Raw genomic sequence first — 57512 nt, forward strand, 5'->3', positions numbered from 1 at the left:
ATGTGGATAAGTGGACGGCCGACCGTTACAATGGCTGCTTGTTTTTGCCTCACCGGCTTTCAACTTCAGGGGATATCCGTGTCAGTGGAACTTTGGCAGCAGTGCGTGGAGCTTCTGCGTGATGAGCTGCCTGCCCAACAATTCAACACTTGGATCCGTCCGCTACAGGTCGAAGCCGAAGGCGACGAGTTGCGTGTCTACGCACCGAATCGTTTCGTTCTCGATTGGGTCAATGAAAAGTACCTGGGCCGCGTGCTCGAGCTGCTGGATGAACATGGCAATGGCGTGGCGCCCGTTCTTTCCTTATTAATAGGCAGCAAGCGCAGCTCGGCTCCTCGTGCCGCGCCTAACGCACCGCTGGCCGCAGCCGCTTCCCAGGCATTGCAGGCGGCTGCCGCGGCCAAGGCTGCAGCAGAACCTGCTGCGCCGGCTCCGGTTCCTGCTCCGGCCAAGAAGGCCGCCGAGCAGAAAGCCGATCAGACCAGCGAAGAGCCCTCTCGTGACAGCTTCGACCCCATGGCGGGCGCCAGCTCGCAACAGGCCCCGGTACGCACCGAACAGCGCACCGTCCAGGTAGAGGGCGCGCTCAAGCACACCAGCTACCTGAACCGTACCTTCACTTTCGAGAACTTTGTCGAGGGTAAGTCCAACCAGCTGGCCCGTGCTGCGGCCTGGCAAGTAGCGGACAACCCCAAGCACGGCTACAACCCGCTCTTCCTTTATGGGGGCGTCGGCCTGGGTAAGACCCACTTGATGCATGCCGTGGGTAACCACCTGCTCAAGAAGAACCCGAATGCCAAGGTCGTGTACCTGCATTCCGAGCGCTTCGTGGCAGACATGGTCAAGGCGTTGCAGCTCAATGCCATCAACGAATTCAAGCGCTTCTACCGTTCGGTGGACGCACTGCTGATCGACGATATCCAGTTCTTCGCCCGCAAGGAGCGTTCCCAGGAAGAGTTTTTCCACACCTTCAACGCCCTCCTCGAAGGCGGCCAGCAGGTGATTCTCACCAGCGACCGTTATCCGAAGGAGATCGAGGGCCTGGAAGAACGCCTCAAGTCCCGCTTCGGCTGGGGCCTGACGGTAGCGGTAGAACCGCCGGAACTGGAAACCCGGGTGGCGATCCTGATGAAGAAGGCCGACCAGGCCAAGGTCGAGTTGCCTCACGATGCGGCGTTCTTCATCGCCCAGCGGATCCGTTCCAACGTCCGTGAACTGGAAGGCGCGCTCAAGCGTGTCATCGCCCACTCGCACTTCATGGGACGCGATATCACCATCGAGTTGATCCGCGAATCCCTGAAGGACCTGTTGGCACTGCAGGACAAACTGGTGTCTGTGGATAACATCCAGCGCACCGTTGCCGAGTACTACAAGATCAAGATCTCCGATCTGTTGTCCAAGCGACGTTCGCGTTCCGTTGCCCGCCCACGCCAGGTGGCCATGGCCTTGTCCAAGGAACTGACCAACCACAGCCTGCCGGAAATCGGCGATGTGTTCGGCGGTCGCGACCACACCACGGTGCTGCACGCTTGTCGCAAGATCAATGAACTTAAGGAATCCGACGCGGACATCCGCGAGGACTACAAGAACCTGCTGCGTACCCTGACCACTTGATGATTCCAACGCAGCTTATTAAGGCAAGGGACTAGACCATGCATTTCACCATTCAACGCGAAGCCCTGTTGAAACCCCTGCAACTGGTCGCCGGCGTCGTCGAACGCCGCCAGACCTTGCCGGTGCTTTCCAACGTGCTGCTGGTTGTCGAAGGCCAGCAATTGTCGCTGACCGGTACCGACCTGGAAGTCGAACTGGTCGGTCGCGTACAACTTGAAGAACCGGCCGAGCCTGGGGAAATCACCGTCCCGGCTCGCAAGCTGATGGACATCTGCAAGAGCCTGCCCAACGACGTCCTGATCGACATCAAGGTCGATGAGCAGAAGCTGGTGGTGAAGGCCGGCCGTAGCCGCTTCACCCTGTCGACCTTGCCAGCCAACGATTTCCCGACGGTGGAAGAAGGCCCGGGCTCCCTGACTTGCCAGTTGGAGCAGAGCAAGCTGCGTCGCCTGATCGAACGCACCAGCTTCGCCATGGCCCAGCAGGATGTGCGCTACTACCTCAATGGCATGCTGCTGGAGGTTTCCGCTGGCATCATCCGCGCCGTGGCCACCGATGGTCACCGTCTGGCCATGTGCTCGATGCAGGCCGACATTGGCCAGCAGGATCGCCACCAGGTGATCGTGCCGCGCAAAGGTATCCTTGAACTGGCCCGTCTGCTCACCGAGCCGGATGGTAACGTCAGCATCGTCCTGGGCCAGCATCACATCCGTGCCACCACCGGTGAGTTCACCTTCACCTCCAAGCTGGTGGACGGCAAGTTCCCGGACTACGAGCGTGTACTGCCTAAAGGCGGTGACAAGCTGGTGCTGGGCGACCGCCAGGCCCTGCGCGAGGCCTTCAGCCGTACCGCGATCCTGTCCAACGAAAAGTACCGCGGCATCCGCCTGCAGCTTGCCAACGGCCAGCTGAAGATCCAGGCCAACAACCCGGAGCAGGAAGAAGCCGAAGAAGAAGTAGGCGTGGAGTACAACGGCGGTTCGTTGGAAATCGGCTTCAACGTCAGCTACCTGCTGGATGTGCTGGGCGTGATGACCACCGAGCAAGTCCGTCTGATCCTGTCCGACTCCAACAGCAGTGCGCTGGTCCAGGAATCCGACAACGACGACTCGGCTTACGTTGTCATGCCGATGCGCCTGTAATCAGCTAGATGTCCCTCAGTCGTGTCTCGGTCACCGCGGTGCGTAACCTGCACCCGGTGACCTTCTCCCCTTCCCCTCGCATCAACCTCCTCTACGGCGCCAACGGCAGTGGCAAGACCAGCGTGCTGGAAGCCATTCATCTGCTGGGGCTCGCCCGCTCGTTTCGCAGTGCCCGGTTATTACCGGTGATTCAGTATGAGCAGTTGGCTTGCACGGTGTTTGGCCAGGTCGAATTGTCCGAGGGAGGGCACAGCAACCTGGGGATATCCCGAGACCGCCAGGGCGAATTCCAGATCCGTATCGACGGTCAGAACGCTCGCAGTGCGGCGCAGCTGGCAGAAATACTGCCGCTACAGTTGATCAATCCAGACAGTTTTCGCCTGTTGGAAGGAGCTCCGAAGATCCGTCGGCAGTTCCTGGACTGGGGAGTGTTCCATGTGGAACCTCGCTTCATGTCCACCTGGCAGCGCTTGCAGAAGGCCCTGCGGCAGCGAAACTCATGGCTGCGGCATGGTACACTTGACGCCGCTTCGCAAGCGGCCTGGGACCGGGAACTGTGCCAGGCCAGCGCTGAAATCGATGAATACCGCCGCGCATACATCAAAGCCTTGAAACCAGTCTTTGAGCGGACCTTGGGCGAGTTGCTGGAGCTCGAGGGCCTGACACTTAGCTATTACCGTGGTTGGGACAAGGAACGCGAGCTTAGTGAAGTCCTCGCGAGCGCCCTGCACCGTGATCAGCAAATGGGTCATACCCAGGCCGGCCCGCAACGTGCTGATTTACGTCTGCGCCTAGGCGGACACAACGCTGCGGACATCCTGTCCCGTGGCCAGCAAAAGCTGGTGGTCTGTGCATTGCGCATTGCCCAGGGGCATCTGGTTAGCCAGGCCCGCCGCGGTCAGTGTATTTATCTGGTGGATGACCTGCCGTCCGAACTGGACGAGCAACACCGTCGCGCACTTTGTCGCTTGCTGGAAGACTTACGCTGCCAGGTGTTCATCACCTGTGTAGACCACGAATTACTGAGGGAAGGCTGGCAGACGGAAACGCCAGTTGCTTTGTTCCACGTGGAACAAGGCCGTATCACCCAGACCCACGACCATCGGGAGTGAAGGCATGAGCGAAGAAAATACGTACGACTCGAACAGCATCAAGGTGCTGAAAGGTTTGGATGCCGTACGCAAACGTCCCGGTATGTACATTGGTGACACCGATGATGGTAGCGGTCTGCACCACATGGTGTTCGAGGTGGTCGACAACTCGATCGACGAAGCTTTGGCCGGCCATTGCGACGACATCAGCGTCATCATCCACCCGGACGAATCCATCACCGTACGCGACAACGGTCGCGGTATTCCGGTCGATGTGCATAAAGAGGAAGGCGTTTCCGCGGCAGAGGTCATCATGACCGTGCTGCACGCCGGCGGTAAGTTCGACGATAACTCCTATAAGGTTTCCGGCGGCCTGCACGGCGTGGGTGTATCGGTAGTGAACGCACTGTCCGAGGAACTGGTCCTGACCGTGCGCCGTAGCGGCAAGATCTGGGAACAGACGTATGTCCACGGTGTTCCACAGGAACGGATGAAGATCGTTGGCGACAGCGAAACCACCGGTACCCAGATCCACTTCAAGCCATCGGCTGAAACCTTCAAGAATATCCACTTCAGCTGGGACGTCCTGGCCAAGCGGATTCGCGAACTGTCCTTCCTCAACTCTGGCGTCGGCATCGTCCTCAAGGACGAGCGCTCCGGCAAGGAAGAACTGTTCAAGTACGAGGGTGGCCTGCGTGCCTTCGTCGAGTACCTGAACACCAACAAGACGGCGGTCAACCAGGTATTCCACTTCAACGTCCAGCGTGACGATGGCATCGGCGTGGAAGTCGCCCTGCAGTGGAACGACAGCTTCAACGAAAGCCTGCTGTGCTTCACCAACAATATTCCCCAGCGCGACGGCGGTACCCACCTGGTGGGCTTCCGTTCGGCACTGACCCGTAACCTGAACAACTACATCGAGCAGGAAGGCCTGGCCAAGAAGCACAAGGTCGCCACCACCGGTGACGATGCCCGTGAAGGCCTGACCGCAATCATCTCGGTGAAGGTGCCGGATCCGAAGTTCAGTTCCCAGACCAAGGACAAGCTGGTGTCTTCCGAAGTGAAGACCGCCGTCGAGCAGGAGATGGGCAAGTACTTCTCCGACTTCCTGCTGGAGAACCCCAACGAAGCCAAGCTGGTGGTCGGCAAGATGCTTGACGCCGCCCGTGCTCGTGAAGCCGCGCGCAAGGCCCGTGAGATGACCCGCCGCAAAGGCGCCCTGGATATCGCCGGCCTGCCTGGCAAGCTGGCGGACTGCCAGGAGAAAGACCCTGCCCTTTCCGAACTCTACCTGGTGGAGGGTGACTCCGCGGGTGGTTCTGCCAAGCAGGGCCGTAACCGCAGGACCCAGGCAATCCTTCCACTCAAGGGCAAGATCCTCAACGTCGAGAAAGCACGCTTCGACAAGATGATCTCCTCGCAAGAGGTTGGCACCCTGATCACCGCCCTGGGTTGTGGCATTGGTCGCGAAGAGTACAACATCGAGAAGCTGCGCTATCACAACATCATCATCATGACCGATGCTGACGTCGACGGTTCGCACATTCGTACCCTGTTGCTGACCTTCTTCTTCCGCCAGTTGCCGGAACTGATCGAGCGCGGCTACATCTACATCGCCCAGCCACCGCTGTACAAGGTCAAGAAAGGCAAGCAAGAGCAATACATCAAAGACGACGACGCCATGGAAGACTACATGACCCAGTCGGCTCTGGAAGATGCCAGCCTGCACTTGAACGAAGACGCCCCTGGCATTTCCGGCGAGGCCCTGGAGCGCCTGGTCAACGACTTCCGCATGGTCATGAAGACCCTCAAGCGTCTGTCGCGCCTGTATCCACAGGAACTGACCGAGCACTTCATCTACCTGCCACCGGTCAGCATCGAGCAACTGTCCGACCACACCGCCATGCAGGAATGGCTGGCCAAGTACGATGCCCGCCTGCGTAACTCCGAGAAGTCTGGCCTGGTCTACAAGGCCAGCCTGCGTGAAGATCGTGAGCGTAATGTCTGGCTGCCAGAGGTCGAGCTGATCTCCCACGGCCTGTCGAATTACGTCACCTTCAACCGCGACTTCTTTGGCAGCAACGACTACAAGACTGTCGTATCCCTTGGCGCCCAGCTGAGCACCCTGTTGGATGAAGGTGCCTACGTCCAGCGTGGCGAGCGCAAGAAAGCAGTGACCGAGTTCAAGGAAGCCCTGGACTGGCTGATGGCGGAAAGCACCAAGCGTCACACCATCCAGCGATACAAAGGTCTGGGCGAGATGAACCCTGACCAGCTGTGGGAAACCACCATGGACCCGACCATGCGTCGCATGCTCAAGGTCACCGTGGAAGATGCCATCGCCGCCGACCAGATCTTCAACACCCTGATGGGTGATGCGGTCGAACCTCGTCGCGACTTCATCGAAAGCAACGCCCTGGCAGTGTCCAACCTGGACTTCTGATCAGGTGTAGGATCCCAGAATAGTTGCTCATTTTCACAAATAGATGGTTCACCTAACCTGTGGATTAGGAATCCATTGTAAAGAAGGCCCGCTTATAAAGCGGGCTTTTTTTTGCCTCCGAAAATAGTGTAATTATTCACTTGGCACGACTTTTACTTAAAAATAGATCATAAATACGGGTAGGTTTAAAAAGAGAGATGAGGAGAAGATTGGAGAAAGGGATTAGAAATCAAGGCACGCTTAGAAAGGTAAGCGTGTTAATAGGCTGAAGTGCTTAAGGATTTTAATAACTCTACATATGTAAGCTGATGATAACTTTCGTAAAATTTCGTGCTTGTTTTTAAAAAATTGATTTCTGGGTGATTAACTATTTAAAGCAATATTATACATTGCAAACTTAGGGTGAATACCTTAGTTGCCTTCTGAGAGCGAAAAAAGTGTACGGTTTTCAGTGGTGAATCGTAGATTTTACGAGTGCCGTGGAATATGATTTGACAATCAGTTGTCGAAAAAATCAAAGTCCTGGAAGGTAAATCAAGACCTTATTTGAAATTACTCATGCAAACCATGATTTCGCAACGGTGAATCCTGCAAGCTTAGAGCGTAACCCTATAAATGATGCGGGACTTAAATTAAACAGCTATCAAATCAAAGAGGAGAAAATTATGAAAAGCGGGAGGTGTGAAATGTAAAAACGCGACCAAAACCAAGGGGTTTTGACCGCGCCGATTTGAAGCGATATTGCAGGCTTGAGAACCGCAATTTCGGCTTTTTTTCAGCGCCTGTCAATCCCCTCCCATAATTTCGACTTTATCGAGGCCGCTCGACGGGGAAGTGTTGCCTGTCGATTGTGGACCTCGTGCACCGGTCTGTACCTGGTTGTCTAGGTGCAGCGATGGTGCGCGTCTGTGGAGGTGTGCGATGGCAGTACGTAAAGTAGTTACTCGCAGTTCGTGTCATTTCAGGGGGTATTTCCCTTCCCTGAAAAACGGCCACCCTGTTGCCTGGGAGTCCCAGTTAGAGGGCGGTTTGTTCCGCCTGCTGGAGCTGTCCCCGTTCGTTATCCGCTATGAGGCACAGCCCAGTAGGGAAAGAATTGCCATGGGCGATGCCTTGGTAGATTACGTCCCTGATCTGCGTGTGTTCCTTGAAAATGGGAGCGAGTGGTGGATCGAAGTCAAACCAGCGAGGAAGCTTTCAGTCCTTAGCGTTAAGCAAAAGCTGAGAGCAGCCTCGATACATTTTCCTGCCACCAATCGAAATTTTTTAGTTGTTACGGATGAGCTTATTTGGCGAGAGCCATTGGCGACAAATCTCCAAACAATCCTGTATCACCGACGGGGGCCATTAATGTCGTCCGCGGATTATGCGGAAGTTAGTTTCGAACTGAATAAACACAAACCTCAGGTCTTTCATGACGTCGTTTCATTGTTTGGGCGAATGGAAGCGTGGCGCTTGTTGGGACTGTGCGTTATTGGCGTCGATCTAGAAGAGCCTTTGGTAGAGGATTCACAGGTCTATATTTCAGGAGGACATCGCCATGCAAACATTTTCGCTTAAGGCAAGATTAGTTGTAATTATCAACGGAACGACAATGTCACTACAGCGGCGGCTAGTGGATAGACGCTTGCTTTTCGTTGATCAACTCGGTGAGCCAACAAAGTTAAAGGAAAGCGAATTTTATCTCGGTTATGAGCGCCGAGAGATCGAAGTCTGTGAGGACCAACCGTATCTAGGCGAGATTCCAACTGTTAGGAATGTAGCCCCGGATCTAACTTGCTTCGCATCCAACCACAGCAATGAGGCGTTACGTCGTCGTACGTATTTAGAGGGCCTTACAAGAGGCCAAACAGTTTTGCCAAGTTTTAGCGTGTTAACAGAAAAAATAAGTGAAATAGCAAAAGAATTAGACGATGTACGTACACCATCAATATCTACAATTAGAAGATGGTACTCAAAATTCTCAGGTGGAAACGTTGTAAAGCTGGTCCCAAAACACTCAAAAAAAGGAAGGGCCAACGCAGTATCTGGCGAGCTAGAAGAAATATTAAATGGCGTGATTGAGGATATTTACCTGAAACCTGAGCGCCCAGAAATCTCGAAGGTAATTGTCGAATATCAAAAACGTATAGATGAGAAAAACGCGACTCGCCTTCCCTCTCTCCAACTGAAAAAACCATGTGGTATGACTATTCGAAGGTACATTGCAAAGCTTGATCCCTATGAGGTTGATATTCATCGTTTGGGTAAACACGCTGCGAAAAAAAAACACCGAACGGCAATCGAAGTACTCACTGTTGCCGACATCCTGGATCGATGGGAAATTGATCATACGCTTATGGATGTGTTGTTGGTGGACGAAGATACAGGACTAGTCATTGGTCGTCCGTACATTACCGTCGTCCTTGATAAGTTTTCGCGAATGATCATGGGTTACTTGATTCATCTAGCTGCGCCCAATACCGAGACCGTTCTTCGCGTCATCGAACGCTCTATTCGTCCTAAAGAGGAATTGTTGAAACGCTTTCCGGAGGTAGAAGGTGAGTGGCGAGCACATGGGCTACCCACGCGAGTCGTTCCTGATAACGCAGCTGAATTCCATGCAGATGATTTGATTTCCGGGTTTAACGAACTAGGGATTGAGATTATGTATCCCCGATCTAGAGGTCCGGAGATGAAAGGGTCGGTCGAAAGATTCTTCCGTACTCTGAATACTGGATTGATTCATGGTTTACCTGGAACGACGTTTTCGAATATTCAAGACAAGGGAGATTACGATTCGGAGAAGAATGCTTGTTTCACATTGGCCCAGCTTGAGCGCAGTGTCGTGAAATGGATTGTCGACGGATATCATCAAACCCCTCATCGATCTCTTGGCGAAAGGACGCCAGCCCAAATTTGGGCTTCTGCAGAGGCAGATCGATTGATCAAGCTGCCCGTTGATCTAGATGAACTTGAATGTATTCTTGCGCGCCGGAGGTCGGTGAATATTCATCACTACGGTATTGAAGTTGACGGTCACGGTTACCATTCACCTGAACTTGCTGACTTGAGGATGAGAATGGCTCCTAAGGAAAAAGTCAGCGTTCGATTCCGTGACGAACTAAGCCATGTATGGGTACACGATCGTTTTAGAAACGTGTTTTTACAGGTGCCGGTTAAAGATAAGCGTATGCTTGGGTTAAGCCGTGACCTATGGAAAGCGGCAAAAAAAGCCCTACATACAAAAGGTGACGATAAAACTAGTTTCGAAAAGGTCCATCAATGCTATCGCGATTTGGCAAAAGATGTGGAAAATGCTCGCCATTCTCATATTTTGCGGCAACGTCGGGCAGTAACTCGTGCCAAGTTAGATAAGGACGGTTGGAAGCTCCCCAACGTTAAGTTGGCGTCCGCTCCGGCCAGCATGGACTGGTTGGACATGCCTGTTACAAGCGATGTAACCACAACATTCAGAGTTATTCATCGTCAGCCTAAAGGAGGACTGAATAATGAGCAATCTTGAGGAAGATCGCACTCCATTTTCTTTGAGGCATCACTTCATACTTAGTCCGCAAGCGGAGCGGGCTCTGGCCAGGCTGGTGGAGGTACATGGAGACACACGCCGCACAGGCACCAGCAAGGGACTTGTTATCCAGGGACCGAGCGGTGTAGGGAAAAGCACATTGATCAAAGAGTACGTCAGGGAGTGGGAATCTACTCACCCTCCGAAACCTGGCCATCGTCATGTGCTCAGTGTCGAAATTCCTTCCTCTCCAACCAAAAAGAACTTAGCAACGGCGTTGCTGGCAGCAATGAAGGATCCTTACGCGGATTCACGAAGTCATTCTGCGGAAACGAAGTTTGTAAGGATTGTTCTGCTTTTGAGCAGCCTCGGTGTTGAGGTTGTCGTTTTGGACGAAGCGCAGCATCTTGTAGATTACAAGCGCAATGACGCATACGAGGCGGCAGATTGGATCAAGAGTCTGATGAACGAAACGAGCATAGCGTTTGTCCTGGTGGGCCTAAAGCGGACTGAAGGCTTACTTCTGGCGAACGAGCAACTGCGACGAAGGTTCTCTGCCACCGTTGATTACAACCGATTCATGATCACGGAAACCTGTTGGGCCCAATTTGCGACGCTGCTTCGGGTAATTCACGAATTGTTGCCGGTGAAGTCTATAAGCTTTTCAAATAAAGAGATGATTCAACGGTTCTATCTGGCTTCATTTGGATTGATTGACTATTTGATAAAGGTCGTCGATCGCTCTGTATGGCTGGTCCAGCATCGTAATGCTGAAGGTATTAATTTAGAAATACTTTCTGAAGCATTTAAGGATGAGGTTTGGAGTTCTGCATCTAAAGACCGTAATCCATTCAACCATGCGTTCGATTTTAGTCCTTTAACTGGCGCGCGTGAGCCGTTTGAAAATTTTGACATCATCGCGGCTTGATTCAGTTCAGTGCCAGGAATTTATTCTGGCACTGAAATCTATCATCAAGAGAATGTTACAGGACATAGTTAATGTTTGACTTATTGATAAATCCTGCACCTGAGCACGACGAGAGTTTGTTGGGTTACCTACACCGCTTAGGAAGTTGTAATGGCCTATGGAATGGCGAGCTGATTAAGCTATTTAAGAAGCTTCCAGAGGATGAAGTGAGTGCTTGGCTGAATCGAGACTCTAAACCATCAAGCTGGCATGATGTAGTGAAAGAAATCAGAAAGCCAAAATTTAACAATCAGAAAATTTGGTCGTTAGCTTGTTCTAAATACTGTCCAGATTGCTTAGCATCCAGTTTTTATTGGCGGGAGCTTTGGGACTTTACTTTTTATACGACCTGCACGATCCATGGTGTAGAGCTTCTATATATGTGCCATAACTGCCGAGAAAAGATTACTCATAAGCTATTGAGTACGATGAATTGTGAGCGCTGTGGATACTCCGTGGTTTCGGAACGTTTGGTGAATAAGGAAGCGGATGAATCAAAACTATGGATATCGAATGAGCTTGAAAAACGGTTAAGATTTGGCGTTATTCCTAGTTCGATAGGAATGGATTCGTTAACATATGGTCAGTTCCATTTTTTAGCTGTTCGTTTTGCTGTGCGGGCCTTAAGTCGCTACCGTCATATGAACATGACGGTAGCCTCAATGGCCTCGCAAAATATTGTTCCTGTCCTAGCCAAGACGGCTGGACAGATTCTGATGGGCTGGCCAAAAGCATTTCATGATTTGCTTACCGACCTTATGCAACACCAGCAATCAGGTCTTTCATCGAAATTAGGCGCTGCATTCGGGCTGATTTATAATGATATTTTTTTATCACTGACTGACCGATGTTACGATTTTGTTCGTATAGAATTCGAGAATTACGTTGTTAAAAACTGGGCGGGCCCACTGGCGATGAGAAATCGACGGTTGAGCGAATGTACGCTCCTTGAACATCGATGGCTTACATATAATAAAGCAGCGGAGATAACTGGTCTTCCAAAAAGTTTTCTTCGGAGAATGCAATCCTCAGGTGAGCTTGACGCCCGTAAATTTAATTATTCGTGTGGTAAAACGGTCACGGTAGTAGACATTGAAGATGCACGAAGAATCTCATCAATTGCACATGAGCCCGTAAATTTGCAAGAGGTGTCTCGTTTATTATGCTTAAGTAAAAAGCGCGTCGAACAACTTATCAATTCTAAGATATTGAAGTTTTTCGGTGGAGTACCGCAAACTGGTGAAAAGTGGCTAATTGACTATGCTTCAATAGAGGCTCTAGCTCCTGATGATTTTCTTCCATTTGCACGCGATGACTTCGTAACAATATCACAAGTCGCAAAGTACTATCTTCCTACATCTGGCGGTTTGGCAGAGTTGGCTAAGGCGATCAAGTCAGGGGAAATTTTAGTTTTTTGCAAATCAGAATCTGAACTTTTGAATTTTGGTAAATGGCTTATCGATCCCGGAGAACTTGTACGAAAAGGCATCAAACATTCACTTTCGTCGCATACACGGAGCATGTCCGTCACCGAAGCCGCAAAGATGCTAGGTATAAAATCAGAGGTGTGTTACTCCCTCGTTCGTCTCGGTCGACTGCGTAGCGAAACTGTTCAATGTTCTAGGCGAGAGGCGAAAGTTATAACGCTTGCAGCAGTAGAACATTTTAAGCGTAACTATATTCTTGCTCCGGAAGTGGCGAAGGTCTTGGGAATATCAGTCGTTAACGTTTTACCTCATTTGATAAAAAGAAGTTTCTTTCCCGTTGTTGGCCCTACTATTTCAGGTGCTCACTGCCGGCAGTATGTATGGCGACGAAGAAAAAAACTTATAGATTTTTTAGCTTCGACAGCTTAACTTTCTAATTAACTTGAACACCAGGCCAAAAGCAATCACGAACGGTTACGGCTAAACCTGAGTAAAGGTGTATTGGCCGCACACTTACGTTGATAGCCCGCAACGGTTGGTTAAATAGCGGCAGAGGGCGTGAGTCACATTGATCTGTAGTAAAAATGACGTGGAATCGTAAAGAAAGTGAGAGGACTGTCCTCCCATACTAACACCACGACCGCCGTGCTGAGCCACTCGCCGCGCTGCATCAACAACGTGTCACCAGCTCAAGGAGATAGCTGTGCAGAAAAACCGTAGTATTGCCGGTGTTGAGATTTTTCGAGCTAGCTCTGCTCACGAAGATAGTGTCTACAAAAGAATCAAACGTGCCGTCTTCGGGAGCTTCAGCCCGGGTCGTTACACCGACAAGGCTATTATCGTCACAATCGTGAACCTGATGTACAAAGAGTATTACGCCATCTTGGATGAGTTCCTGCCGATGGTGCAGCCACGAGACTTTGTCACCTTTTTGGTTTCCGAGTACGAACGCTATGGTCAGGTTTCCGACGCCCATAAGCTCCAAAAGCTGTCCGAAGAAGATGACGATTTCTGGCAGGCATATGCGCTGCATTCCCGAAGGGGCATCAAGCATGTGCTCGAGCTGTTGTGCCGCTCGAATATGGCAGCAGGCAAAGTCGCCAGAACTCAAGAAGAGCAGGAAGATGCGATCTCTATGGTCTTCATCGCTGCTGAGGAGCTGGTCAGCCTGTACATGAGGAGCGACAACTATAGGGGCTTCTTGGACGAGGTCACGCTGACGCTCGATCCGGACGAGTTCACGTACTTCCATGTGGAAGAAGATGGCAAGCTCAGATTTGACATTCGTCAGTCGGTAAGTGACTTTGAAAAATATGTGCCTTCTCCCATGTTCCTCCAGGACACGGAAGCGCACGCCGAGATTCTGGATGCAAGTTTCTTGGAGACTCTTGGCCTGAGCTACAAGGACACGCTGGGCACTCTTGCGTGGGTCATCGAGCACTTTAGCGACAAGGATAATCCCGAAGCGCTTGGCACGTTCGAATGGAAGGAGGCGATCGAAACGATCACTTTGACTTTTCGCATCACTCCGGAGCAGGCGGAGCTGCTCCTAAATGGTTTTAGCCTTAGCGCGCAGACCATGGAGGATCGGGAGCTGTTTCGTCCAAAACAGGAGTATCGCGCTTACAAGCGAGCTTTCTTTAGAGATCCCGTTGATGGCGTTGACTGGGTATTTTTCTCCCGTCGTATGGCCCGGGAGTGCCTGAACATTCTGATCGCGGATGTGCCGTTTAAAAAGTTGCCCCCCGAGTGGCGGTCTACAAACGTAAAAAAAGCACTCGACGTCTTGTCACTCAGAGCCGGACGATGGTTTGAGCAGGTCGTCGAGCGAAACCTCAAAACCTTGGGTATTGCCGGGTCATCGTCGGTCAAGGCCTTATCGCTCGGTAACGGTCAAACGCTGAGGATTCCATCAAATGTCGGTGAGATTGATTTCCTTGGATTTGATGAAGCGCAAAAAATGCTGGTGATCATTGAGGCCAAGCAGGTCGGATATGCGATCGAACCTCGGATGTTTCGAGATGATCAATCCAAGTTCATCGAAGGGGCGGACAGCTACAGCGCCAAGTTCATCAAGAAATATAATTGGGTGCTGGATAACGTGGAAAGTGTCGAAAAACACTTCGCCTACAAATTTAATCTGGAGACCAAGCTTGAGCTGGTCGGCTACGCGATGGTCACGTTGTATCCGACTATCGTGTCCACCAAGATCAAGGAGTTCTCCTGCGTATCGATCTGTGAGTTCATGAAAAAAGCTGACGGCAGTGATGCTTGGCCGTTCAGCCAAACCCCACTGAAAAAAGCGGAGTGACAAAAAGGCTCTACTTGCGCAGAGCCTTTTTAAGCGTACGGGGAATACGCCTTGTGCAGGCTAGCCCGGCATCCACTGGTGCGGCAGCAGTTGCTCGACTCGCTGGTCTTCTGCGTCGGCAACCGCATCAGCACATCCTTGAGGTACGCGTACGCATCATGCCCGTTCATGCGCGCCGACTGGATCAGGCTCATGATCGCCGCAGCCCGTTAACCGCTGCGCAGCGATCCGGCGAAGAGCCAGTTTGACCTACCCCGAGCGCCCACGGCCTGATCTGGTTCTCCACGGCATTGTTGTCTATGGGGACGGCACCGTCATCGAGGTAACGCGTCAGCGCTACCATTGCCTTGGCAGTGCTGAGCCCTCGGGCACAAGCGCGCGTTGAACCTCTATGGCGATGTCGAAGCCTTCGACCGGAGCAACTTCTGGCAGCCAAATTCTGGCTGTCCAACGGAATCCCCACACACCAATAACGCAATCTACGACGAGCACACGGTTGAGGCGACCTCGCCGTTATCGGTTGGGTGATTGCAATCGCTGATCGAATCTACCTGATTGCAAAGAGGAAATCAGGAGTAAACTGATTTCAAGAAATTGGATGGAAAGCATGATGAGCTTCGAGCGTCTTACCGAGCAGCATTCCTCGCTCGCCCTGAAAGTAGCGCTGCGGATAATTCGTGCCTGGCAGGCCTCACCTCACCAAGCATGCCAGATCCTCCGTATCTCGCCTTCTACTTATCGCCGTGCCTCACAAGTAAGGAGCGCAGGCCGAAGACTTGATAGGGACCAACAGCAACGGATTGGGATAGTGCTAGGCATCCATGCATCGCTCCGAACTGTCTTTAGCAATCAAGCTAATGTCACTGGCTTTCCGAGCCTCAAAAACGCCAACGCTTTCTTCCGCGGCCGTTTGCCTCTAGAGATCATGTCCCAAGGCGACATGATCTCGCTCTACGAGACGTTCAAACATATCGATCAATTGAGGCATCTAGGTGAAGCGTAGAGGCATACCGAGTTAGACCAAGGTGAGTTCGCCAGACGCTTACCGTTCAAGATCAGTCAGGGGGTGAGTATTAAACAGCTTAGATAAAGGCGCTCTTCGAAGCGCCTTTTTATTGTGAGTATGTTGGTTGGTCAGCTAGAGCCTTAATTTACGATGCGATGCGAATACCTGTTGCACCGTAGCGGCGGATGAGTGAATCGCCCCGGATTCTCTAGACACCTTGCAAACTCATTGCGTAACGCTTTTCAAACTCTACCGGTGACAGCTGATTGTTGAAACCATGACGGCGTTTTGCGTTGTAGAACATCTCGATGTAGTCGAACACATCGCTACGAGCATCTTCCCGCGTGGTGTAGATTTTTCGCTTGATCCGTTCCCGTTTCAGAAGCCGGAAAAAGCTCTCGGCCACGGCGTTGTCATGACAGTTGCCTCGGCGACTCATGCTGGCAACCAAATTGTTTGCCTTCAAAAAGCTACGCCAATCGGAGCTGCTGTACTGGCTGCCTTGGTCGGAATGAACCATCACCTCTTGCTTCGGTTTACGCCTCCAAACCGCCATCAACAACGCATCAATAGCCAAATCACTGGTCATCTGCGACTTCATTGACCAGCCAACGACCTGCCGAGAAAACAGATCCAGTACCACCGCCAATTACAACCAGCCTTCATACGTACGAATGTACGTGATGTCGGTTACCCAAACCTTGTTGGGTTCCACAACATCGAACTGGCGCTTCAGCAAATTGGGTGAGGCGACCGCTGGCTTACCGCCGTACTTCCCTGGGCGGCGTCGATAACCTGTCTGAGAACGCAGACCTTCAAGACGCATCAGCCTCGCCACACGATGACGACCACAATCCTCACCGACCTCGCGCAGATCGTCGTGGATTTTGCGATAGCCATAAACGCCGCCACTCTCCAGCCAGGAATGCTTGATCAAACCCAGCAGTCGCTGGTCGTCTTTGGCTCGTACAGATTGCGGCTCAGACAGCCAGGCGTAATAACCGCTGGGATGGACTTTCAGCGTCAGGCAAAGCCGTCGAATCGAATAGTCGCCCGCGCGCTGCTTGATAAAGGCGTACTTCAGCAGCATTCCTTGGCAAAGTACGCGGCGGCCTTTTTTAAGATGTCTCGCTCTTCAGTGACGCGCTTGAGTTCCGCTCGCAGACGACGTAGCTCAGCGTGCTGATCATCATCCTGCTGCCGTTCTTCTTGAGGTTTGCTGTAGCGCTTTATCCAGGCATAGAGGCTATGCGTCGACACACCAAGACGGGCCGCTACGTCAGCGACGGGAAGCTTCTTTTCGGTCACTTGATTGACCGCTTGGATTTTGAATTCTTCGGGATAACGCGGGTTGCTCATGGCACCTCCTGATTGGCCTCATTTTAAGGCATGGAGGTGTCTACGAAACCCGGGGCGATTCAGACCGGTGGCAAGGGAGGAGCCACTTTAAAGAGATGGCGGCCTTGACTTTGATGGGCCGTGTTATTGAGCCTGAGGGATTTAAATATCCAGAAGCCCTCCTGCGCTTGGTGGCAGATCCATGGCTGGATAGCTTGGTTGAGCAGCCGGCAGCGATCGGCTCGATCCACATCAATGGCAAACAGTTCACGGGATACGTGCCAATCCCCAGCAATCAAATGCCAATGTTGGTGAGCTCGGCGAATCGATTGTAATTTGTTGAGCTCAATGGAACGCCATTACGGTATCGCAAAGCATTGATTAACGAGCTCCACTTGAATACAGCCCAAGACTAGTGCTTATGCGACGCCGCTCCACCAAATCCAGGTTATCTGTTGACGCCGATGCCGAATTGACCCACCTGCTGAAGCAAGACTGACCCAACTCCAAGTATGCACAAATCCAATGAAGGCAATGGTTCGCGAGGAACAGACTGGGTCAGTGACGTCTGGGCAACTGGGTCAATTCGGAGGCGACGCCGACTGATGGCACTGTGGTACAGTTTAGGAAATCTGAATGGCCTTACTCTACCAGCGGCCAATCTTACCTAGTCAAAAATAAGGTGCGGAATGTCAATACCTAATACTACAAGTCGTTACATTCCGCTCCATGCTCCAGAAACTGCCAATCTAGATAATGAAAGAACTCTGCTGCCATTGGCGGTGTACCACAAATTAGCTGGGTTCATCGCTAAAGCTCTTCATACGGTCAATGCTAACGGGAATAGCGCCAAACTCAACGAAATTCGGAGCCACAATGCGGTATCCATTGATGGCGAGCGCGGCACCGGAAAAACGTCAGTGTTGGTGAATTTACGCACTTACCTGATAAGTGCACATGAAGACATCTTAAAAGATATCCATATTCTTGATCCGGTCGACCCGACCCTGCTGGAGGAGAACGAATCCCTTTTCCTACACATAATAGTGGCGGCGGTACTGTCGGACGAGGATGTCAAAAAGTCACAACGCACCAATCCCGAAAGTTACAAGCAGTTAAACCAGGTTCTGGATAAACTCGCCCACGCGTTGGAGTGCGTAGAGGTACAACACGACGAACGCGGTATGGATAAGCTGCGTGCGCTTTTCGGAAATAAGCATTTGGCTGATCGCGTGCAGGACTTTTTCAAGGCCGTCCTGCAGTTATTGGGCAAAAAATTGTTGGTGCTACCGATTGATGATGTAGACACCTCGCTCAATCGTGCATTCGAGAATCTGGAAATTGTACGACGTTATCTGACCACGCCTTATGTGCTGCCGATCGTCAGTGGGGATCGCGAGTTGTACCGTGAAGTAACATGGCGAGACTTTCATGGTCGCTTGACCAAGGACTCAAAGCACAACCTGGAGCAGGCATATACCACTGCCGTTGAACTAGCCAATGAGTATCAGCGCAAAGTGTTGCCTTTGCCGGGTCGACTGTTCATGCCGCCGGTTAGTGAATACCTGCGTGATCAGGGCATCACATTGGGTCTGCCAGGCGTCATCTCGCTGCCCAATTTTCATGCTTGGTTGGACATTTTTTTAGCCGGACCGGTCAATGGTCGCGAAGGCAGTGACCTGACGCTGCCTATTCCTTCATTGCGTGCGCTGACCCAGTTCATCAACAGTTGTTCGGAGCTAATCCAAGGCTTGCCACAAGCGGTGCGTTTGGCGGAGAACCCTTTGCAAGTCAAACGTGCCTGGCAAATGCCCTCAGTCCGTCTTGATGTAATGAACTTGTTTCATGCCGAACACCAGCGTTTGAATAAAGAAACGAAACGGGAGTTCGGACCTGCATACAGGTTGTTTGCAGAGCAGCATCACGAACAGGTAGATCTCATTGTCGGCGGATTGGATCAGACGACGATATCTAGCTGGGAACGCACTCTGAGTGATTACTTCCAGTACGAACCACAGGCAGGGGCAGTTTATCTAGTGCTACAGGCTTATCAGTACTGGCAGCACCTGGCAGAAATCAGTGAAGAGGAACGCAACGGTAGTATTTTCGACACTCCGCTGTTCCAGCCTCTACAGCATGAGACTGCTGGGCTGAATCAGTTCGTAAAGGAAAATGACTTTTCCGAATGGCAGGTACATTTAAAAGATAAGTTGCCGTATGGCTGGCTGTCGAGGCTGGATGCTCAACAAACCTTGCTGCCCTATCCAGTTGCAGAGGTAGGAGTAAATTCGGCAAAAGATTGGAAATACTGGGAGGTGATTTCCAAATCTGGAACGGCTGAAGAGGTTGGAGACAAAGCCTGTTTCTTACTCTCACTGCTCACCCATCATAACTATTACACAAATGCTAATCGCAGCATGATGCTGAATATTGGTCGTGTTTTCGAGCTGCTGATTGCCAGTCTTGTTGGCCCGGTTAGCCTACAAACGCTGCAGGGCATCGTACAGAATGCACCGTTCCACTCCAGCAGTGCTTTGGCGCCTACTAAAACTCTTAGTCTTGGGACTGATGAGGGTGATGAGCCAATTGAAAGTGGGGAGGACGACGCACTGGAAAAGCTGAATCGACAGCTTGAGCTATTGCAGGAAGACATTGAGGTTTGGCGAGACCGTCATCAGCTAAACCAAGTAAGATTTTCGCCATGGCTCATTTACAGGGTATTCAACAAGGTATATAGCCAAGTAGCCGAATTTAGAAATGTGCCCCAGGGCATGAAGGATGTCGGAAAAGCTTTGGACAAAGTGGGTATGGTGTTCTACGCGACTTGGTCGGCCTTTGGTAGCTTTGAAAAGGGCAGATTGTTCGGCCTACCGGATGTGGTCGCCACTGTCAATTTGAATTCGCCACACAACTTTGAACAGAACCCTCATTTCAAGATGAACATCTTGCCGTTTGCACCGACGACAGGGCAGAAAGGCCAAGACAATCTCGACTCTGTTTCCAGGCGTCAATTTGGTGCAAGCACCCGCACAGCCAGTTTTTTCCTTGCAGATCATCCAATTAGAAGGTGGTTAGATGAGGTACTGGCCATTTCGTGGGTCAGAGAAGCCAAAAATTTGAGCGCGAGGGAATGGTTATTTAGCAAGCTAGACCTTACTCCGCCAACTCGCCTGACGTTGAGTTTCCTTCGGGCTAAGTTACGTAATACCATAAAAGGCGAGCGCCAAAAAATCATCACTGAAATGACCCAGTTATATCCTGGTAGCAGTGAGTTGAAGTTGTTGGTGAAAGCGAATGATGAATTACTGATTAATCAAAACTGATGCTGAACCGTTCTCTCACTGAACACGCAACCGGCGTCTTCTATGGAAGCGGCCGGCTTGCAGAGCGGTTGTGGACTGAGTTGGTCAGTCCGCAGCATGGCATGGCGCAAGACAGGTGGCATATCCTACAAGGGGATTGCAATCAGTTGCTGGTGGATACGCTGGACGCGCACTATCCGCGCCGTTTTCGCTTGAACGATGTTCGCCATCTAATGGAGCGGATGTGCGATGCAAGACTGTTCATTGAGCCAGAGTTGCCGTGGCTGGATGAGTTGTTCAGTCAACTGCTAATGCGTAATGGGGACATGATTTGCTATCGCGAAACCGAGGTGCAAGCTTATGCACGGCTTGCGGCGGAACTGGACCCTACATTGCTGGTTAGCTGGCATCTGAGTGGTTGGCTTAACGAGAGCCCGCAGCCAGCAGAGGGGGATATCCATCGCGTCGTCTCAACGCAGGCGCCTTTCTTTGCATCACCACCTAACCCATTTCTGCCGCACGCCGAAGGGCATGTACATCTTGGGGGTGTTGCAACTGACAGTGCCATTCTTGGCAATTTTTTACTGGGAGCAGGCGGTTTTGACGGATTGAGGGGCAGCGACAAGGATGGGAACTGGTTAAAGAACGAAAAGCAGCACTTAGATCCGCAGCTAAAGCGCATACGGCAGCTGCTGATTCAACTGCTCGAACATTCTACAAGGGACGAGAATATTACCCTGCAGTTGAATGACCCAATGGTTGTCAAAGAAAGGCTTCCGGATTGGGAGTTGCTGGCAGCGAGCCACGCTACGGCGACAGTAGGTTCTGTCTCATGGGTATGTGGCCAGTTCGCCCAAGCGATGATGCGCGGATGCGCCAATTACTGGCTATGGCTGCTACTCTATCTTTGCTGCCTCTATCGCGATCCGAATCTTTTGCCTTCGTGGCGTGTTGCCATCCTTTGCTGGCTGCAAATGTTCAATGAGCTGCGACGGCGCCTCATCATGGATGGTCAAGGCTTGACCCGTTTTGTTGAGCGCTACTTCCAGGGGCCGTTGAGGCGTGGTGGAGTGTCTCTCTTGCAGGACAATGTACGCCGACTACTAGTGGGACGTGAGGATATGGCGGAGGTAAAGGCCATGATCGGAACGTTTTCTTCCAAGTTCGTGAGCAAGCTGGCTGATGCTGTTGCGAATCAAAGCAAGCTTCACGCGACCATCCCGCCTTATATATTTGGCGAGCATGAAATCAGCGTTGAGGGTAGTGCCGGGCATTATCTGAGATCAATGGAGCGTTGGCATTTTTGTGGCCATTTTTCTCGAACTCAAAAGCAAAAGCTGGCTCCTGGTCGAGAATTGGAAAAACTCTGGAAAAGTGCCGACGATTTGCTTACGGGCTTATCGAGACATGCCGGCTGGGCATTGCCAGAATTTCTGGGCGGTCAGCTAAACCAGCATTTTCAGTTCCATCCCGCACGCTGGTTTCGCGGAGTGGACGTTGCTGGCGATGAAAACGATCTGCGTATCGAGTGGTTTGCGCCAATACTGCGTTGGCTGCGGCGGGGCTTTGTGTCGCGTCCTGACGGTGAGCGGGCCAGCAGCGGTTTTCATTTGAGTATTCACGCAGGCGAGGACTATGCCCATCCCTTGTCTGGAATGCGTCATGTCGACGAAACGGTGCGCTTTTGTGAAATGCGCGATGGCGATCGCCTGGGACATGCCTTAGCGTTGGGTATCGACCCCGCACAATGGGTGGCTCGGCAGGGCGAGATGATGGTCCCTTTGGATGAGCACCTGGACAATCTGGTTTGGCTTTGGCATTACGCCACAACATTAAGCGGCCGTTTGCCCCTAGCGCAGCAAGTGCTGCCTATCATCGAGCGTCGTATTGCGCGCATCTTCCCCTTCACCCTTTGGCTTGAGCCACCTGAACTGGACGTAGATCATCAGGAAGGCGATGGCAAATCCGGGTCAGAATTTGTGACTGTGCCCCCTTCGGTACTTTTTCGCGCGTGGTGCTTGCGCCGTAACTGTCATCATCTATGGCAAAAGCTGTACGACGATCAGCCAAGAAACGAGCGCGAGCGGTGTGCTGTGCCAGACGCTGCAGTGATTAATAATCTGTCAGATATAGCCGCGCGTATTTACCGTTACCGTCATCAGCATATGGCGGCGCTGAAAAAGTTGCCATTGGTCGTTGTAAGAGCGGGCAGTGAGTGGGATGGGCAGGCGCTATATGGAGAGCATGCCAAGCCGATACGTGGAATTATCAATGATGTAGATACTGCCCAAGAGTTGGAATTCATGCATGCCCTGCAAGATTACTTAATGGACCAGTATGACGAGATGGGGCTGATCATCGAAACCAATCCGACGTCGAATGTTTATATTGCCCGGCTGGAAAACCATAGCGAGCACCCGATTTTTCGATGGAGTCCGCCAGATGAGTCGTTGCTGTCAAATGGCGGGAAATGTAACCGCTATGGTTTGCGGCGTGGGCCTGTTCGGGTATTGGTCAACACCGATGATCCGGGAATTACGCCAACCACTTTACGAACTGAATTTACACTGCTACGCGAGGCCGCTATATCGTTGGGTACAGCCAGAACGGTGGCAGAAGAGTGGTTGGAAAGACTAAGACGTTATGGAATTGAACAGTTCCATAAAAATCACCTTCCAGTTTTTGATGAAAAACAGTCTCAATAGGAAGTTCAGTTCCCTATGTTACTAAATAGCTAGTATCGAAAACCCCAACTTCATCGCTAGCAGCATAGCCTGGAGTGGGCAACGCCTTTAATTTCGACAAAGCCAATCATGGCTTCTTAACAGGATGTACAGATGCCTATTGAACAATGTTATCCGTTCAATCTCCCTTGGCTTGCCTCCCTCGCTTTCGACTGTTTTGCACTCGACAAAACTGCCCCAAAGTACTTCGGATTCGCCGAGCTCATTAGTGGTCTTGCCTTGACACTGGTGGTTTGGACCGTCGCAGATCTGCGTTACAAATTTCGCATTGACACTGCTGCCCTCCCGGTAAGAAGGGCTTCAGTGGCGATCACTATCATCGTGGGATTTCTCGCGCTGCTGACTGACCATTGGCGTGCGAGCCAATCGCGTGTACCGCTTGGAGGGTGGCTGACACCCGAGTCCTGGCAATTGTTGCTGGGCGGCGGTTTCTTTCTAATACTGGCAGCTTGGCTTTGGTTAGCTTTTTTCTGGCCTGCCAGATTCAACTCCTGGAATGCCAAAAATTTCGCTCGCAGCGTCGAAAGGCGTCTGTTGCGCGGTTCTCCGACCGAACTGGCGATTGTTGGCGACGAGCTGGCCAGATCCATTTCAAGGATAGTGAACTACGCGCCGGACAATTGCACCGCAGACCAGATTACAAAGACGCAGGAGCATGCTCTCAGATTACTCATGGCCATGGGCAGCCCGAAGTTCTGTCGGGCGGTGGTCGAGGGATCACCGAGGTTCATCATCAATCTGTTCAACACTGTACGCAAGCAGAGCAAATACAGTGGTGAGATCAATGTCATCGCGAAGAGCCTCGTCACCGCAGCTATCGAGAACCGGAACTCATTTTTGTACCATGAGCAGGATTTTTACGAGTCGGGATTGGAAGGCATTACCCGTCCCGTAACCACGGCGCTATGTCAAAATCCACAGTTGGTCAGGCATATTGATACATTGCTCAGTCCTGAGTATTCGCGTCGCAAACCTTGGGACATAGATCAGTGGAAGGCATATTTTCGTCTGGTACTCCAAGCGTTCACTGCCCATGTGGGAGGCGGCGCCGCTTCTAAACCGAACTCTTTGAATTGGGCCTATTTACAAGTCGAGGGGATATACTCCGACCTTACTGAAGACCTTCAGCTGACAGATTTGAGGTTCAACGACGACCTCGACCTACGACTACGAACGCTGGGCATGCTGATCCAAGAAATGGTCACGGTGCTGGATGACCTTGATCAGCAAGGTGAGACTTACGTTGATCATGCCTCGGAAGATATTGCTGGAATCATATTCTCTCTGATTGAAGCAGCTTCATCAGTTCGGATGCCTCGTAGGGTATCCAGAAAAATTCAGTACACGCTGATCTGGGACGATATTGTAAACTCAAGCGAACTACGGACTGCGGTAGGTGGAAAAATCCTCAAGCTGCTCCATTCCATGTTATGGAATTCAATCACCAAGTCACCAGGCCTAGATAGCTTCAGGTTGATGGGATTTTGCCTTAACGTCATGGGATTCAAACCGTCCGAAAAAGAAAAAAAATACGGATCGGCCTGGCGTGATCTCCATGTTGATTTTATCGCTTGGGTTAAGCGGGATATTGCCTCTCTGCTAAAGGCTTATCCAGGTATGGCTCGTGAATGCTTTGTCGATGGCATGTCCTACGATGAGCAGAACAGCCGCTTAGTGATTCACTATGCGGGAGAAGATGGGAGCGAGGGTAGCTACAAGTATCTTGAGGTTGATCCAGCAACTGAGCCCGACCCTGCTTAACAGAACTGGCCTCGCAGTCGCCGAACGTCCTCTCGCAGCACGCGTTGCTGTGTCCCTGTTCTACGTGGGACCAACTATTGTGTGAAACGAGTAGGCTTTTCTCATTTATTAAGTAAATCTCGGTCGGCGGACTTACAAAAAAGCTGATTTTCTATCAGCGTTCGTTGAGGCTCCCGAATCATCTATTTTGTGAACCTACATCAGGGGACACAGCTGAAAATAAAAAGGCCGACGCTTGCGTTGGCCTTTTTTATTGGCAGATTGTTCAATCCCTTTACCCATTTATCCAGCCAAGGCAGGCATGGCGAATGCTCAACTTCTCGGCGTATGGCGCGACTGATCCCGATCTGGCCTGGGAAGTGGAAGACTAATTGAACAATAAGGACGTGGACCTGGCAGGTACTGCCTCAGCCCTTGTCACCCTTTTTAAAACAGTAATCGCTCGGAAATTTGTTATGGATGATCAAAGCCAGGAAATGTCGATTCGGGTTGTCGCGGGGCAGAACAACCGCGGCCCGGTCTATGAACCGCTGCATGTACGGCGGATTGATGAGCACAGTTACGAGATTCTCTACTCACCGGGGCTCACGCTCAACCTGGCCAAGGGCGACATTATTTCGATCAAGGACCCGCAGGCCCCGGCAGTGGTACTCAAGCGTGGCGGCAACTTCTGCATCCACATTTACTCGGATTACATTCCGGAAGAACACATCAGTGCCCTGGAGGCAGACGTGGCGACCGAATTGGGCGGCATGCTCGACGGGCGTTATAAGGGCAATCTGACGTTGTCGGTGCCAGCTCGAAACGGCATGGATAAAATCGCCCTGTTCTTCAACCGCTTCCGCCAGACCACGGGCATCGAGTGGTACTACGCCAACATCTATAAAAACCTCGATGACAGCGATGACGAAACCTTGCTCAATTGGTGGCTGGATAGCTGACCGCGAACGGAGTGCAGACGAGCATGAGCTACGAGTATCGGTTGGTGTTTGATGAGCCGCTGGGCGCGCGGCAGGTCATGGATAAGCTGCGCGGCAGTGCGGACTTTGTACAGGCGGCAGAGCAGGTAGTCGAGTTCAAGGACCCTGGCCTGGGCAGCAGCGCCGACTATGATCTGCGCCTGACCTTCGAGAGCGACCAGGCGCTCTGGATGGAGCTGCTGTTCCGAACCGCACCATTGCACCAGTGTCTGGATCGGGCACTGCAGGGGCACCGTTTCAGGTGTTTCGAGGACGGTGACAGCGACGACGAGGTAGCACTCGAACAGGTCTTTGCGCTGGGCAGGACCTCCCCTATTTCCCCTTGATGGCTGGGCCAATGAACGAAAGACAGCAGCTTATCTGTGAACGCTACGACCTCGCTCCCCAGGCGCCGGAGCCGATGATTGCACTGGCCACCGGCTCCCTTGCGCACTCGCCCATCTATGGCACAAGGATCGAGTTGCCGCAGAACGGGACGGTCAGCTGGTTTATCCACTGCGGCGAACATTCCACCGCTGTGGATTTCTACCAACCCTTGTGTGCCGAGCACCTGGTCGAGCTGTTGCCGGAGGTGATCGATTATCTGTATTTGCCGAGCGGGACGTGTTTCATCATCGACCGCGCCGGTTATGAAGATGTCTGGCAAGACCCTGAGTGACATCGAGCCGCTTTTGGCGGCACGCCGTCAGTTGTCCTGCTCGCCAGGCGACGTGACGCTTTCCAGGCGGTAGCCATAGCCGTAGATGGTCAGTAACTGCCAGCCCCGTTCCGCCGTCAGCCCCAGCTTGTTGCGCAGCCGGTAGATGTGGGTATCCAGGGGCCTGGAGGAAAGAATTTCCTCGTGGGTCCAGAAGCGCTCGTACAAGTATTCTCGGGACAACGGCCGGCCCAGGTTGGCGAACAGGCAACGTGCCAGGCGGTACTCACGCTCGGTGAGGCTGATGGGCGCGCCGGCCCGGGTCACCGTCAACTCGGCATCGTCGAAGGCCAGATCATTGAAGTTCAGTACTTCCTCGCTCTGGGTACGCTGCAGGCCATGGCGGCGTAGCACGGCGTTGACCCGGGCCTTGAGCTCGTTGGGGCGGAACGGCTTGCTCAGGTAGTCGTCGGCGCCGGTGTTCAAGGCCTGGACGATATCGCTCTCGGCATCGCGGCTGGTGAGCATGATGGCGGCCGGTGGCGAGTCCATGTGTTCCCGACTCCAGCGCAGTAGCGCCAGCCCACTGAGGTCCGGCACCTGCCAGTCGAGGATCATCAGGTCGAAGGTTTCCCGCCGCAATTGGCGCAGCAAATCTTCGCCGCGCTCGAAACGGTGCAGGGTCCAGGGTTGTTCACCCGGGCCGGGAATATCTCGCAGTGTCTGTTCCACCCGCGCCAGTTCTGCGGGTTCGTCATCCAGTATTGCGACACGCATGCGAGGCAGGTCCTTAGGGGTCGAGAGGCTGTCCGAGGCATGGCGGCATGCGTCTCGGGCTGGGGAGAAGTTTAGGCGCCAGGGATGAATCTGAACAATTGTGGCGAATTGCTCTAGGGGCGCTGCTCCCTCGGTACGCTGATATCAAATAGCCGGTAGCTGTTGGGAGCACCCTTCAGCACCGAATTCCTTGAAGGACGATACCGGCTCGAACGAGCAAGGAAAAGGGCAATGGGCAACATGTCGGGGGCGATGGATATGGGGTGGAAGAAATTTTCCGAAAGAGCGGATCTGGCGAAACTCGTCGCCTTGTCTCTTGCTGCGTTCTTGAGTGTTGAAGCGTCCTCTAAGGCCACTGCTGTCCCGGTAGCTCCTCACTATGAGCTTCCGGTCCAGCGTTACTTCAGTCCCTCGGTGAACCGGGTGGGCTTTAGCGACTCCCGGGGATTCGCTCCCGCGACTGCGCCACTGTCGACACCCTCGGTGGTGTACCAGGACCAGCAGCGGTGGGTGTTCTAGCCATGGGCCTGAACATTCTGAAGAAATATTGCAAAGCGACACCGGGCTGTCCGCTCCCGGTAAATTCGCACTCGCTGAGTGGCACACGGGGGCAATCGGAAGTGCTCCGACACAGGGAGTGTCATCCGCCGGTTTGGCGGTTGCGGGTCGAAGCGAGCTTCGATTTACCGTACAGGGGAAAACAGGGAGTGCCTCCTCAGGACGTAATGCTCGACACAAGGATGTGTCTCCCTCCCCCGCTGATTTTCGGCGACTTCAATACCCTCCCTCTCATTTCGAATATCTGTGAAGGCCTCTGATGAAAACACTCGGCGCGGAATTCTTTGGTACGTTCTGGTTGGTGCTGGGCGGCTGCGGCAGTGCCGTACTGGCCGCCGGCGTTCCACAATTTGGCATTGGCTACCTGGGCGTCGCCCTGGCCTTCGGTCTTAGCGTGCTGACCATGGCTTATGCCCTGGGGCCGATTTCCGGCGCGCACCTCAACCCGGCGGTCTCGGTTGGCCTGTGGCTGGGCGGACGCTTCTCGGGCAACCGTGTGTTGCCTTACATCGTCGCCCAGGTGCTTGGCGGCCTGGCAGCCGGTGCCGTGCTGTTCCTGATCGCCTCGGGCAAGACGGGTTTTGACGCTTCGGCCGGTTTTGCCGCCAACGGTTATGGCGAGCACTCCCCGGGTGGCTACTCGATGCTCGCTGCCCTGTTGAGTGAAGTGGTGCTGACGGCGATGTTCCTCCTGATTATCCTGGGCGCCACATCCAAGCGCGCTGCTCCCGGGTTTGCCCCGATTGCCATTGGCCTGACCCTGACGCTGATCCACCTGATCAGCATTCCGGTCACCAACACCTCGGTGAACCCGGCCCGCAGTACCGCTGTGGCATTTTTTGCCGGAGAGTGGGCCGTGTCCCAGCTGTGGCTGTTCTGGGTCGCCCCGCTGCTGGGTGCATGCCTTGGCGCCCTGGCGTATCGCCTGGTCGCTACAGACCGGGATTGACCAGCAGTACCGGTGGGGGTGGCCCCTACCGGTACATCGCCCTGTGCACACACAACCGCTCGAGAGCGGTTGTGCTGTTCCAGCAGGGATGAAAGGTTATGGCCGATCTCGGTAGAGAGTGATGGCCAGCACGCCCCCAATCTAGTTCTAATGTCACGGACTTCAGAAGAGCACGACCACGGATCCGATGATCTCATGACCTATTTGTCTATTCGCCCCCGGGCCCAGTTTGCTCCGCTCCTGCTTGGTGTGGTGCTGGCCTTGTCCAATTCGATGGCCAGCGCCGCCATCGCTCCCGCCAAGCGCCTGCCCTACATCGATGACAACCAGCTCTGTCGCGGCCAACCGTTACCGGCGACAGTCGAACACCTGACGGGCGAAGCCTGGAAGCTGGACGCCAAGGGGCGTGAGATCGCCCTGGAAGAAGGCATGGACATCGACGAGAAAGAAGGTGTGAAGACCTCACCCTCGGCCTTCGTCAGCCTGTCCCTGGGCGACGGTTCGCGGGTGGTGCTGCCATCCAGCTCCCAGGTCACCCTGCGGCTGAACGAACAGTACAGCATCCCCCAACTGGTGCTGGAACAGGGCCAGGTCGAGTCCTACGTGATCAAGCGCACCAGCGATCACGACCGCTTCCAGATCGTGACCCCGGTGGGGGTTCTGGGCGTGCGCGGCACCCACTTCCGGGTGCGTAATGATGACGAGCAGTCGCTGGTCGAGGTGCTCAATGGCCAGGTGGCGGTAAACCGGGACAAGGCCCCCCTCGACCAGACTCCCCCGCGCTCGCGCAAGCGGGCTGTGGATAAACCGGCCGGACCGCGGCCGGGAGAAGTTCAAGTGATGGCGCGCCAGGGCATGCGGGTGCGCAAGGAGGGCGAGCTCAAGCCGGTGGACCTGCTGGCCGCGCCCCGGCTGCTGGGGCAGGCAGGTCAAACCGGCGTCCTGCCCGTTTGGCAGCTGATCCTCGAGCCCCTGCCCGGAGCGCGCCGTTATCGCGCCCAGGTGGCGACCGACAAGGATTTCCTGAACATCAAGCAGGAACAGTTCTCCAGCACCCCACAAGTCAACTTCACGGGGTTACAGGCGTTTTTCTATCATGTGCGTCTGTCGGCATTCGACGAGCACGGCCTGGAAGGAGAAACCGGGGTCTATGACATTTTCTATTACCCCAGAAGCACCCGTGTCCAGTAACCCGCCGACGAGGTATCGATGAGCGGGTCGAACCATCGGGCCGGCGACCGAGAGTCCACCCAGGCCCAGCAGCTGTTTCGTCGACTGGTACGGGAATGGTTGTGGGTCAGCCTGTTTCTGCTGCCGCTGACGGCGGCCTTGTCCCTGAGCCATGGGCTGGCCCTGAACAACTTGTTCTATGACCAGCTGCGGCGCTTCACTCCACTGCCGGTGGACCCGCGGATCCTGGTGGTGACCATCGATGACTACAGCCTCCAGCAACTGGGCCGCTGGCCCTGGCCGCGGGCGGTCCATGGCCAATTGCTGGACCGTCTCAGCAGTGCCGGGGCCAAGGGCGTGCTGTTCGATGTGATTCTCAGCGAGCCCGGCAGCACGGTGGAAAACGACACTCGCCTGGCCGCTGCGCTCTGTCGTGCTGGCAATGTGTTCCTGCCGGTACTGCGCGAAGGCGTGGCCCGTTATGGCCAGGACCTGGGCGAACTGTTGCCGGTGCCGTTGTTGCGCAACTGTGCCCGTGGCCTGGGTCATATCAATGCCGAGGCCGATGCGGACGGCACGGTACGCAGCGTCTACCTGCGCGAAGGCCCGCAACAGGCGCCCCGGGCACAACTGACCTGGCTCCTGTACCAGCTCACCGAAGCCGAGCCTCTGTCCCCGCTCATGCCGGGCTCGGCCCTGCCGGAGGTCACCCAGGGCTGGCTGCGCAGCAACCCGGTGCGAATCCCCTTCATCAGCAAGGCTACTGGTTTTCCAAGCGTGCCTTACGTCAGCGTATTGCGCGGTGAAGTCCCTCCGCAGCTGCTGCATGACCGGTTGGTATTGGTGGGGTCCACGGCCCCTGGATTGGGGGATCGCTACGTGACTGCGCAATCCGGCAGCCAGGGTACGACTCCGGGGGTCGAGATCCAGGCCAACCTGCTCAATGGCCTGCTGCAGCATCGCAGCCTGGTCGCGTTGGGTGCGTGGCCGGGCGTGTTGTTATCCATGGCCCTGACCGCTGCCCTCCTTGGGCTGTTGCTGTGGCGTCCACGCCATGCCTTGTGGATAACCCTGGGCTGCATGGGCCTGGCATTGGCTGGGTCGGTATTGATGCTACGGCTGGGGTACTGGTGGTCGCCGGTGGCTAGCCTCCTGGGCATGCTGTTGGCGTACCTGATCTGGAACTGGCGTCGGCTGCGGGTAATCCTGGCTTATTTCGGCTGGGAGCTGGAACGCCTGGACAGCGAGCCCAAGGTACTGCCGGAGCGTCGACGCAACCAGCCGGCCACCGGGGATGTGCTGCAAGGGCAGATCATTGCCCTGGAGCAGGCCTTGAGCCGAACCCGGGACACCCGGCGTTTCATTGCCGACGGCCTGGAGTGCCTGCCGGTAGCGACCCTGATCGCTGATCCGGATGGCAAGATCCTGCTGGCCAACCGCAATGCCCGGGAAGTCTTCGCTCATTCGCTGGTGGGGCAAGCGCTGTTGCCGCAACTGGCTGCCCTGGGGTATCCGGGCCTGGCTGATTCGTCCCTCTCCCCTGCCCTCGCGCAATTGCCAGGGGTGGAGTTTCGCGATACCCAGCAACGCAGCCTGCGAGTGGAGCTGGCGCCGTTGCTGCCGGTGGACAGCGAAACCCCCATTGGCTGGTTGCTGAGCCTGACCGACCTGAGTGTCGAGCGTGATGCCGAGCAGCAGCGTGGAGTCTTGCTGCGGTTTTTATCCCACGACCTGCGTGCCCCCCACTCGGCGATCCTCGCCTTGCTGGATGTGCAGCAGCGCCAGCCATCGCTGCCCAAGCAGGTCTACGGGCAGATCGAACAACAGGTCCGCCGGGCGCTGACCTTGACCGAGGCTTTCGTGCAATTGGCCAAGGCCGAGTCGGAGGCTTATCAGTTCGAGCCGAGCATGTTCGCCATGCTGGTGCTGGATGCCTTCGACCAGGCCACGACCTTGGCCCAGCTCAAGCACATTCATCTGCGTCACAGCCTGGACGAGCAGGCCGAGAGCCTGGTCCTGGCAGACCAGTCTCTGCTGACCCGGGCACTGTTCAACCTGCTGGAGAACGCCATCAAGTACAGCCCGGAAGGTTCCACCGTGAGCGTGCAGGTCAGCTGCGCCGATGGCTGGTTGCGCTGCGAAGTCTGTGATGAAGGCCGGGGCATTGCTGCCGATGACCTGCCCCAGTTGTTCGGCCAGTACCAGCGATTTGCCTCGGCCAAGGGCATCGAGGGCCTGGGACTGGGCCTGTCGATGGTCAAGGCGGTGATGGACCGCCACCAGGGGCATATCAGCTGCCGCAGCGTGGTGGGGCAAGGTTCATGTTTCGTTCTTGAGTTGCCCTTGCTGGAGGAGTAAGGGCCGAGGCGAGTATCCAAATGAAAAAGCCGGCCTCGAGGCCGGCTTTTTCTTGGGTGTAAAACTTATGCACGTTTTTCCGTATTTTATTAGCTTAGGAAATATGCATATAAATCAGTGATTTATATCTTCATATGGATCGCTATACGAAAAATCGTGCACAGGTTATCCACAGAAATTCATACAGCAACCTTATCCGTGGCAGCGTCCAATGGTGGCAATGAGCCCATGTCGCGCTGGGCCTGTTCGTTCCAGGCCGCTACCCGGTCGTTGAGCTCGGCGATGGCCCGAGGACCGTTGCCTTCGGCGTACATGGGCGCGCCAATGGTCACGGTGATGGTCCCGGCTCGCTTGCTCCAGCCCGTCTTGGGCCAGAACTTGCCTGCGTTGTGGGCAATCGGCAGTACCGGCAGGTCGGCGTTCACCGCCAGGGCGCTGCCGCTGCGGGAGAATTTGCCCACCTGGCCGTACGGCACACGGGTACCTTCGGGAAAGATCAGTACCCAGACATTGTCCTTGAGCAACTCATCGCCCTTGCTCGCTACTTGCTTGAGTGCCGCCTTGGGATTGTCCCGGTCGATGGCGATCGGGCGCAGCATGGCCATGGCCCAGCCGAAGAACGGTACATACAGCAGCTCGCGCTTGAGTACCTGACTCAGCGGCTCGAAATAAGCCGAGAGAAAGAAGGTCTCCCACGTGCTCTGGTGGTTCGAGACGATCACGCAAGGTCGCTCAGGAATGTTCTGGGCGCCCTTCACTTCCACGCGAATATCCAGGAAGACCTTGGTCAACCACAGGGCGCAGCGGCACCAGTAGACGTTGATGAAGCGATAGCGCCTCTTGAAAGGCAGGAACGGCGCGATGAAAAAGCTCAGGGAGCACCACAGCAAGGCGCTGGTGCCCAGCAGCAGGTAAAAGAAAAAGGTTCTGATGGCCTGCAGGATCGACATAGCGGCATTTACCATTGCGGGCATGCCCGCCTGTTAAAAAGCGCTCTCCCGAACAGTCCTTGGTCAGGATGCCAGAAGGAGCCTAATTGTGGATAAGTTCAGCGGCAATGGCCGCCAGGTCGTCAAAAATCAAGGTGCCTACCGGCAGGGTTTTGCCCAGGGTCTTTTCGCCTTTTCCGGTCTTTACCAATATGGGCTGACAATCGACGGCTTTTGCCGCCTCCAGGTCACTGAGACTGTCACCGACAAACCATAGACCGTTCAGGCCGGTCCCGTAGTGTTCGGCAATGGTTCGCAGCATGCCAGGCTTGGGTTTGCGGCAATCGCAGCCCTCATCCGGCCCGTGGGGACAGTAGACGATCAGCCCGACCTCCCCACCCTGCTGCGCTACCAGCTCGCGCAGGCGTGCGTGCATGGCATCGAGGGTGGCCAGGTCGTAGTAGCCGCGGGCAATGCCGGACTGGTTGGTAGCTACCGCTACCGTCCAGCCGGCCTTGCTCAGCTGTGCAATGGCTTCGATCGAGCCGGGGAGTGGAATCCACTCCGCTACCGATTTGATGTAGGCATCGGAGTCATGATTGATCACGCCGTCCCGATCGAGTATCAGCAGTTTCACAGCAATTCCTTACCTGATCAGCTCAGTACCGAAATATCGGCCACGCCCAGGAACAGGCCGCGCAGCCGTGCCAGCAGTGCATAGCGGTTGGCCCGTACATTGGCATCTTCGGCATTGACCATCACCGCCTCGAAGAAGGCATCCACCGGCTCGCGCAGGGCGGCCAGGCGAGCCAGGGTCTCGCTGTACTGGCGGGCTGCGGCCATGGGCTGGACAGCCTGGTCCGCTTGCTGGATCGCCGAGTACAGGGAGAACTCGTTGGCGTTGTCGAAGTACTTGGCCTCGACGGTGGTCGGTACATTGCCTTCGATCTTGCTCAGCAGGTTCGACACACGCTTGTTCACCGCGGCCAGGGCAGCGGCTTCCGGCAGCTTGCGGAAGGCCTGCACGGCCTGTACGCGCTGGTCGAAGTCCAGGGCCGAACCCGGCTTCAGGGCGCGGACCGACAGGTAGGTGGCCACGTCCACGCCTTCGTCTTCGTAGCGTGCACGCAGGCGGTCGAAGATGAACTCCAGTACCTGCTCGGCCAGGCCGGCAGCCTTGACCTTGCTGCCGAAGGCACCGACGGCGAAGGTCACCGCTTCGTTCAGGTCGAGGTCGAACTTCTTCTCGATCAGGATCCGCAACACACCCAGGGCCGCACGGCGCAAGGCGTAGGGGTCCTTGCTACCGGTCGGCAGCATGCCGATGCCGAAGATGCCCACCAGGGTATCGAGCTTGTCGGCGATGGCCACGGCGGCACCGGTCACGGTGCTTGGCAGCTCGGCGCCGGCGCCACGGGGCATGTACTGCTCGTTCAGGGCCAGGGCCACGTCTTGCGGCTCGCCGTCATTGAGGGCGTAGTAGTAGCCGGCGATGCCTTGCATCTCGGGGAACTCGCCGACCATCTCGGTGGCCAGGTCGCACTTGGAGAGGATACCGGCACGGGCTGCGCGCTGGGCGTCGCCACCGATACGCGGGGCAATGAAGGCGGCCAGCTTGGAAACACGCTCGGCCTTGTCGTAGACGCTGCCCAGCTTCTCCTGGAAAACCACGTTCTGCAGGCGCTGGTTGAAGTCCTCGAGTTTCTGCTTCTTGTCTTGCTTGAAGAAGAACTCGGCGTCGGTCAGGCGTGGGCGCACGACTTTCTCGTTGCCCTCGATGATCTGGCGCGGGTCCTTGCTCTCGATGTTGGCCACGGTGATGAAGCGCGGCAGCAGCTTGCCGTCCACGTCCAGCAGGCAGAAGTACTTCTGGTTGTCCTGCATGGTGGTGATCAGGGCTTCCTGGGGCACTTCCAGGAACCGCTCCTCGAACGAGCACACCAGCGGTACCGGCCACTCCACCAGGGCGGTGACTTCGTCCAGCAGGTCGGCCGGGACGATGGCGGTGCCTTCCTGCATGCGCGCCAGTTCCTCGGTGCGCTTGCTGATCAGCTCGCGGCGCTCGTTGGCGTCGGCCAGCACGTAGGCGGCGCGCAGGTCGGCCAGGTAGTTGGCCGGCGCGGTGATGCGCACGCTCTCTGGGTGGTGGAAGCGATGGCCACGGGAGTCACGGCCGGCCTTCTGGGCCAGGATGGTGCAGTCGATGACCTCATCGCCCAGGAGCATGACCAGCCACTGGGTCGGACGCACGAACTCTTCCTTGCGCGCAGCCCAGCGCATGCGCTTGGGAATCGGCAGGTCGTTGAGCGAGTCCTCGACGATGGTCGGCAGCAGGCTGGCGGTCGGCTTGCCCTTGATGCTCTGGCTGTAGCGCAGCTTCGGGCCGCTCTGGTCGATCTCGCTGAGGTCCACGCCGCACTTCTTGGCAAAGCCCAGGGCCGCCTGGGTCGGGTTGCCCTCGGCATCGAAGGCGGCCTGGCGCGGTGGACCGTCGAGGTTGACGCTGCGGTCCGGCTGTTGGGTCGCCAGTTGGGTGATCAGCACTGCCAGGCGCCGTGGCGCGGCGTAGACGTGCTTGGCTTCAAAGCTCAGGCCAGCGCTCTGCAGGCCTTTTTCGATGCCGGCCAGGAAGGCTTCGGCCAGGGTGCCCAGGGCCTTGGGTGGCAGTTCTTCAGTGCCCAGTTCAACCAGAAAATCTTGCGCACTCATTGTGCCGCCTCCAACTTAGCCAACACTTCATCACGCAGGTCCGGGGTCGCCATCGGGAAGCCCAGCTTGGCACGGGCCAGCAGGTAGGCTTGCGCGACGGAACGCGCCAGGGTGCGCACACGCAGGATGTACTGCTGGCGCGCGGTCACCGAGATGGCCCGGCGTGCATCCAGCAGGTTGAAGGTGTGCGAGGCCTTGAGGACCATTTCATAGCTCGGCAACGGCAGCGGCTGGTCCAGCTCGATCAGGCGCTTGGCTTCGCTTTCGTAGAAATCGAACAGTTCGAACAGCTTCTCGACGTTGGCGTGCTCGAAGTTGTAGGTCGACTGTTCCACTTCGTTCTGGTGGAACACGTCGCCGTAGGTGACCTTGCCGAATGGGCCGTCGGCCCAGACCAGGTCGTAGACCGAGTCCACGCCCTGCAGGTACATGGCCAGGCGCTCCAGGCCGTAGGTGATTTCGCCGGTCACCGGGTAGCACTCGATGCCGCCAGCCTGCTGGAAGTAGGTGAACTGGGTCACTTCCATGCCGTTGAGCCAGACTTCCCAACCCAGGCCCCAGGCGCCCAGGGTCGGCGATTCCCAGTTGTCCTCGACGAAACGGATGTCATGCACCAGCGGGTCCAGGCCCACGTGCTTGAGCGAGCCCAGGTACAGCTCCTGGAAGTTCTCGGGGTTGGGCTTGAGGACCACCTGGAACTGGTAGTAGTGCTGCAGGCGGTTGGGGTTCTCGCCGTAGCGGCCGTCAGTGGGGCGGCGGCTTGGCTGCACGTAGGCGGCGTTCCAGGTTTCCGGGCCGATGGCCCGCAGGAATGTAGCGGTGTGGAAAGTGCCGGCGCCTACTTCCATATCGTAGGGCTGAAGTACCACACAACCTTGCTCGGCCCAGTATTGCTGGAGGGCGAGGATCAAGTCTTGGAAGGTACGCACGGCTGGCGTAGGCTGGCTCACGAAATTCACCTGTTACTTGGGCTGCGATTTAAGGAGCGGGAGTATACCCGATTCAGTCCTGCGCACGCCCCCTGGAGCCTTATGCCACGCTGCTTTTGGTGTACCGATGATCCGCTGTACATGGCTTATCACGATCAGGAGTGGGGCGTGCCGCTGCGCGATGGGCAGCGCTTGTTCGAGTTGTTATTGCTCGAAGGGTTCCAGGCCGGGTTGTCATGGATCACTGTGCTGAAGAAGCGCGAGCATTATCGACAAGTGCTGTTCGGCTTCGATGTGCAGCGGGTGGCGCAGATGAGCGATGCCGAGATCGAGGACCTGATGCAGGATCCGGGCATCATCCGCAACCGCCTCAAGCTCGAGGCCGCACGGCGCAATGCCCAGGCCTGGCTGGAGCTGGACGATCCGGTGGCGTTCCTCTGGTCCTTCGTCGGTGGTGTGCCCAAGGTCAACCATTTCGCCGATCGCAGCGAGGTCCCGGCGGTGACGCCCGAGGCCGAGGCCATGAGCCGTGGCCTGCGCAAGGCCGGTTTCACCTTCGTCGGCCCGACCATCTGCTACGCCCTGATGCAGGCCTCGGGCATGGTCATGGACCACACCCGCGACTGCGATCGCTACCCCAGCCTCAGCTCCCCGGCGCCATGAGCGCCATGGCAGGCGCTTTCGCACAGGCGCCGATGGCCGGTTAGAATAGCCGGCTGCGACTAGGCCATGACCAAGAGATCAGGAGTCATCTGTGGATAAGTTCAAAGGCGCCCTGCTGGTGGGAGCCCTGCGGTTGTTTGCCCTGCTGCCCTGGCGCGCGGTGCAAGCGGTCGGCGCGGCCATCGGCTGGATCATGTGGAAGACGCCCAACCGCTCCCGCGAGGTGGTGCGCATCAACCTGGCCAAGTGTTTTCCCCAGATGGACCCCGCCGAGCGCGAGCGTTTGGTCGGGCAGAGCCTGAAAGACATCGGCAAATCCCTGACCGAAAGTGCCTGTGCCTGGATCTGGCCGGCCGAGCGCTCCATTGCCCTGGTGCGTGAAGTCGAGGGCCTGGAGGTGCTCCAGGAGGCCCTGGCCTCGGGCAAGGGCGTGGTGGGCATCACCAGCCACCTGGGCAACTGGGAAGTGCTGAACCACTTCTACTGCAGCCAGTGCAAACCGATCATTTTCTACCGTCCACCCAAGCTCAAGGCCGTGGACGAGCTGTTGCGCAAGCAGCGGGTACAGCTGGGCAATCGCGTGGCGGCCTCTACCAAGGAAGGCATCCTCAGCGTCATCAAGGAAGTACGCAAGGGCGGCTCGGTGGGCATTCCCGCCGACCCGGAACCGGCTGAATCCGCAGGTATCTTCGTGCCCTTCTTCGCCACCCAGGCGCTGACCAGCAAGTTCGTGCCCAACATGCTGGCCGGCGGCAAGGCGGTCGGCGTGTTCCTGCACGCCCTGCGCCTGCCCGATGGCTCGGGCTACAAGGTGATCCTCGAAGCGGCCCCGGAAGACATGTACAGCACCGACACCGAGGTGTCCTGTGCGGCCATGAGCAAAGTGGTCGAGCGCTACGTGGCGGCTTATCCGAGCCAGTACATGTGGAGCATGAAGCGTTTCAAGAAGCGTCCGCCCGGAGAGGCGCGCTGGTACTGACAGAGCTGGCACGGTCTGTGGATAACCCCCTTCCAGGTGTTATCCACAGCACACTGGAGAAGGGCGCAGAAGATGTCCGATCACCGCAAGTCGTTTCGTATCAAGATTTCCCACGAAAGCATCGGCGAATGCCTGGGGCAGACCCGCAACCTGTCGGCCAGCGGGGTCTATGTGCAAAGCCCGCAGTTGGCCCGCCTGCCCAAGGGCGCGGTGGTTTTCGGCCAGGTGCAGGGACTGCCGGTGGCTGCACCGCGGGTACGCATGGAAGTGGTGCAGGTGGACGCCGAAGGAATCGCCTTGCGCTATCTCTGAGCCCGGCCCTGTAGCCGCTGCCGAGCCCGCGAGGCTGCGAAAAGGACCGCAGGGCCTTGCTTGGCGGTCTTTCGCTGAGCCTTTGGTGATCTTGAGGGCCTCGCGAACATTCCGCTCGTTCGCCGCCTGTGACAGCGGCTACAGGGTGATGGTCAGCCTTGGGACTGGCGCTCGAGTTTTTTCAGGAACACGGTCATTTCCTTTTCTGCCTGTTTGTCGCCCTGGCTCCGGGCCGCCTCCAGGCCCTGTTCCCAGGCCTGGCGCGCCGCTTGTAGCTCGCCCTGCCCTTGCAAGGCCTTGCCCAACAGCTTCCAGGCCGCAGAGTACTTCGGGTCCAGGGTCACGCACTGTTGCAGGTGGGTGGCGGCCCGGGCGTGTTCGCCCAGGTCCAGGTAGCCCTTGCCCAGGCCAAAGCGCAGCAGGGGGTTATCCACACCCTTGGCGAGCATTTTTTCCAGCGATTCCAGCATTGTCGTCACTCCTGTGGACAAGACAGCGTTCGATCAGAAGAAGCTCAGGCCCACGTGGAACAGCTTCTCCACATCGCGGATATGTTTTTTATCCACAAGGAACAGGATCACATGGTCCCCGGCTTCGATCACCGTGTCGTCGTGGGCGATCAGCACTTCTTCGTCACGGATGATCGCGCCGATGGTGGTGCCCGGCGGCAGGCCGATGTTCTCGATGGTACGACCGATCACCTTGCTCGACTTGGCGTCGCCATGGGCGATGGCCTCGATGGCTTCCGCCGCGCCCCGGCGCAGGGAATGCACGCTGACGATATCGCCGCGCCGCACGTGGGCCAGCAAGGTACCGATGGTCGCCAGCTGCGGGCTGATGGCGATGTCGATATCGCCACCCTGGATCAGGTCGACGTAGGCCGGGTTGTTGATGATGGTCATGACCTTCTTCGCCCCCAGGCGCTTGGCCAGCAGCGAGGACATGATGTTGGCTTCGTCGTCGTTGGTCAGGGCCAGGAAGATATCGGCGTCGGCGATGTTCTCTTCCAGCAGCAGGTCGCGGTCCGAGGCGCTGCCTTGCAGGACCACGGTGCTGTCCAGGGTATCGGAGAGGTAGCGGCAGCGGGCCGGGTTCATCTCGATGATCTTGACCTGGTAGCGACTCTCGATGGCCTCGGCCAGACGCTCGCCGATCTGCCCGCCGCCAGCGATGACAATGCGCTTGTAGGATTCCTCGAGCCGGCGCATTTCGCTCATTACTGCGCGGATATGGGCCTTGGCGGCGATGAAGAACACTTCGTCGTCGGCTTCGATCACCGTATCGCCGGTAGGCATGATCGGCCGGTCGCGGCGGAAGATCGCCGCCACCCGGGTCTCGACATTGGGCATGTGCTCGCGCAACTGGCGCAGTTGCTGGCCGACCAGCGGACCGCCGTAGTAGGCCTTGACCGCCACCAACTGGGCCTTGCCTTCATAGAAGTCGATGACCTGCAGGGCGCCGGGATGCTCGATCAGGCGCTTGATGTAGTTGGTCACCACCTGTTCTGGGCTGATCAGCACGTCCACCGGGATGGCGTCGTTGTCGAACAGGCCGGCGCGAGTCAGGTAGGCGGCCTCGCGCACTCGGGCGATCTTGGTCGGGGTGTGGAACAGGGTGTGGGCGACCTGGCAGGCCACCATGTTGGTTTCGTCGCTGTTGGTCACCGCCACCAGCATGTCGGCATCGTCCGCCCCGGCCTGGCGCAGCACCGTGGGGAAGGAGCCGCGGCCCTGCACGGTACGGATGTCCAGGCGGTCACCGAGGTCGCGCAGGCGTTCGCCATCGGTATCGACCACGGTGATGTCGTTGGCTTCGCTGGCCAGGTGTTCCGCCAGCGTGCCGCCTACTTGGCCAGCGCCGAGGATGATGATCTTCATCCACTACTCCCTAGATTCTTGTGCTTACCCGCGCGAGGCGGCGATCTTGATCAGCTTGGCATAGTAGAAGCCGTCGTGGCCGCCTTCCTGGGCCAGCAGCTGGCGACCGTGGGGCTGGCGCAGGCCGGCTTCAGTGGCCAGATCCAGCTCCCGGGCGCCGGGGGTGCGGGCCAGGAAGGCGCCGATCACCTCGGTGTTCTCGGTGGGCAGGGTCGAGCAGGTGGCGTAGAGCAGGATGCCGCCCACCTCGAGGGTTTGCCACAGGGTATCCAGCAACTCGCCTTGCAACTGTGCCAGGGCCGCGATGTCGTCGGGCTGGCGGGTCAGCTTGATGTCCGGGTGCCGGCGGATCACCCCGGTGGCCGAGCAGGGGGCATCCAGCAGGATGCGCTGGAACGGCTTGCCGTCCCACCAGGCCTGGGTGTCGCGGCCATCGGCGGCGATCAGTTGGGCGTCCAGCCCCAGGCGGTCGAGGTTTTCCCGCACGCGGACCAGGCGCTTGGCCTCCAGGTCCACGGCCACCACGCCGGCCAGGGCCGGCTCGGCTTCGAGGATGTGGCAAGTCTTGCCACCAGGAGCGCAGCAGGCATCCAGCACCCGTTGCCCGGGGGCCAGGTCCAGCAGGTCGGCGGCCAGTTGCGCGGCTTCGTCCTGCACACTCACCCAACCTTCGGCAAAGCCTGGCAGGCCGCGCACGTCACTGGCCTCGGCCAGCACGATACCGTCCCGGCTGTACTGGCAGGCGCTGGCGCCAATGCCCGCCTCGGCCAGCAATGCCAGGTAGGCATCACGGCTGTGGTGGCGCCGGTTGACCCGCAGGATCATCGGCGGATGGGCGTTGTTGGCGGCGCAGATGGCTTCCCATTGCTCGGGCCAGAAGGCCTTGAGCGATTTCTGCAGCCAGCGCGGGTGGGCGGTGCGCACCACCGGGTCACGCTCCATACCGGCAAGCAGTTCCTCGCCTTCACGCTGGGCGCGGCGCAGCACGGCATTGAGCAGGCCCTTGGCCCAGGGCTTCTTGAGCTTGTCGGCACACCCGACGGTCTCGCCGATGGCGGCGTGGGCCGGGATACGGCTGTAGAACAGTTGGTACAGGCCCACCAGCAGCAGTGCCTGGACATCGGCGTCGGCCGCCTTGAACGGCTTCTGCAGCAATTGCGCGGCCAGCAGGTCGAGACGCGGTTGCCAGCGGGCGGTGCCGAAGGCCAGGTCCTGGGTCAGGCCGCGGTCGCGCTCCTCGACCTTGTCCAGCTGTGCTGGCAGTGAGCTGTTGAGCGAGGCCTTGCCGCTGAGTACGGCGGCCAGGGCGCGGGCGGCGGCCAGGCGTGGATTCATTGGCCCAGCACCTTGCCGCTGGCGAACTTCTCGCGGCGGCTGTTGAACAGGTCGCTGAAGGCCAGGGCCTTGCCGCCGGGCAATTGCAGGCGGGTCAGGCTCAGGGCGCCGTCACCGCAGGCGACGACCAGGCCGTCCTTGCTGGCGGATAGGACTTCGCCGGGGGTGCCCTGGCCTGTGGATACCTTGGCGGCCAGGACCTTCACGCTTTCACCGTCCAGCGTGCTATGGCACACCGGCCACGGGTTGAAGGCGCGGACCAGGCGTTCCAGTTCCACGGCGGGACGGCTCCAGTCGATGCGTGCTTCATCCTTGTTCAGCTTGTGGGCGTAGGTGGCCAGGCTATCGTCCTGGACTTCGCCTTGCAGGGTGCCGGCAGCGAGGCCGGCGATGGCTTGCACCACGGCGCCCGGGCCCATGGCGGCCAGGCGGTCGTGCAGGGTGCCGCCGGTGTCTTCGGCGTTGATCGGGGTGACGACCTTGAGCAGCATCGGCCCGGTGTCCAGGCCCGCCTCCATGCGCATCACGGTCACGCCACTCTCGGCGTCGCCGGCCTGCACCGCGCGCTGGATCGGCGCCGCACCGCGCCAGCGTGGCAGCAGCGAGGCATGGCTGTTGATGCAGCCCAGGCGTGGGATATCCAGTACCGCCTGGGGCAGGATCAGGCCGTAGGCCACCACTACCATAAGGTCCGGCTCGAGTGCCGCCAGTTCGGCCTGGGCCTCGGCGTTGCGCAGGGTCTGTGGCTGGTAGACCGGGATAGCATGTTCCACGGCCAGTGCCTTGACTGCGCTGGGCATCAGCTTCTGCCCGCGGCCGGCCGGGCGATCGGGCTGGGTATAGACGGCCACGATCTCGTACGGGCTGTCGAGCAGGGCCTTGAGGTGTTCGGCGGCGAATTCGGGGGTGCCGGCAAAGACGATGCGCAGTGGCTCAGTCATGGGGAGTCTCGCTTGCGAAGATGCGAAAAAGAAAAAGGCTTGCCATGGCAAGCCTTTGCAAGATGGCCATCAAGCCTGCTGGCGATGCTGCTTTTCCAGCTTCTTCTTGATCCGGTCGCGCTTGAGCGTGGACAGGTAGTCGACGAACAGCTTGCCGTTGAGGTGGTCGCACTCGTGCTGGATGCAGACAGCCAGCAGGCCTTCGGCGATCAACTCGTAGGGCTTGCCGTCGCGGTCCAGGGCCTTGACCTTGACCCGCTGCGGGCGGTCGACGTTTTCATAGAAGCCCGGTACCGACAGGCAACCTTCCTGGTACTGGTCCATCTCGTCGGTCAGGGATTCGAACTCGGGGTTGATGAACACCCGGGGCTCGCTGCGGTCTTCGGACAGGTCCATGACCACGACGCGCTTGTGCACGTTGACCTGGGTCGCCGCCAGGCCGATGCCCGGGGCCTCATACATTGTTTCAAACATGTCGTCGACCAACTGACGCACTTCGTCGTCCACTACGGCCACTGGTTTGGCGATAGTGCGCAGGCGCGAATCAGGGAATTCGAGGATGTTTAAAATGGCCATAGGCGTAACTGCTACACGTGTGAAGTGAGGGCGCAGGCAGGTCCTGGACCTGGGGCGCCGATGCAAAACGAGCTCTGGGAGTGAGCGAGCCGTACTGGCTCTGGCGTTTTACGCGAACGCACATGATAAAGGGATTCAGCCCCTGAGGAAATCTCTGTTCGCCTTGCTGCCGCTGGGCTGTAGCGTTTCTGGCGGCGTTTGCGACAACGCCTGTCTTCCTGGGGCGGTTTCTTTACTCAACAAGTTACCAACAGACTTATCCACAGGTTGTTCCGGTATTCGCCGGACCGATGACGATCAAGGATGATCCATGTCGCAGCCGATTACCGCCGCCATTTCCCCTGCGGAACTGGAGGCTCGTTTACGTTTGCATGGCCTGCCTGCCCTTGGCCCCATGCGTTTTCGCCGCCTGTTGCAGGCCTTCGATGGCGCAGCCAGGGCTCTCAGCGCCCCGGCCAGTGCCTGGCAGGCCTTGGGGCTGCCCGCAGTGTGCGCCGAGGCCCGGCGTACTGCCCAAGTCCGGGAAAGCGCGCGGCATGCCCTGGCCTGGATAGATGGCCAGGGCCAGCATTTACTGATGTGGGACCAGCCAGACTACCCGGCCCTGCTGGCCCAGTTGGACGATGCCCCGCCCCTGCTGTTCGTCGCTGGCGACCCCTCGATTCTGGAGCTACCGCAACTGGCAATGGTGGGCAGCCGTCGTGCGTCACGGCCAGGGCTGGATACCGCGATGGCGTTTTCCCGGAGCCTGGCCGAGGCGGGTTTTGTCATCACCAGCGGCCTGGCGCTGGGCATCGATGGTGCGGCGCACCAGGCGGCGCTGGAGGTGGGCGGACGCACCGTGGCGGTGCTCGGTACGGGCCTGGAAAATTGTTATCCACAACGTCACCGAAACCTGGCGAGGTCGATGATTGACCAGGGAAGTGCCGTGGTTTCGGAGTTTTCCCTGGATGCGGGCCCACGCCCGGAGCACTTTCCCAGGCGCAACCGGATCATCAGTGGCCTGTCCCTGGGTGTGCTGGTGGTGGAGGCCAGCGTGGCCAGTGGTTCGCTGATTACCGCCCGGCTGGCGGCAGAACAGGGCCGCGAGGTCTATGCCATTCCCGGCTCGATCCATCACCCCGGCGCCCGCGGCTGCCATCAGTTGATCCGCGATGGGGCGGTATTGGTGGAAAGCGTCCAGCACATCCTCGAGACCTTGCAGGGGTGGCAGCGCCTGCCGCCTGCGGTCGAGCCGGTAGCCAGCATCCGTTGCTGGCCCTGCTGCAAATCGCACCTCACACCAGCGAAGCCCTGGCGCTTGCCAGCGGCTGGCCCCTGCCCCGGGTCTTGGCAAGCCTGACCGAGTTGGAGATCGATGGGCGGGCCGTCAATGAAAACGGGCGCTGGTTTGCATGCCTGAGCTAGGTTTTATAAGCAGGATCGGTAAACTGCGCACAGCTTTTATCTGGAGAGTCGGCAATGGTCAGCAGTTGGCGTGTGCAACAAGCCGCACGAGAGATTCGCGCAGGGGCGGTGATTGCCTATCCAACCGAAGCGGTCTGGGGCCTGGGGTGCGATCCGTGGAATGAAGAGGCGGTGGATCGCCTGTTGGCGATCAAGTCGCGTTCGGTGGACAAGGGCTTGATCCTGATCGCCGACAATATCCACCAGTTCGACTTTCTTTTCGAGGATTTCCCCGAAGCTTGGATCGAACGCATGTCCAGCACCTGGCCTGGCCCCAATACCTGGCTGGTGCCCCACCAGAACCTGCTGCCCGAATGGGTCACCGGGGTCCATGACACCGTGGCCTTGCGGGTCAGCGACCACCCGTTGGTGCGTGAGCTCTGTGCCCTGGTCGGGCCGCTGATCTCCACCTCGGCCAACCCCCAGGGGCGGCCTGCAGCGCGCACGCGCATTCGTATCGAGCAGTATTTCCGTGGCCAACTGGACCTGGTCCTGGGTGGCAGCCTGGGTGGACGCCGCAACCCCAGCCTGATCCGCGATTTGGCCACTGGTCGGGTGGTACGGCCTTCCTGAATGGCTCGTGGCGAGGGACAAGCGCCCTCGCCACGACAGCCATGAACTTCTACGGCAGCAATACGGTGGAGCCGGTGGTGCGTCGCGCCGACAGCTCGACATGGGCCTTGGCCGCATCCGCCAGGGCGAAGCGCTGGTTGATTTCCACCGTGATCTGGCCGCTGGTGATCAGGCGGAACAGGTCGTCGGCCATGTGCTGCAGGTTTTCGGCATTGTTGGCGTAGCTGCCCAGGGTCGGCCGGGTCACGTACAGCGAACCCTTGGCCGCCAGGATGCCCAGGTTCACTCCTTCCACCGCTCCAGAGGCATTGCCGAAGCTGACCATCAGGCCGCGTGGTGCCAGGCAGTCCAGGGAGGTCAGCCAGGTGTCCTTGCCGACACCGTCATAAACCACCGGGCACTTGCGTCCGCCGGTCAGCTCCAGCACCCGCTGGGCCACGTTCTCATGGCTGTAGTCGATGGTTTCCCAGGCACCGAGGGCCTTGGCGACGGCGGCTTTCTCAGGCGAGCTGACCGTACCGATCAGCTTCACGCCGAGGGCCTTGGCCCATTGGCAGGCCAGGGAACCGACTCCACCTGCCGCAGCATGGAACAGCACGGTCTCGCCGCCCTTGAGTTCGTAGGTCTGGCGCAACAGGTACTGCACGGTCAGCCCCTTGAGCATCACCGCGGCGGCCTGTTCGAAGCTGATGGCGTCCGGCAGGTACACCAGGTTGGCTTCGGGCAGCACATGGACCTGGCTGTAGGCCCCCAGTGGGCCGCTGCCGTAGGCGACCCGGTCGCCGACCTTGAAGCGAGTCACCGCGCTGCCCACGGCCTCGACCACCCCGGCGCCCTCCGAGCCCAGGCCCGAAGGCAGTACCGGCGGTGCATAGAGGCCGTTGCGGTAGTAGGTATCGATGAAGTTCAGGCCGATGGCCCGGTTGCTGACACGCACCTCCTGGGGGCCCGGCTCGGCTGGCTGGTAATCCACATACTCAAGTACTTCGGGGCCGCCATGGGCACGGAACTGGATACGTCTGGCCATCTGTCCACTCTCCTGGGTCGCATGCTGAAAGTGCTCTATCGGACTCCTGCGCTTGACCTTCGTCAACTGCGGCGGGCCCCGGCGCGGTGTTATGCTACGCGCCCATTTGCGCCGGCCTGCGCGTCATCCCTAGCGCCGCGTAGCTTTGCCCGACCCAAGGTGATGCCATGACTACCCGCACCGAGGCCGTGAAGGCCTACCTGCTCGACCTGCAAGACCGTATCTGCGCTGCATTGGAAACCGAAGACGGTGGCGCCCGTTTCATCGAGGACGCCTGGACCCGCCCCGCTGGCGGCGGCGGACGTACCCGAGTGATCGGCAATGGTGCAGTGATCGAAAAAGGCGGGGTCAACTTTTCCCATGTGTTCGGCAGCGGCCTGCCACCGTCCGCCAGTGCCCACCGACCGGAACTGGCCGGTCGCGGCTTCGAGGCCCTGGGCGTATCCCTGGTGATCCATCCGCATAACCCCCATGTACCCACTTCCCACGCCAACGTGCGCTTCTTCATCGCCGAGAAGGAAGGCGAGGAAGCGGTCTGGTGGTTCGGTGGCGGCTTCGACCTGACGCCCTACTACGGCAATGAAGAAGACTGCGTGCACTGGCACCGGGTCGCCGAGCGTGCCTGCGCGCCCTTCGGCCCCGATGTCTACCCGCGCTACAAGGCCTGGTGCGACAGCTACTTCCATCTCAAGCACCGCAACGAACCACGGGGCATCGGTGGCCTGTTCTTCGACGACCTGAACGAGTGGGACTTCGACACCAGCTTCGCCTTCATGCGCGCCATCGGCGACGCTTACATCGAGGCTTACCTGCCCATCGTCCAGCGTCGCAAGGCCACTCCCTACACCGAGCAGCAGCGCGAGTTCCAGGAGTTCCGCCGGGGCCGCTACGTGGAGTTCAACCTGGTCTACGACCGTGGCACCCTGTTCGGCCTGCAATCGGGCGGCCGCACCGAGTCGATCCTCATGTCGCTGCCGCCGCAAGTACGCTGGGGCTATGACTGGAAGGCCGAGCCAGGCAGCGAAGAGGCACGCCTGACCGAGTACTTCCTCAAGGATCGAGACTGGCTGGCCGGCAGCCACTGACACCGGCGAACCGCTACTGCACAAGGGGGATGAGATGGACCAGTACGTTGTCTTTGGTAATCCGATCGGCCACAGCAAGTCGCCGCTGATCCATCGACTGTTCGCCGAACAGACCGGCCAGGATCTGCAATACAGCACCTTGCTGGCGCCCCTGGACGATTTCGCCGGGGCCGCCCGTGGTTTCTTCGCCCATGGGCGTGGGGCCAACGTCACGGTGCCGTTCAAGGAAGAAGCCTATCGCCTGTGCGATAGCCTCACTGAACGCGCGCAACGAGCCGGGGCGGTGAACACCCTCTGCAAGCAGGCCGATGGCCGCTTGCTGGGCGACAACACCGATGGCGCCGGACTGGTGCGCGACCTGACGGTCAACGCCGGGGTCAGCCTCAAGGGCAAGCGCATCCTGTTGCTGGGGGCCGGCGGTGCGGTACGCGGCGCCCTGGAACCCTTGCTGGCCGAGCAGCCGGCTTCGGTGGTGATCGCTAACCGCACCGTGGAGAAGGCCGAGCAACTGGCCGCGGCGTTCGCCGACCTGGGACCGGTGTCGGCCAGTGGCTTCGACTGGTTGGAGGAGTCAGTGGACCTGATCATCAATGCCACTTCCGCCAGCCTCTCGGGCGAGCTGCCGCCGATCGCCGCCAGCCTGGTCGAACCGGGCAAGACGGTGTGCTACGACATGATGTATGGCAAGGAGCCGACCACCTTCTGCCGTTGGGCCAGCGAACAGGGCGCGGCCCTGGTGCTCGATGGCCTGGGCATGCTCGCCGAGCAGGCGGCCGAGGCCTTCTACCTGTGGCGTGGCGTGCGCCCCGACAGTGCTCCGGTACTGGCCGAGCTGCGGCGCCAGCTGGCGCTCTGACCGATCGCCTCATCGTTCAGCGCGGACAGGTCCTGGCTCCTACGCAGAGTACCCAATCCCCGTAGGAGCGAGCGGGCGGCGATCCGGCTTGCCCGCGATAGCGCCACCGCTATGACCCCGCAGCAACCCGTGCTCAATCCTCAAAGTGGATCGGGCACTGCTCCGCGCCTTCGAGCTTCCTCAATTCCTCGATCACCGAGGCCCGCGCCCGGCGCAGGGTCAGGCTGCGGCCCTGGCGCCTGAGCCGGCGCGCTTCCTGGTGCAGCATCTCGACTCCCGAATAGTCGATGAAGTTGATCTGCCGCGCGTCGATCACCAGTCTTGCCCCGTGGCAGCGCTGCATCTGCACCTGCAGGTAGTGACTGGCCCCGAAGAAGATCGAGCCCCCGACCCGCAAAATATCCTCATCGCCTTCGTGACTGTGTTGCACCCGGGGCTGCGAGGTGCGCTTGAGGTAGAAGAACAGCGACGCCAGGACCCCGGCATAGATCGCGGTCTGCAATTCCAGGAGCAAGGTGGCGACGAAGGTCAGGCTCATCACCACGAATTCGGCGCGACTGACCCGGAACAAGGCGCGGATGGCCCGGTGATCCACCAGCCCCCAGCAGATCAGCAGGATGCTGCCGGCCATGGCCGGGATCGGGATATGGGCGATGAGCCCGGCGCCGGCCACCGCGAACAGCGCCACCCACAGTGCCGAGAACACCCCGGCCAGGGGCGAGCGGGCGCCGGCCTCGTAGCTCAGCCCCGAGCGGGTGAAGGAGCCGGAGGACAGGTAGCCGGAGAAGAAGGCCCCGACGATGTTCGACAGGCCCTGGGCGCGTACCTCCTGGTTGGCATCCAGCAGCTGTTCCGAGCGGGCTGACAGCGAGCGGGCGATCGACAAGCTGGTCACCAGCCCCAGCATGCCGACTGCCACGGCACTGGGCAGCAGCCGCAGGATCAGTTCCAGGTCCAGCGGCAGCAGGGTCAGGGGCGGTAGCCGGCCGGCGAAGGCACTCACCAACTGCACATGAGCAAACAGCCCCGGCAGCAGCCAGGGCACCAGTGCGCTGATGACCAGGCTCAGCAGCAGGCCCGGCCAGCGCGGGGCCAGCAGCTTGAAGCCGACCCCCAGTGCCAGGGTGCCGAGCCCCAGTAGCAAGGAGGGGCGGTCGAGGTGGTCCAGGTGCTGTAACAGCTGGCCGAGGCTCGCGAGGGCGGTGGCCTGGTTCGGCAGGTCCAGGCCCATCAGGCTGGGCAACTGGCCCAGGGCAATGACCACTGCTGCACCAAGGGTGAAGCCCAGCACCACCGAATGCGAGACGAAGTTCACCAGGGCGCCGAAGCGCAGCATCCCCAGCAGCCACTGGAAGACACCGGCCAGCAGGGTCAGGAGCAGGATCAGCGTGATGTAGTCCCCGGAGGCCGGTACGGCCAGGGGGCTGACGCTGGCGTAGAGGACAATGGAGATGGCCGCCGTGGGGCCGCAGATCAGGTGCCAGGACGAACCCCACAGGCAGGCCACCAGCACCGGGACGATGGCCGCGTATAGCCCGTATTCCGGTGGCAGGCCGGCGATCAGGGCGTAGGCGATCGATTGCGGCAGGGCGAGGATCGCGCCGCTCAGCCCCACCAGCAGGTCGCGCCCGACGCTGGCACGGGTCTGGCGCGGCAGCCAGCCGAGAAAAGGCAACAGTGAATGACGGTTGGGCCAGGCCATGGGTTCTCGCGGTCGGCTTGTTCAGAGGTTTCAGGGTAAAGCATTGCCGCTGGGCTTACCCCTCTCCTGTAGGAGCAAGGGGGCGACCAGCCCAGGCCACGAGTCCTCCAGAGGCAACGCGTGCGCAGGTCTTGGGGCTACTGCGTAGCCCCTCGCGGGCAAGCCTCGCTCCTACGATGGGGGCTAGAGGCGGGCTTGCACGGCTGGCAGCGCATCCTTGCCGTCTAGGGTCTTCACCCCGTCCAGCCATTGGTCCAGCACCGCCGGGTTGGCCTTGATCCAGGCCTTGGCGGCCTCGGCGTTGCTGATCTTGCGGTTGACCACCTCGGCCATGATGCTGTTCTCCATGTCCTGGGTGAAGCTCAGGTTGTCCAGCAGCCTGGCGACATTCGGGCAGGCCTGTGCATAACCCTTGCGGGTCAGGGTGTAGACGCTGCCGCTGGCGCCGAAGTACTTCTCGCCCCCCGTGAGGTAGCGCATGTTCAGTTGCACGTTCATCGGGTGCGGGGTCCAGCCGAGGAAGGTGACGAACTTGTGCTTTTTCACCGCCCGCGACACTTCGGCGAGCATCGCCTGCTCGCTGGATTCCACCAGCTTCCACTGGCCCAGGGCGAAGTCGTTGTTCTTGATGATCTCCTGCAACGACAGGTTGGCCGGAGCTCCGGAGCCGATGCCGTAGAGTTTCCTGTCGACCTCCTGGGGGTGCTGTTCGGCGTATTTGTTCAGGTCGTTGAAGTCATGCACCCCGGCGTCCCATACATAGTCCGGCACGGCCAGGGTGAACTGGGTGCCCTCCAGGTTCCGTGCCAGCCGGGTGACATCGCCGTTGGCCACGAACTTGTCATGGAAGCCCTGCTGCGCCGGCATCCAGTTGCCCAGGAACACGTCCACCCGGCCATCCTTGAGCCCGCCGAAAATGATCGGCACCGCCAGGGTATCGACCTTGGGCTTGTAGCCCAGGCCCTCGAGCAACAAGCCGGCGATGGCGTTGGTGGCGGCGATGTCGCTCCAGCCCGGGTCGGCCATCTTCACCGTCTCGCATCCAGGCTCGGCCCAGGCCGGTGCGTTGGCCAAGAGCACCAGCGTGGCGATCACTGCTGTGGATAACTTCTGCATGCGCTTCCCCTTCGATTGTTTGTCATTGGTCTTGGCAGGGTTGTGGATAACGAGCCTTGCGCTCCAGGTCATCGAGGTCGATGTGGTTGCGCATGTACTGCGCACTGGCGTCCACCAGCGGCTGGTGGTCCCAGCTCTTGAGCTTGCCGATGCCCAGGGCCGTGGCGACGAAGCGCCGACGCCGCTGGCTGGCGAGTACTTGTTGGTGGATCCGTGGCATGTCCCAGCGGCTGCGGGCTTCCTGGAGAAAGTCGGCGAACAGTTGGCGATGCGCCGCTGAGCGGGACAGTTCCTCGCGTTCGTGAGGGTCGTTGGCCACATCGAACAGCAGGCACGGGTCATCCTCGCTGTAGATGAATTTGTAGGCGCCGCGGCGGATCATCATCAACGGGCCGACGGTGCCTTCGGCCATGTATTCGCCGAACACCTCGTCATGCCCGCCCTGCCCTCGCAGGTGCGGCAGCAGGGAGCGGCCGTCCAAGGGCAGGTCAGGTTCCAGGGTGCCACCGGCCAACTCGACCAGGGTCGGCAGCAGGTCGGCGGTGGACACCGCCTGGCTGACCCGGCTGGCGGCGAACTGCCCCGGGGCATGAATCAGCAGCGGCACCCGGGCGGCCATTTCGAACCAGTGCATTTTGTACCAGAGGCCACGTTCGCCCAGCATGTCGCCGTGGTCGCCGGAGAACACCACGATGGTGTCGTCCGCCAGGCCGGTTTCCTCCAGGGTCTGCAGCAGTTGGCCGACGTTGTCGTCGATGTAGCTGCAGGCACCGAAGTAGGCTCGCCGGGCATCGCGGATCTTGTTCTCGGGCAGTGGTTTGTCCCACAGGTCGTAGACCTTGAGCAGGCGTTGGGAATGCGGGTCCTGCTGGTCCTGGGGCAGTGCCTGGGGCATGGGGATCTGCTCGTCGCGATACAGGTCCCAGTAGGCCTTGGCAATGGTGTACGGATCGTGGGGATGGGTCATCGACACGGTCAGGCAGAACGGCCGGTCGCCGGCCTCGCGGACATGATCGAACAGGTATTGCCGGGCCTTGAACAGCACCTCCTCGTCGAAGTCCAGCTGGTTGGTGCGCACGCAGGGCCCGGCCTGCAGCACCGAGGACATATTGTGGTACCAACTGGGGCGCACGTCGGGCTCGTCCCAGTTCACCGCCCAGCCGTAGTCGGCGGGGTAGATGTCGCTGGTCAGGCGCTCTTCATAGCCGTGCAACTGGTCCGGACCGCAAAAGTGCATCTTGCCCGACAGCGCCGTGCGGTAGCCCAGGCGCCGCAGGTAGTGGGCGTAGGTCGGTACATCGGCGGGAAAGTCGGCGGCGTTGTCGTAGGCGCCGATCTTGCTGGGCAATTGGCCGCTGACCAGGGTGAAACGCGAGGGTGCACACAACGGGCTGTTGCAGTAGGCCGCCTCGAACACCACGCCTTGCGCAGCCAGGCGGCTCAGGTGGGGCAACTGGATCGGTGACGGGCCGTAGAACGGCAGCAAGGGCGCGGCCATCTGGTCGGCCATGATGAAAAGAATGTTCTTGCGCTTCATGGGATCGCGGCATTCCATAGTCGATGGTTATGCGAGATTGCTGCGATCGAGGATGATTTCCCCACCGATGGCGGTAAAGCCCATGCACGACAATGACTAGGATAAGCACAGCTTATGCATGAAGCCCTGGGTGACCTGTCCCTGGACCTGCTGCGAGTGTTCGAAGCGGCGGCCCGCTTGCATAGCTTCACTGCCGCAGCGGTAGAGCTGGGTACCACCCAGCCCGCCGTCAGCCAGCAGATCAAGCGCCTGGAGGAGCAACTGGAGGTGCGCCTGTTCGATCGGATCTACCGTGGTATCGAACTGACCGAGGCGGGCTCCCTGTTGCTGGAGCACGTACAGGCCGGCCTGCAGTGCATCGAGGCGGGCTTGAATGCCATCGGCCAGCAGCGCCAGCATGAGGTGCTGCAAGTGGCGACGGACTTTGCCTTCGCGGCCTACTGGCTGATGCCGCGCCTGCACCGTTTCCATGCCGCCAACCCGCAGGTGGATGTCAGCCTGGTGACCAGCGAACGCAGCCACGCCACCTTGCGCAGCGATATCGACGTGGCGGTGTTGTTCGGTGATGGGCGCTTCAAGCATGGGGAAAGCCGCTGGCTGTTCAACGAAGAAGTGTTCGCAGTGTGCAGCCCGGCATTGCTCAAGGAGCGCACCTTGCCCCTGCCCGCCCAAGCGCTTTTGCAATTGCCATTGCTGCACTTGCGCGGCGAGGCCAGCAGCCACTGGTTCGACTGGAGCGGAGTGTTTCGCGAACTGGGTATCGCCTCCGCGCCAGCGCCGGGGCAGTTGCGCTTCGATAACTACACCCTGTTGATCCAGGCGGCGATCGGTGGCCAGGGCGTGGCCATCGGCTGGCGCCACCTGGTGGACGACCTGCTGGCCCAGGGCCTGTTGTGCCGGCCTATCGCCGAGACGGTGATCTCCAGCTACGGCTATTACGTGGTGCTGCCCCAGCGTAAGCGCCGGGGGCCGTTGATCCAGCGCTTCGTCGATTGGTTGATGGCCGAGCAGGCCGCCAGCGCCCAGACCCTCAAGGGGCTGGCGTTACCATCCATTGCCCTTTAGCGGGGGCCTTGAACAGCTCTGCCAGGGACAGCGCGCCATTGCCCAGGCATGCCAGCGCCAGCGATACCACCGCCAGGAAGGCCAGGTACTCCCAGCCACCGCCTGGGCTGGTGTAGATCCAGCCGTGGGCGCCATGGACGAAGGCAATGGCCCCCAGCAGCATCGGCAGCAGCGCCAGGGCCACCCAGCGCACGCCGATCCCCAGGATCAGCAGCAAGCCGCCCAGCAGTTCCGCGGCGACGGCCGGGTAGGTCATCCACTCGGGCATGCCGGTGAGGCTGAACAGCTTGATGACCCCGGGCCAGCCCAGGACCAGGATCTTGAACAAGGCATGGGCGATGTACATGGTGCCCAGGGCCAGGCGTAGCAGCAGTGCGGCCCACTGGTCCGGCAGGGGGCGTGGGGCTGGCGAGGCGTTTCTTGGGGCGAGCGAACGGGCAGGCATATGACAAGTCCTTGTGGGGTTGGAGGTCGTGGTTGTTGCGGGTATGGCCAAAGCCGTGGCTAGACGATGGCCACCGAGGCCCCGGCCAGCAGCAGGACGCCAATGTGGCAGTTGCTACGAAACAGCTGGTTGCAGGGGCCGGGATCATCCGGGCTGAACTGGCCGAGCTGGTAGGCCAGGGACAGGGCAATGGGCAACAGCAGGATGAAGAACCCGGGGCTGGCCCCGGCCAGGACTCCCGCTATGCCCCAGCACACCAGGGTCGTGGCGTAGAAGCTGGCGATCCAGGCCTTGCCGTGCCCCGCGAACAGCGTGGCGGTGGAGCGCAGGCCCATTCTCAGGTCGTCTTCGCGGTCGCTGTAGGCGTACAGGGTGTCGTAGCCCAGTTGCCAGAACAGGCAGCCAAGCCACAGCGCCAGGGCACTGGGTTGCAGGGTGCCGGTGGTCTCTACGCTGGCCATCAGCACGCCCCAGTTGAACACCGCGCCGAGGAAGGCTTGGGGCCAGTGGGTGAAGCGCTTGAGCAGTGGATAGATCAGGGTCAGGGGCAGGCAGCACAGGGCCAATAGCACCGTGAGGGGTTGCAGGGTCAACAGCAGGGCCGCCGCCAGCAGCAACTGGATGCCCAGGCAGGCCAGCGCTTGATGCAGGCTCAACGAGCCGTTGGCCAGTGGGCGTTGGCGGGTGCGGTTGACCTGGGCGTCGAAGCGGCGGTCGAGGATGTCGTTGATGCTGCAACCGGCACTGCGCATCAGCAGGGCGCCCAGGGTAAATACCAGCACCAGGCGGACCTCCGGGACTCGTCCGGCAGACAGCAGCAGCGCGGCCAGGGCCGGCAGCAGGGTCAGCCAGGTGCCGATGGGGCGGTCCAGGCGCATCAGCCGGGCATAGGGTTGCCAGGTGCGGGGTAGCCGGGTCGCGACCCAGTCCCTGGCAGGAATGTCATTGAGATCGGTGGTGTCGGGCGGCGCGAGCGGTCGGTTGCAGGGTGGGCTCATGTGCGGTTCCAGGGTGGTCTTCCATGGCGGCTGCAAGGCCCTGGAAACCATCGCTCCCAAAGGGTTTGCAGCAAACGTCGGGCAAGCCGCCAGCGTGAGCGCCGCGATGGTTTTCGAGGCGCTCTGGTTGCTTGTCGGATGCTGCTAAAGTTGCCCGCGCCCGCCCCTGGCGGCAAGCGAACAATCCGCAATAGCCTCCTGCAGGATATGCAATATGCTCCGTGACGAAGTGCCCGGCCTCCCCCGTTTCGACCTCAACCTGCTGCGGGTTTTTGCTGCCGTCTATGAGGACCGCAGCATCCTCCTGGCCAGCAAACGCCTGCACTTGAGCCAGTCGGCGGTCAGCCATGCCCTGACCCGGCTGCGCGAATCCCTGCAGGACGAGCTGTTCATCCGCACCGCCCGGGGCATGCAGCCCTCGGCCCGGGCCGAGGCGATCGCCGGCCCTTTGCGCGAGGCGCTGCTGAGCATCCAGCGCACCGTGGGCGTGGAGGCCTTCGACCCGGCCAGCGCCGTGCGCACCTTCACCCTGGCGAGCAACGACTACCTGAGTTCGGTGCTGCTGGCGCCATTGCTGCAGCGCCTGGCCCGGCAGGCGCCGGGGGTGGATCTGGTGGTCCGGCCCTCGACCCGCCTGGACCTGGCCGAACAGATCGATGTCGGGCGCATCGACCTGGCCATCGGCATGTTCGCCGAGCTGCCGAGCCGGGTGCACAGCGCCTGCCTGTGGGAGCAGCGGGATGTGTTGCTGATGTGCCCCGATCACCCGCTGCTCGAGTTGCCGCAGGTGACGCTACAGGCGCTGGCGGACTGCCCCTTGGTGATCCTCTCGGTCGGTGGCCAGGAGGAAGGCGCGGTCAACGGCTACATCCTCGAGCGGGGTATTGCCCGGCAGTCGGAGATGTTCCATCGCCAGCAACTGGAGCAGGCCATGGCGGCGATCGACCGCCGGCCCCGGTACAAGGTCACCCTGCCCCACTCCCTGGTGCTGCCGCAATTGCTGGAGCAGTCGCCGTTGGTGGCGATCGTGCCGCAACCCCTGGCCCGGGACCTGGAGCAGCGCTTGGGCCTGTGCCAACGGCCGTTGCCGCTGGCGGTCGAACCCTCGCCACTGTTGGCGATCTGGCATGGGCGCAACGATGCCGATCCGGCCCATCTGTGGTTGCGCCGACAGCTGCTGGACGTGGCGGCGACCCTGGCCCACCAGTCCTGAGCATCAAGCGTTTTCGTGGATGCCGACGAACTCCACGTGCTCGCGCAGGTGCAGATTCAGATGCAGCTCGTCATTGATGCCCACGGCCACGCCGTTGAGCCGCCGCAGGAGTCCGGCGAGCCCGGGTTCGAGGCTGTCCCCTACCTGGTTGAAGTGTTCGATGCCCAGCCCGGCCACGGAGCGCGGGGCGTTGACCAGGGTCCAGTCCAGGGGACTGCTGTGCAGGGCCTCGAGGATCTCCCCGGCAGCGTGATGGGGCAGGCTGGTGTATGCGGGCGGATCGTCGAGAATCGCGAAATTCCCCACCAGGACCAGCCGCTGCACCTGGGCGGCCTGCAGGCCTGCAACCAGTGCATCGGCGGCCTGCACCTGGGCCAGCGGATCGGCGATCCTGCCCGGGATCGCACTGCCCGGCAGGCCGGGAGCATCCAGCAGGCAGATCACCGCCGAGCAGCCGGCTACGCTCTGCTGCACGCCGTGGGCATCGAACAGGTTGCCGCCCTTGGTGCGCAAGCCTGGGCGCGGGGCCAGGGCGGTGAGATCGTCGAGTATGGCGATGACTTCATGCTGGCGCCTCAGGCTCTCCGCCATCAGCGCACTGCCCAGGCTGCTCATGGCACCATAGAGCGCCAGCTTGACCACTGGGGTTTCGGCATTTTTCATGGCCGGGCCTCCTTGTTTACTACAGGTAGGCTTGTGACCTGTGGCGGGTCCTGAGGGTTCGTCTTTTATCGCGAGGGTTTGCATGCAACGAATCAAGGGCTATCACGCCCATGTCTATTTTGACGCCAGCACCATCGACCAGGCCCGGGCCTTGTGCGAGCAGGCGGCGCACTTGTTCGACCTGCGCATGGGCCGGGTCCACGAGCGGCAAGTCGGGCCACATCCGGACTGGAGCTGCCAGCTGGCCTTCGGGCCGGAACTGTTCGGCCAGGTGGTGCCCTGGTTGGCGCTCAATCGCCAGGGGCTGGTGGTGTTCCTGCACCCGGAAACCGGCGATGAGCTACGGGATCACACCGACCATGCGATCTGGATGGGCGCGCTGCGGCCTCTGGACCTGAGCGTGTTCTGAGGCGCCCGGCAATGAAAAAAGGGTTCCAGGACTGCTCCTGGAACCCT

46 protein-coding genes and 3 pseudogenes are annotated in these 57512 nt (G+C 58.7%); 30 read left to right on the top strand and 19 right to left on the bottom strand.

All coding sequences use genetic code 11. The features are described 5' to 3' along the window. Positions 1–78: 78 nt before the first annotated feature. The 9 genes from dnaA (at position 79) to I9018_RS00045 (ending at position 14500) form a co-directional block, all read left to right on the top strand. Positions 79–1614, top strand: coding sequence for a chromosomal replication initiator protein DnaA (dnaA, locus tag I9018_RS00005; RefSeq protein WP_068576588.1), 1536 nt, complete (start codon positions 79–81; stop codon positions 1612–1614). Between the two features lie 38 nt (positions 1615–1652). Then, positions 1653–2756 (top strand): DNA polymerase III subunit beta, encoded by a 1104-nt coding sequence (gene dnaN, locus I9018_RS00010; RefSeq protein ID WP_068576591.1) that lies wholly within the window; start codon positions 1653–1655, stop codon positions 2754–2756. Between the two features lie 8 nt (positions 2757–2764). After that, the gene (gene recF, locus I9018_RS00015; RefSeq protein WP_068576592.1) at positions 2765–3868 is read left to right on the top strand and encodes a DNA replication/repair protein RecF; all 1104 of its coding nucleotides are present in this window, start codon (positions 2765–2767) and stop codon (positions 3866–3868) included. Positions 3869–3872: 4 nt separating this feature from the next. After that, positions 3873–6290, top strand: coding sequence for a DNA topoisomerase (ATP-hydrolyzing) subunit B (gene gyrB, locus I9018_RS00020; RefSeq protein ID WP_068576594.1), 2418 nt, complete (start codon positions 3873–3875; stop codon positions 6288–6290). 921 nt (positions 6291–7211) lie between these two features. Then, positions 7212–7850 carry a Tn7 transposase TnsA N-terminal domain-containing protein gene (locus tag I9018_RS00025; protein ID WP_241108430.1) on the top strand — a complete coding sequence of 213 codons (639 nt, stop codon included), beginning with the start codon at positions 7212–7214 and terminating at the stop codon, positions 7848–7850. Beyond that, complete coding sequence (locus tag I9018_RS00030) at positions 7831–9795, top strand: DDE-type integrase/transposase/recombinase (RefSeq protein WP_241108431.1); 1965 nt, start codon at positions 7831–7833, stop codon at positions 9793–9795. Before I9018_RS00025 ends, I9018_RS00030 begins: the two co-directional genes overlap by 20 nt. Further along, positions 9782–10723, top strand: a complete 942-nt coding sequence (locus I9018_RS00035; protein WP_241108432.1) for a TniB family NTP-binding protein — start codon at positions 9782–9784, stop codon at positions 10721–10723. The genes I9018_RS00030 and I9018_RS00035 overlap by 14 nt, the downstream gene beginning before the upstream one ends. A 71-nt stretch (positions 10724–10794) precedes the next feature. Beyond that, positions 10795–12618, top strand: coding sequence for a TniQ family protein (locus I9018_RS00040; RefSeq protein WP_241108433.1), 1824 nt, complete (start codon positions 10795–10797; stop codon positions 12616–12618). A gap of 274 nt (positions 12619–12892) precedes the next feature. Then, a complete protein-coding gene (locus tag I9018_RS00045; RefSeq protein WP_241108434.1) occupies positions 12893–14500 on the top strand; it encodes a hypothetical protein in 1608 nt (535 codons plus the stop codon). Positions 14501–14560: 60 nt separating this feature from the next. Here the strand turns inward: I9018_RS00045 and I9018_RS00050 are convergent. Continuing rightward, a pseudogene (locus I9018_RS00050) lies at positions 14561–14840 on the bottom strand (transposase); the annotation flags it as partial. A 267-nt stretch (positions 14841–15107) separates the two neighbouring features. Here I9018_RS00050 and I9018_RS00055 point away from each other — a divergent pair. Beyond that, positions 15108–15503, top strand: a complete 396-nt coding sequence (locus I9018_RS00055; RefSeq protein WP_241108435.1) for an antitoxin Xre-like helix-turn-helix domain-containing protein — start codon at positions 15108–15110, stop codon at positions 15501–15503. Positions 15504–15714: 211 nt separating this feature from the next. On the opposite strand, the pseudogene I9018_RS00060 reads toward I9018_RS00055, so the two are convergent. Beyond that, a pseudogene (locus tag I9018_RS00060) lies at positions 15715–16865 on the bottom strand (IS3 family transposase). 104 nt (positions 16866–16969) lie between these two features. Here I9018_RS00060 and I9018_RS00065 point away from each other — a divergent pair. From I9018_RS00065 to I9018_RS00095, 7 genes are all read left to right on the top strand, one after another. After that, on the top strand, positions 16970–17179 hold the full coding sequence (locus tag I9018_RS00065) for a hypothetical protein (RefSeq protein ID WP_241108436.1): 210 nt from the start codon (positions 16970–16972) through the stop codon (positions 17177–17179). Positions 17180–17533: 354 nt separating this feature from the next. Continuing rightward, complete coding sequence (rdrA, locus tag I9018_RS00070; RefSeq protein ID WP_241108437.1) at positions 17534–20167, top strand: antiviral RADAR system adenosine triphosphatase RdrA; 2634 nt, start codon at positions 17534–17536, stop codon at positions 20165–20167. Next, positions 20167–22851, top strand: a complete 2685-nt coding sequence (gene rdrB / locus I9018_RS00075) for an antiviral RADAR system adenosine deaminase RdrB (RefSeq protein WP_241108438.1) — start codon at positions 20167–20169, stop codon at positions 22849–22851. The genes rdrA and rdrB overlap by 1 nt, the downstream gene beginning before the upstream one ends. 132 nt (positions 22852–22983) lie before the next feature. Then, positions 22984–24651: a hypothetical protein gene (locus I9018_RS00080; RefSeq protein ID WP_241108439.1), complete on the top strand. Its 1668-nt coding sequence runs from the start codon at positions 22984–22986 to the stop codon at positions 24649–24651. A gap of 455 nt (positions 24652–25106) precedes the next feature. Next, a complete protein-coding gene (locus I9018_RS00085) occupies positions 25107–25592 on the top strand; it encodes a DUF4265 domain-containing protein (RefSeq protein ID WP_068576596.1) in 486 nt (161 codons plus the stop codon). A 23-nt stretch (positions 25593–25615) separates the two neighbouring features. Next, a complete protein-coding gene (locus I9018_RS00090) occupies positions 25616–25957 on the top strand; it encodes a hypothetical protein (protein ID WP_241108440.1) in 342 nt (113 codons plus the stop codon). An 11-nt stretch (positions 25958–25968) separates the two neighbouring features. Beyond that, entirely contained in the window at positions 25969–26289 is a 321-nt protein-coding gene (locus tag I9018_RS00095) for a hypothetical protein (RefSeq protein ID WP_178083945.1), read from the top strand. 27 nt (positions 26290–26316) lie between these two features. Here the strand turns inward: I9018_RS00095 and I9018_RS00100 are convergent, their stop codons facing one another. Continuing rightward, positions 26317–27045, bottom strand: coding sequence for a response regulator transcription factor (locus I9018_RS00100; protein ID WP_124345381.1), 729 nt, complete (start codon positions 27043–27045; stop codon positions 26317–26319). 817 nt (positions 27046–27862) lie between these two features. Here I9018_RS00100 and aqpZ point away from each other — a divergent pair. The 3 genes from aqpZ (at position 27863) to I9018_RS00115 (ending at position 32080) form a co-directional block, all read left to right on the top strand. Next, positions 27863–28552 carry an aquaporin Z gene (aqpZ, locus tag I9018_RS00105; protein ID WP_068576605.1) on the top strand — a complete coding sequence of 230 codons (690 nt, stop codon included), beginning with the start codon at positions 27863–27865 and terminating at the stop codon, positions 28550–28552. A gap of 195 nt (positions 28553–28747) precedes the next feature. Then, a complete protein-coding gene (locus tag I9018_RS00110; RefSeq protein ID WP_241108441.1) occupies positions 28748–29743 on the top strand; it encodes a FecR domain-containing protein in 996 nt (331 codons plus the stop codon). Between the two features lie 18 nt (positions 29744–29761). After that, the gene (locus tag I9018_RS00115; protein ID WP_241108442.1) at positions 29762–32080 is read left to right on the top strand and encodes a CHASE2 and HATPase_c domain-containing protein; all 2319 of its coding nucleotides are present in this window, start codon (positions 29762–29764) and stop codon (positions 32078–32080) included. Between the two features lie 179 nt (positions 32081–32259). On the opposite strand, the gene I9018_RS00120 is transcribed toward I9018_RS00115, so the two are convergent. From I9018_RS00120 to glyQ, 4 genes are all read right to left on the bottom strand, one after another. After that, on the bottom strand, positions 32260–33030 hold the full coding sequence (locus I9018_RS00120; protein ID WP_241108443.1) for a lysophospholipid acyltransferase family protein: 771 nt from the start codon (positions 33028–33030) through the stop codon (positions 32260–32262). A gap of 82 nt (positions 33031–33112) precedes the next feature. After that, positions 33113–33652: a D-glycero-beta-D-manno-heptose 1,7-bisphosphate 7-phosphatase gene (gene gmhB, locus I9018_RS00125; protein WP_164487343.1), complete on the bottom strand. Its 540-nt coding sequence runs from the start codon at positions 33650–33652 to the stop codon at positions 33113–33115. Positions 33653–33663: 11 nt separating this feature from the next. Beyond that, positions 33664–35718 (bottom strand): glycine--tRNA ligase subunit beta, encoded by a 2055-nt coding sequence (glyS, locus tag I9018_RS00130; RefSeq protein ID WP_124345385.1) that lies wholly within the window; start codon positions 35716–35718, stop codon positions 33664–33666. Further along, positions 35715–36668, bottom strand: a complete 954-nt coding sequence (gene glyQ / locus I9018_RS00135; protein ID WP_003177094.1) for a glycine--tRNA ligase subunit alpha — start codon at positions 36666–36668, stop codon at positions 35715–35717. The genes glyS and glyQ overlap by 4 nt, the downstream gene beginning before the upstream one ends. An 81-nt stretch (positions 36669–36749) precedes the next feature. Here glyQ and tag point away from each other — a divergent pair, with 81 nt between their 5' ends. The 3 genes from tag (at position 36750) to I9018_RS00150 (ending at position 38601) form a co-directional block, all read left to right on the top strand. Next, on the top strand, positions 36750–37310 hold the full coding sequence (gene tag / locus I9018_RS00140) for a DNA-3-methyladenine glycosylase I (RefSeq protein WP_241108444.1): 561 nt from the start codon (positions 36750–36752) through the stop codon (positions 37308–37310). Between the two features lie 91 nt (positions 37311–37401). Continuing rightward, the gene (locus I9018_RS00145; protein ID WP_068576623.1) at positions 37402–38289 is read left to right on the top strand and encodes a lysophospholipid acyltransferase; all 888 of its coding nucleotides are present in this window, start codon (positions 37402–37404) and stop codon (positions 38287–38289) included. A gap of 72 nt (positions 38290–38361) precedes the next feature. Next, a complete protein-coding gene (locus I9018_RS00150; protein WP_068576625.1) occupies positions 38362–38601 on the top strand; it encodes a PilZ domain-containing protein in 240 nt (79 codons plus the stop codon). A gap of 152 nt (positions 38602–38753) precedes the next feature. Here I9018_RS00150 and I9018_RS00155 read toward each other — a convergent pair whose 3' ends face one another. The 5 genes from I9018_RS00155 to def all read right to left on the bottom strand — a co-directional run bounded on the left by I9018_RS00155 (position 38754) and on the right by def (position 43330). Then, on the bottom strand, positions 38754–39071 hold the full coding sequence (locus tag I9018_RS00155; protein ID WP_068576627.1) for a tetratricopeptide repeat protein: 318 nt from the start codon (positions 39069–39071) through the stop codon (positions 38754–38756). Positions 39072–39104: 33 nt separating this feature from the next. Beyond that, the gene (gene trkA, locus I9018_RS00160; RefSeq protein ID WP_068576629.1) at positions 39105–40478 is read right to left on the bottom strand and encodes a Trk system potassium transporter TrkA; all 1374 of its coding nucleotides are present in this window, start codon (positions 40476–40478) and stop codon (positions 39105–39107) included. 24 nt (positions 40479–40502) lie between these two features. Then, positions 40503–41813, bottom strand: coding sequence for a 16S rRNA (cytosine(967)-C(5))-methyltransferase RsmB (rsmB, locus tag I9018_RS00165; RefSeq protein WP_241108445.1), 1311 nt, complete (start codon positions 41811–41813; stop codon positions 40503–40505). Continuing rightward, a complete protein-coding gene (gene fmt, locus I9018_RS00170) occupies positions 41810–42754 on the bottom strand; it encodes a methionyl-tRNA formyltransferase (protein ID WP_241108446.1) in 945 nt (314 codons plus the stop codon). Before fmt ends, rsmB begins: the two co-directional genes overlap by 4 nt. A 69-nt stretch (positions 42755–42823) precedes the next feature. Then, positions 42824–43330, bottom strand: a complete 507-nt coding sequence (gene def, locus I9018_RS00175) for a peptide deformylase (protein ID WP_068576636.1) — start codon at positions 43328–43330, stop codon at positions 42824–42826. 310 nt (positions 43331–43640) lie between these two features. On the opposite strand from def, the pseudogene dprA reads away from it, so the two are divergent. Next, positions 43641–44737, top strand: a pseudogene (gene dprA / locus I9018_RS00180) (DNA-processing protein DprA). A 54-nt stretch (positions 44738–44791) separates the two neighbouring features. Next, positions 44792–45349 carry an L-threonylcarbamoyladenylate synthase gene (locus I9018_RS00185; RefSeq protein ID WP_068576641.1) on the top strand — a complete coding sequence of 186 codons (558 nt, stop codon included), beginning with the start codon at positions 44792–44794 and terminating at the stop codon, positions 45347–45349. 49 nt (positions 45350–45398) lie between these two features. Here I9018_RS00185 and I9018_RS00190 read toward each other — a convergent pair whose 3' ends face one another. Then, positions 45399–46376: an NADPH:quinone reductase gene (locus tag I9018_RS00190; RefSeq protein ID WP_241108447.1), complete on the bottom strand. Its 978-nt coding sequence runs from the start codon at positions 46374–46376 to the stop codon at positions 45399–45401. Between the two features lie 167 nt (positions 46377–46543). Here I9018_RS00190 and hemF point away from each other — a divergent pair, with 167 nt between their 5' ends. Both hemF and aroE read left to right on the top strand, forming a co-directional pair. Continuing rightward, positions 46544–47461, top strand: a complete 918-nt coding sequence (gene hemF / locus I9018_RS00195; protein WP_124345390.1) for an oxygen-dependent coproporphyrinogen oxidase — start codon at positions 46544–46546, stop codon at positions 47459–47461. Positions 47462–47495: 34 nt separating this feature from the next. Next, complete coding sequence (aroE, locus tag I9018_RS00200) at positions 47496–48317, top strand: shikimate dehydrogenase (protein ID WP_241108448.1); 822 nt, start codon at positions 47496–47498, stop codon at positions 48315–48317. 133 nt (positions 48318–48450) lie between these two features. Here the strand turns inward: aroE and I9018_RS00205 are convergent, their stop codons facing one another. From I9018_RS00205 to betC, 3 genes are all read right to left on the bottom strand, one after another. Beyond that, complete coding sequence (locus I9018_RS00205; RefSeq protein WP_241108449.1) at positions 48451–50019, bottom strand: SulP family inorganic anion transporter; 1569 nt, start codon at positions 50017–50019, stop codon at positions 48451–48453. A gap of 183 nt (positions 50020–50202) precedes the next feature. After that, a complete protein-coding gene (choX, locus tag I9018_RS00210; RefSeq protein WP_241108450.1) occupies positions 50203–51135 on the bottom strand; it encodes a choline ABC transporter substrate-binding protein in 933 nt (310 codons plus the stop codon). Between the two features lie 22 nt (positions 51136–51157). Then, positions 51158–52672, bottom strand: a complete 1515-nt coding sequence (gene betC, locus I9018_RS00215; RefSeq protein WP_241108451.1) for a choline-sulfatase — start codon at positions 52670–52672, stop codon at positions 51158–51160. Positions 52673–52786: 114 nt separating this feature from the next. Here betC and I9018_RS00220 point away from each other — a divergent pair, with 114 nt between their 5' ends. Next, a complete protein-coding gene (locus tag I9018_RS00220; protein WP_241108452.1) occupies positions 52787–53737 on the top strand; it encodes a LysR family transcriptional regulator in 951 nt (316 codons plus the stop codon). On the opposite strand, the gene I9018_RS00225 is transcribed toward I9018_RS00220, so the two are convergent. After that, positions 53703–54182 carry a DoxX family membrane protein gene (locus I9018_RS00225; RefSeq protein ID WP_241108453.1) on the bottom strand — a complete coding sequence of 160 codons (480 nt, stop codon included), beginning with the start codon at positions 54180–54182 and terminating at the stop codon, positions 53703–53705. The genes I9018_RS00220 and I9018_RS00225 overlap by 35 nt on opposite strands. A gap of 59 nt (positions 54183–54241) precedes the next feature. Next, a complete protein-coding gene (gene ubiA / locus I9018_RS00230) occupies positions 54242–55180 on the bottom strand; it encodes a 4-hydroxybenzoate octaprenyltransferase (protein ID WP_241108454.1) in 939 nt (312 codons plus the stop codon). Positions 55181–55394: 214 nt separating this feature from the next. Between ubiA and I9018_RS00235 the strand changes: the two genes are divergently transcribed. Further along, the gene (locus I9018_RS00235) at positions 55395–56393 is read left to right on the top strand and encodes a LysR family transcriptional regulator (RefSeq protein WP_241108455.1); all 999 of its coding nucleotides are present in this window, start codon (positions 55395–55397) and stop codon (positions 56391–56393) included. A 3-nt stretch (positions 56394–56396) separates the two neighbouring features. Here the strand turns inward: I9018_RS00235 and I9018_RS00240 are convergent, their stop codons facing one another. Further along, complete coding sequence (locus I9018_RS00240; RefSeq protein ID WP_241108456.1) at positions 56397–57056, bottom strand: NAD(P)H-binding protein; 660 nt, start codon at positions 57054–57056, stop codon at positions 56397–56399. Between the two features lie 82 nt (positions 57057–57138). On the opposite strand from I9018_RS00240, the gene I9018_RS00245 reads away from it, so the two are divergent. Then, positions 57139–57465 (top strand): DOPA 4,5-dioxygenase family protein, encoded by a 327-nt coding sequence (locus I9018_RS00245; protein WP_241108457.1) that lies wholly within the window; start codon positions 57139–57141, stop codon positions 57463–57465. Positions 57466–57512 lie beyond the last annotated feature (47 nt).

Source organism: Pseudomonas sp. MPFS, assembly GCF_022537035.1.
Taxonomy (GTDB): Bacteria; Pseudomonadota; Gammaproteobacteria; order Pseudomonadales; family Pseudomonadaceae; genus Aquipseudomonas; species Aquipseudomonas sessilinigenes.

Excerpts from the sequence above, each read along its gene's own strand:
- dnaN (WP_068576591.1), top strand. The coding sequence starts at position 1,653 with ATGCATTTCACCATTCAACGCGAAGCCCTGTTGAAACCCCTGCAACTG.
- recF (WP_068576592.1), top strand. The coding sequence starts at position 2,765 with ATGTCCCTCAGTCGTGTCTCGGTCACCGCGGTGCGTAACCTGCACCCG.
- gyrB (WP_068576594.1), top strand. The coding sequence starts at position 3,873 with ATGAGCGAAGAAAATACGTACGACTCGAACAGCATCAAGGTGCTGAAA.
- I9018_RS00025 (WP_241108430.1), top strand. The coding sequence starts at position 7,212 with ATGGCAGTACGTAAAGTAGTTACTCGCAGTTCGTGTCATTTCAGGGGG.
- I9018_RS00030 (WP_241108431.1), top strand. The coding sequence starts at position 7,831 with ATGCAAACATTTTCGCTTAAGGCAAGATTAGTTGTAATTATCAACGGA.
- I9018_RS00035 (WP_241108432.1), top strand. The coding sequence starts at position 9,782 with ATGAGCAATCTTGAGGAAGATCGCACTCCATTTTCTTTGAGGCATCAC.
- I9018_RS00040 (WP_241108433.1), top strand. The coding sequence starts at position 10,795 with ATGTTTGACTTATTGATAAATCCTGCACCTGAGCACGACGAGAGTTTG.
- I9018_RS00055 (WP_241108435.1), top strand. The coding sequence starts at position 15,108 with ATGATGAGCTTCGAGCGTCTTACCGAGCAGCATTCCTCGCTCGCCCTG.
- rdrA (WP_241108437.1), top strand. The coding sequence starts at position 17,534 with ATGTCAATACCTAATACTACAAGTCGTTACATTCCGCTCCATGCTCCA.
- rdrB (WP_241108438.1), top strand. The coding sequence starts at position 20,167 with ATGCTGAACCGTTCTCTCACTGAACACGCAACCGGCGTCTTCTATGGA.
- I9018_RS00080 (WP_241108439.1), top strand. The coding sequence starts at position 22,984 with ATGCCTATTGAACAATGTTATCCGTTCAATCTCCCTTGGCTTGCCTCC.
- I9018_RS00085 (WP_068576596.1), top strand. The coding sequence starts at position 25,107 with ATGGATGATCAAAGCCAGGAAATGTCGATTCGGGTTGTCGCGGGGCAG.
- I9018_RS00090 (WP_241108440.1), top strand. The coding sequence starts at position 25,616 with ATGAGCTACGAGTATCGGTTGGTGTTTGATGAGCCGCTGGGCGCGCGG.
- I9018_RS00095 (WP_178083945.1), top strand. The coding sequence starts at position 25,969 with ATGAACGAAAGACAGCAGCTTATCTGTGAACGCTACGACCTCGCTCCC.
- I9018_RS00100 (WP_124345381.1), bottom strand. The coding sequence starts at position 27,045 with ATGCGTGTCGCAATACTGGATGACGAACCCGCAGAACTGGCGCGGGTG.
- aqpZ (WP_068576605.1), top strand. The coding sequence starts at position 27,863 with ATGAAAACACTCGGCGCGGAATTCTTTGGTACGTTCTGGTTGGTGCTG.
- I9018_RS00110 (WP_241108441.1), top strand. The coding sequence starts at position 28,748 with ATGACCTATTTGTCTATTCGCCCCCGGGCCCAGTTTGCTCCGCTCCTG.
- I9018_RS00115 (WP_241108442.1), top strand. The coding sequence starts at position 29,762 with ATGAGCGGGTCGAACCATCGGGCCGGCGACCGAGAGTCCACCCAGGCC.
- I9018_RS00120 (WP_241108443.1), bottom strand. The coding sequence starts at position 33,030 with ATGTCGATCCTGCAGGCCATCAGAACCTTTTTCTTTTACCTGCTGCTG.
- glyS (WP_124345385.1), bottom strand. The coding sequence starts at position 35,718 with ATGAGTGCGCAAGATTTTCTGGTTGAACTGGGCACTGAAGAACTGCCA.
- tag (WP_241108444.1), top strand. The coding sequence starts at position 36,750 with ATGCCACGCTGCTTTTGGTGTACCGATGATCCGCTGTACATGGCTTAT.
- I9018_RS00150 (WP_068576625.1), top strand. The coding sequence starts at position 38,362 with ATGTCCGATCACCGCAAGTCGTTTCGTATCAAGATTTCCCACGAAAGC.
- I9018_RS00155 (WP_068576627.1), bottom strand. The coding sequence starts at position 39,071 with ATGCTGGAATCGCTGGAAAAAATGCTCGCCAAGGGTGTGGATAACCCC.
- trkA (WP_068576629.1), bottom strand. The coding sequence starts at position 40,478 with ATGAAGATCATCATCCTCGGCGCTGGCCAAGTAGGCGGCACGCTGGCG.
- rsmB (WP_241108445.1), bottom strand. The coding sequence starts at position 41,813 with ATGAATCCACGCCTGGCCGCCGCCCGCGCCCTGGCCGCCGTACTCAGC.
- fmt (WP_241108446.1), bottom strand. The coding sequence starts at position 42,754 with ATGACTGAGCCACTGCGCATCGTCTTTGCCGGCACCCCCGAATTCGCC.
- def (WP_068576636.1), bottom strand. The coding sequence starts at position 43,330 with ATGGCCATTTTAAACATCCTCGAATTCCCTGATTCGCGCCTGCGCACT.
- I9018_RS00185 (WP_068576641.1), top strand. The coding sequence starts at position 44,792 with ATGGTCAGCAGTTGGCGTGTGCAACAAGCCGCACGAGAGATTCGCGCA.
- I9018_RS00190 (WP_241108447.1), bottom strand. The coding sequence starts at position 46,376 with ATGGCCAGACGTATCCAGTTCCGTGCCCATGGCGGCCCCGAAGTACTT.
- hemF (WP_124345390.1), top strand. The coding sequence starts at position 46,544 with ATGACTACCCGCACCGAGGCCGTGAAGGCCTACCTGCTCGACCTGCAA.
- aroE (WP_241108448.1), top strand. The coding sequence starts at position 47,496 with ATGGACCAGTACGTTGTCTTTGGTAATCCGATCGGCCACAGCAAGTCG.
- I9018_RS00205 (WP_241108449.1), bottom strand. The coding sequence starts at position 50,019 with ATGGCCTGGCCCAACCGTCATTCACTGTTGCCTTTTCTCGGCTGGCTG.
- choX (WP_241108450.1), bottom strand. The coding sequence starts at position 51,135 with ATGCAGAAGTTATCCACAGCAGTGATCGCCACGCTGGTGCTCTTGGCC.
- betC (WP_241108451.1), bottom strand. The coding sequence starts at position 52,672 with ATGAAGCGCAAGAACATTCTTTTCATCATGGCCGACCAGATGGCCGCG.
- I9018_RS00220 (WP_241108452.1), top strand. The coding sequence starts at position 52,787 with ATGCATGAAGCCCTGGGTGACCTGTCCCTGGACCTGCTGCGAGTGTTC.
- I9018_RS00225 (WP_241108453.1), bottom strand. The coding sequence starts at position 54,182 with ATGCCTGCCCGTTCGCTCGCCCCAAGAAACGCCTCGCCAGCCCCACGC.
- ubiA (WP_241108454.1), bottom strand. The coding sequence starts at position 55,180 with ATGAGCCCACCCTGCAACCGACCGCTCGCGCCGCCCGACACCACCGAT.
- I9018_RS00235 (WP_241108455.1), top strand. The coding sequence starts at position 55,395 with ATGCTCCGTGACGAAGTGCCCGGCCTCCCCCGTTTCGACCTCAACCTG.
- I9018_RS00240 (WP_241108456.1), bottom strand. The coding sequence starts at position 57,056 with ATGAAAAATGCCGAAACCCCAGTGGTCAAGCTGGCGCTCTATGGTGCC.
- I9018_RS00245 (WP_241108457.1), top strand. The coding sequence starts at position 57,139 with ATGCAACGAATCAAGGGCTATCACGCCCATGTCTATTTTGACGCCAGC.